46 protein-coding genes and 2 tRNA genes (1 of these 48 running past the window's edge) are annotated in these 57,671 nt (G+C 62.0%); 19 read left to right on the top strand and 29 right to left on the bottom strand.

Annotation, left to right across the window (positions count from 1 at the left end; genetic code table 11):
• Both HZC36_08575 and HZC36_08570 read left to right on the top strand, forming a co-directional pair.
• Nucleotides 1-1,140 carry the 3' portion of a DUF4382 domain-containing protein gene (locus HZC36_08575; protein ID MBI5707028.1) on the top strand. Its footprint begins 552 nt before the window's first position, so the window shows 1,140 of its 1,692 coding nt (coding positions 553-1,692); its start codon lies beyond the left edge, outside the window; it ends in the stop codon at nt 1,138-1,140.
• 170 nt (nt 1,141-1,310) lie between these two features.
• The gene (locus tag HZC36_08570; GenBank protein ID MBI5707027.1) at nt 1,311-3,002 is read left to right on the top strand and encodes a DUF4382 domain-containing protein; all 1,692 of its coding nucleotides are present in this window, start codon (nt 1,311-1,313) and stop codon (nt 3,000-3,002) included.
• Nucleotides 3,003-3,166: 164 nt separating this feature from the next.
• Here the strand turns inward: HZC36_08570 and HZC36_08565 are convergent, their stop codons facing one another.
• Complete coding sequence (locus HZC36_08565; GenBank protein MBI5707026.1) at nt 3,167-4,432, bottom strand: MFS transporter; 1,266 nt, start codon at nt 4,430-4,432, stop codon at nt 3,167-3,169.
• 30 nt (nt 4,433-4,462) lie between these two features.
• The gene (locus HZC36_08560) at nt 4,463-5,815 is read right to left on the bottom strand and encodes a hypothetical protein (GenBank protein ID MBI5707025.1); all 1,353 of its coding nucleotides are present in this window, start codon (nt 5,813-5,815) and stop codon (nt 4,463-4,465) included.
• A gap of 44 nt (nt 5,816-5,859) precedes the next feature.
• Between HZC36_08560 and HZC36_08555 the strand changes: the two genes are divergently transcribed.
• Entirely contained in the window at nt 5,860-6,627 is a 768-nt protein-coding gene (locus tag HZC36_08555; protein ID MBI5707024.1) for a hypothetical protein, read from the top strand.
• 73 nt (nt 6,628-6,700) lie between these two features.
• Here the strand turns inward: HZC36_08555 and HZC36_08550 are convergent, their stop codons facing one another.
• Nucleotides 6,701-8,092: a hypothetical protein gene (locus HZC36_08550; protein ID MBI5707023.1), complete on the bottom strand. Its 1,392-nt coding sequence runs from the start codon at nt 8,090-8,092 to the stop codon at nt 6,701-6,703.
• 199 nt (nt 8,093-8,291) lie between these two features.
• Here HZC36_08550 and HZC36_08545 point away from each other — a divergent pair.
• A tRNA-Cys gene (locus tag HZC36_08545) sits at nt 8,292-8,367 on the top strand.
• A gap of 282 nt (nt 8,368-8,649) precedes the next feature.
• On the opposite strand, the gene HZC36_08540 is transcribed toward HZC36_08545, so the two are convergent.
• Both HZC36_08540 and HZC36_08535 read right to left on the bottom strand, forming a co-directional pair.
• Nucleotides 8,650-10,995: a CocE/NonD family hydrolase gene (locus tag HZC36_08540; GenBank protein ID MBI5707022.1), complete on the bottom strand. Its 2,346-nt coding sequence runs from the start codon at nt 10,993-10,995 to the stop codon at nt 8,650-8,652.
• Between the two features lie 275 nt (nt 10,996-11,270).
• Nucleotides 11,271-11,645 carry a DUF393 domain-containing protein gene (locus HZC36_08535; protein ID MBI5707021.1) on the bottom strand — a complete coding sequence of 125 codons (375 nt, stop codon included), beginning with the start codon at nt 11,643-11,645 and terminating at the stop codon, nt 11,271-11,273.
• Nucleotides 11,646-11,934: 289 nt separating this feature from the next.
• Here HZC36_08535 and HZC36_08530 point away from each other — a divergent pair, with 289 nt between their 5' ends.
• The 6 genes from HZC36_08530 to HZC36_08505 all read left to right on the top strand — a co-directional run bounded on the left by HZC36_08530 (nt 11,935) and on the right by HZC36_08505 (nt 19,990).
• On the top strand, nt 11,935-12,702 hold the full coding sequence (locus HZC36_08530; GenBank protein MBI5707020.1) for a PEP-CTERM sorting domain-containing protein: 768 nt from the start codon (nt 11,935-11,937) through the stop codon (nt 12,700-12,702).
• A gap of 221 nt (nt 12,703-12,923) precedes the next feature.
• Entirely contained in the window at nt 12,924-16,157 is a 3,234-nt protein-coding gene (locus HZC36_08525; GenBank protein MBI5707019.1) for a family 78 glycoside hydrolase catalytic domain, read from the top strand.
• Between the two features lie 260 nt (nt 16,158-16,417).
• A complete protein-coding gene (locus HZC36_08520; protein MBI5707018.1) occupies nt 16,418-17,389 on the top strand; it encodes an ABC transporter permease in 972 nt (323 codons plus the stop codon).
• Nucleotides 17,386-18,330, top strand: a complete 945-nt coding sequence (locus tag HZC36_08515; GenBank protein ID MBI5707017.1) for an ABC transporter permease — start codon at nt 17,386-17,388, stop codon at nt 18,328-18,330. The genes HZC36_08520 and HZC36_08515 overlap by 4 nt, the downstream gene beginning before the upstream one ends.
• 44 nt (nt 18,331-18,374) lie before the next feature.
• The gene (locus HZC36_08510) at nt 18,375-19,433 is read left to right on the top strand and encodes a substrate-binding domain-containing protein (protein ID MBI5707016.1); all 1,059 of its coding nucleotides are present in this window, start codon (nt 18,375-18,377) and stop codon (nt 19,431-19,433) included.
• Between the two features lie 89 nt (nt 19,434-19,522).
• A complete protein-coding gene (locus HZC36_08505; GenBank protein ID MBI5707015.1) occupies nt 19,523-19,990 on the top strand; it encodes a transposase in 468 nt (155 codons plus the stop codon).
• A gap of 180 nt (nt 19,991-20,170) precedes the next feature.
• On the opposite strand, the gene HZC36_08500 is transcribed toward HZC36_08505, so the two are convergent.
• Nucleotides 20,171-21,829, bottom strand: coding sequence for a MiaB/RimO family radical SAM methylthiotransferase (locus HZC36_08500; GenBank protein MBI5707014.1), 1,659 nt, complete (start codon nt 21,827-21,829; stop codon nt 20,171-20,173).
• A 137-nt stretch (nt 21,830-21,966) separates the two neighbouring features.
• Between HZC36_08500 and HZC36_08495 the strand changes: the two genes are divergently transcribed.
• The 4 genes from HZC36_08495 to HZC36_08480 all read left to right on the top strand — a co-directional run bounded on the left by HZC36_08495 (nt 21,967) and on the right by HZC36_08480 (nt 25,962).
• Nucleotides 21,967-23,145: a thioredoxin domain-containing protein gene (locus tag HZC36_08495; GenBank protein MBI5707013.1), complete on the top strand. Its 1,179-nt coding sequence runs from the start codon at nt 21,967-21,969 to the stop codon at nt 23,143-23,145.
• Nucleotides 23,132-24,226 (top strand): tRNA 2-thiouridine(34) synthase MnmA, encoded by a 1,095-nt coding sequence (gene mnmA, locus HZC36_08490; protein ID MBI5707012.1) that lies wholly within the window; start codon nt 23,132-23,134, stop codon nt 24,224-24,226. Before HZC36_08495 ends, mnmA begins: the two co-directional genes overlap by 14 nt.
• A gap of 70 nt (nt 24,227-24,296) precedes the next feature.
• Entirely contained in the window at nt 24,297-24,527 is a 231-nt protein-coding gene (locus tag HZC36_08485; protein MBI5707011.1) for a YtxH domain-containing protein, read from the top strand.
• A gap of 193 nt (nt 24,528-24,720) precedes the next feature.
• Nucleotides 24,721-25,962 carry an AI-2E family transporter gene (locus tag HZC36_08480; GenBank protein ID MBI5707010.1) on the top strand — a complete coding sequence of 414 codons (1,242 nt, stop codon included), beginning with the start codon at nt 24,721-24,723 and terminating at the stop codon, nt 25,960-25,962.
• Nucleotides 25,963-26,132: 170 nt separating this feature from the next.
• Here HZC36_08480 and HZC36_08475 read toward each other — a convergent pair whose 3' ends face one another.
• Nucleotides 26,133-28,358, bottom strand: a complete 2,226-nt coding sequence (locus HZC36_08475; GenBank protein ID MBI5707009.1) for a hypothetical protein — start codon at nt 28,356-28,358, stop codon at nt 26,133-26,135.
• A 124-nt stretch (nt 28,359-28,482) separates the two neighbouring features.
• Between HZC36_08475 and HZC36_08470 the strand changes: the two genes are divergently transcribed.
• Together HZC36_08470 and guaA are read left to right on the top strand one after the other, a co-directional pair.
• Nucleotides 28,483-29,268: a hypothetical protein gene (locus HZC36_08470; protein ID MBI5707008.1), complete on the top strand. Its 786-nt coding sequence runs from the start codon at nt 28,483-28,485 to the stop codon at nt 29,266-29,268.
• A gap of 215 nt (nt 29,269-29,483) precedes the next feature.
• Nucleotides 29,484-31,055, top strand: coding sequence for a glutamine-hydrolyzing GMP synthase (guaA, locus tag HZC36_08465; protein ID MBI5707007.1), 1,572 nt, complete (start codon nt 29,484-29,486; stop codon nt 31,053-31,055).
• A gap of 485 nt (nt 31,056-31,540) precedes the next feature.
• On the opposite strand, the gene HZC36_08460 is transcribed toward guaA, so the two are convergent.
• The 15 genes from HZC36_08460 to HZC36_08390 form a co-directional block, all read right to left on the bottom strand.
• Nucleotides 31,541-31,804, bottom strand: coding sequence for a hypothetical protein (locus HZC36_08460; protein ID MBI5707006.1), 264 nt, complete (start codon nt 31,802-31,804; stop codon nt 31,541-31,543).
• A 184-nt stretch (nt 31,805-31,988) separates the two neighbouring features.
• Nucleotides 31,989-33,065, bottom strand: coding sequence for a flagellar biosynthesis protein FlhB (flhB, locus tag HZC36_08455; protein ID MBI5707005.1), 1,077 nt, complete (start codon nt 33,063-33,065; stop codon nt 31,989-31,991).
• A gap of 3 nt (nt 33,066-33,068) precedes the next feature.
• Nucleotides 33,069-33,839 carry a flagellar biosynthetic protein FliR gene (gene fliR / locus HZC36_08450; GenBank protein MBI5707004.1) on the bottom strand — a complete coding sequence of 257 codons (771 nt, stop codon included), beginning with the start codon at nt 33,837-33,839 and terminating at the stop codon, nt 33,069-33,071.
• The gene (fliQ, locus tag HZC36_08445; GenBank protein ID MBI5707003.1) at nt 33,836-34,105 is read right to left on the bottom strand and encodes a flagellar biosynthesis protein FliQ; all 270 of its coding nucleotides are present in this window, start codon (nt 34,103-34,105) and stop codon (nt 33,836-33,838) included. The genes fliR and fliQ overlap by 4 nt, the downstream gene beginning before the upstream one ends.
• Complete coding sequence (gene fliP, locus HZC36_08440) at nt 34,105-34,875, bottom strand: flagellar type III secretion system pore protein FliP (protein ID MBI5707002.1); 771 nt, start codon at nt 34,873-34,875, stop codon at nt 34,105-34,107. Before fliP ends, fliQ begins: the two co-directional genes overlap by 1 nt.
• A 14-nt stretch (nt 34,876-34,889) precedes the next feature.
• On the bottom strand, nt 34,890-35,429 hold the full coding sequence (locus HZC36_08435; protein MBI5707001.1) for a hypothetical protein: 540 nt from the start codon (nt 35,427-35,429) through the stop codon (nt 34,890-34,892).
• Nucleotides 35,429-36,331, bottom strand: a complete 903-nt coding sequence (gene fliN / locus HZC36_08430; protein MBI5707000.1) for a flagellar motor switch protein FliN — start codon at nt 36,329-36,331, stop codon at nt 35,429-35,431. The genes HZC36_08435 and fliN overlap by 1 nt, the downstream gene beginning before the upstream one ends.
• Before the next feature lie 16 nt (nt 36,332-36,347).
• Nucleotides 36,348-37,364 carry a flagellar motor switch protein FliM gene (gene fliM / locus HZC36_08425; GenBank protein MBI5706999.1) on the bottom strand — a complete coding sequence of 339 codons (1,017 nt, stop codon included), beginning with the start codon at nt 37,362-37,364 and terminating at the stop codon, nt 36,348-36,350.
• Between the two features lie 568 nt (nt 37,365-37,932).
• Nucleotides 37,933-38,547, bottom strand: a complete 615-nt coding sequence (locus tag HZC36_08420) for a phosphoribosylanthranilate isomerase (GenBank protein MBI5706998.1) — start codon at nt 38,545-38,547, stop codon at nt 37,933-37,935.
• Nucleotides 38,541-39,320: an indole-3-glycerol phosphate synthase TrpC gene (trpC, locus tag HZC36_08415; protein ID MBI5706997.1), complete on the bottom strand. Its 780-nt coding sequence runs from the start codon at nt 39,318-39,320 to the stop codon at nt 38,541-38,543. The genes HZC36_08420 and trpC overlap by 7 nt, the downstream gene beginning before the upstream one ends.
• Nucleotides 39,317-40,333, bottom strand: a complete 1,017-nt coding sequence (gene trpD, locus HZC36_08410) for an anthranilate phosphoribosyltransferase (GenBank protein ID MBI5706996.1) — start codon at nt 40,331-40,333, stop codon at nt 39,317-39,319. The genes trpC and trpD overlap by 4 nt, the downstream gene beginning before the upstream one ends.
• Before the next feature lie 67 nt (nt 40,334-40,400).
• Nucleotides 40,401-41,096: a G5 domain-containing protein gene (locus HZC36_08405; protein ID MBI5706995.1), complete on the bottom strand. Its 696-nt coding sequence runs from the start codon at nt 41,094-41,096 to the stop codon at nt 40,401-40,403.
• 207 nt (nt 41,097-41,303) lie between these two features.
• Entirely contained in the window at nt 41,304-42,215 is a 912-nt protein-coding gene (locus HZC36_08400) for a hypothetical protein (GenBank protein ID MBI5706994.1), read from the bottom strand.
• Nucleotides 42,212-43,129, bottom strand: coding sequence for a hypothetical protein (locus tag HZC36_08395; GenBank protein ID MBI5706993.1), 918 nt, complete (start codon nt 43,127-43,129; stop codon nt 42,212-42,214). Before HZC36_08395 ends, HZC36_08400 begins: the two co-directional genes overlap by 4 nt.
• Nucleotides 43,126-44,112: a hypothetical protein gene (locus HZC36_08390; protein ID MBI5706992.1), complete on the bottom strand. Its 987-nt coding sequence runs from the start codon at nt 44,110-44,112 to the stop codon at nt 43,126-43,128. The genes HZC36_08395 and HZC36_08390 overlap by 4 nt, the downstream gene beginning before the upstream one ends.
• Nucleotides 44,113-44,488: 376 nt before the next feature.
• On the opposite strand from HZC36_08390, the gene HZC36_08385 reads away from it, so the two are divergent.
• Nucleotides 44,489-46,270, top strand: a complete 1,782-nt coding sequence (locus HZC36_08385; protein MBI5706991.1) for a bifunctional anthranilate synthase component I family protein/class IV aminotransferase — start codon at nt 44,489-44,491, stop codon at nt 46,268-46,270.
• Nucleotides 46,271-46,434: 164 nt separating this feature from the next.
• On the opposite strand, the gene HZC36_08380 is transcribed toward HZC36_08385, so the two are convergent.
• Both HZC36_08380 and HZC36_08375 read right to left on the bottom strand, forming a co-directional pair.
• Nucleotides 46,435-47,709 (bottom strand): aminotransferase class V-fold PLP-dependent enzyme, encoded by a 1,275-nt coding sequence (locus tag HZC36_08380; protein MBI5706990.1) that lies wholly within the window; start codon nt 47,707-47,709, stop codon nt 46,435-46,437.
• A 102-nt stretch (nt 47,710-47,811) separates the two neighbouring features.
• Entirely contained in the window at nt 47,812-49,272 is a 1,461-nt protein-coding gene (locus HZC36_08375; GenBank protein ID MBI5706989.1) for a hypothetical protein, read from the bottom strand.
• Nucleotides 49,273-49,426: 154 nt separating this feature from the next.
• On the opposite strand from HZC36_08375, the gene HZC36_08370 reads away from it, so the two are divergent.
• Nucleotides 49,427-50,635, top strand: coding sequence for a hypothetical protein (locus tag HZC36_08370; protein MBI5706988.1), 1,209 nt, complete (start codon nt 49,427-49,429; stop codon nt 50,633-50,635).
• 130 nt (nt 50,636-50,765) lie between these two features.
• On the opposite strand, the gene HZC36_08365 is transcribed toward HZC36_08370, so the two are convergent.
• The 5 genes from HZC36_08365 to HZC36_08345 form a co-directional block, all read right to left on the bottom strand.
• The gene (locus HZC36_08365) at nt 50,766-51,563 is read right to left on the bottom strand and encodes a hypothetical protein (protein ID MBI5706987.1); all 798 of its coding nucleotides are present in this window, start codon (nt 51,561-51,563) and stop codon (nt 50,766-50,768) included.
• Nucleotides 51,560-53,401 (bottom strand): APC family permease, encoded by a 1,842-nt coding sequence (locus HZC36_08360; protein MBI5706986.1) that lies wholly within the window; start codon nt 53,399-53,401, stop codon nt 51,560-51,562. The genes HZC36_08365 and HZC36_08360 overlap by 4 nt, the downstream gene beginning before the upstream one ends.
• Nucleotides 53,402-53,416: 15 nt before the next feature.
• A complete protein-coding gene (locus HZC36_08355; GenBank protein ID MBI5706985.1) occupies nt 53,417-54,478 on the bottom strand; it encodes an amidohydrolase family protein in 1,062 nt (353 codons plus the stop codon).
• Nucleotides 54,479-54,485: 7 nt separating this feature from the next.
• Nucleotides 54,486-55,487, bottom strand: coding sequence for a DNA-protecting protein DprA (gene dprA, locus HZC36_08350; GenBank protein ID MBI5706984.1), 1,002 nt, complete (start codon nt 55,485-55,487; stop codon nt 54,486-54,488).
• Nucleotides 55,488-55,559: 72 nt separating this feature from the next.
• The gene (locus HZC36_08345) at nt 55,560-57,314 is read right to left on the bottom strand and encodes a PQQ-binding-like beta-propeller repeat protein (protein MBI5706983.1); all 1,755 of its coding nucleotides are present in this window, start codon (nt 57,312-57,314) and stop codon (nt 55,560-55,562) included.
• Between the two features lie 229 nt (nt 57,315-57,543).
• Between HZC36_08345 and HZC36_08340 the strand changes: the two genes are divergently transcribed.
• Nucleotides 57,544-57,620: transfer RNA gene (locus HZC36_08340), tRNA-Ile, on the top strand.
• The last annotated feature ends 51 nt before the right edge of the window (nt 57,621-57,671 follow it).

The raw sequence follows: 57,671 nt of genomic DNA, 5'->3' as shown, positions 1-57,671 counted from the left end.
TCGGGCCTCGACGATCCTGCCCGCCACGAGGAGGACGACTATCACGGCACGATCACCGGGCTCACCGGAACGGCGCCCGCGCTCACCTTTACGCTGAACAGCCGGGCTGGAAACACGATCACCGTCACCACCGATGCTTCGACGGCGATCTATAACGGCAACGGCGCCACGAACCCTTCGCTCGCCAACGGCAAGCGCGTCGAAGTTCGCGGCGTCTTCGATCCCGGCACCTCATCTCTGGCGGCCGCTTCGATCAAGATCAAGGGCTCCGAGTCTGAAGATCCCCACCAAGTCAAGGGCCCGAGTTCGAACCTCGACGAGGCCAATGGCACGCTCGTCGTGGATATCCGCGAGTCAGAGGGGTTCGTCCCCGATTCCTCAACGATCAAGGTGCACGCCGACCCGGCCACGACCCGGTTCCGTTCTCACGGCGGCCTGGTGCTCACCTCGGCGGAGTTTTTCGCGGTTCTCGCAGCGAACCCCGGTATCGAGGTTGAGGCCGAGGGAACCGTGTCCAACGGAGCTGAGACCATCCTCGAAGCCACGTCGCTGAAGATCGAGGACGAGAACGAGGACGAATCGGGCGAGGCCGAGGCCAAGGGAACGGTGACGGCGGCCGACGGAGCCGCGGGAACGATGAACATCAGCGTCATCGAGTGGGAGGGCTTCCAGAGTTCTTCCGGCGCGGTCCTCGCGATCACCACCGACGGCAACACGCACTTCATGGACGACAACGGCGCGAGCCTGACGAAGGAACAGTTCTTCGCGGCGGCGACGGTTGGCAAGAAGATCGAGGTCAAGGGTGACTACACTGCCGGAACGATTGCGGCGATGCGAATCAAGATCGAAGACCTGGGATCGAACGAGGCCGAAGCCAAGGGGACGGTCACGGCGGTCAACGGCGGTTCGTTCGTGATCGACATCTCACTGATGGAGTGGTTCGGCTTCTCCGGTTCGCACGGGTTGGCAGTTCACGTGGACGCCGGCGCAACCACGAACTTCCGGGACAAGGACGGAAACACCGTGACGAGAGACCAGTTCTTCGCGCTGGTGGGCGCCGGGGACACGGTCGAGGTCAAAGGCACCTACAGCAGCTCCACTCAGACGATCACCGCCGTCCGTGTGAAGATGGACGACTGATCGCGCCGCTGCCTTGCCGTGAGAACGGCAAGGCAGCGGCTCTCTCATAGCCCGACGTCTCCCTCCCACGCACCCTCACCACTCTCACCCTCCTCACGCACCCTCACGCGCCCCAATCCCGCATTAACCCCTGGGGATTGAGGGTCCCATAGTTGCATAAGGCCGCTGTCGTGACGAAAATCCCCCCACTTCTGCGGCTCCTTGCCGTCGCTTTCGCCGTTTTGTCGGCGCTCGTCCTCGCCGGATGCGGCGGAGGAGGCGGTGGCACAGCCTCGGCCGAAGCCAGCCTGTTCCTCACCGATGACCTCAACGCCGGTTACGACGGCGTGTGGGTCAGCGTCAAGAAGGTCGAAGCGATTGGAGCCTCGAGCTCCACGGTCGCCTTTGAAGACCCCGCCGGCAGAGAGGTCAACGTGCGCGCCCTCAGCAAAAACGGGCAGTCCAGGTTTATGTTCCTTGGCGAGCACAAGCTCCCCAACGGGACCTACACCGGAGTCAGGATCACGCTAGCCAAAGAGGTCGTGCTTTTCCCGACCGGCTCGCCCACCGGCTTGAACAGGGAGTTCGCCGACCTGAACGCGGGCGGCGACAAGGTCCTCGACGTGACCTTCTCGGCCCCGGTCGACGTGTCGAACGGCGAGAACCACATCGTGCTCGATTTCAAGCTCTCCGATTGGTGGGATGACGGCGCGCTGGTGCAGGGCGCCAAGGTCGTCGAAGGGAGCAAGAACGGCCTCGACGATCCCGACCGGCACGATCACGACGAATACAAGGGCGTCGTCTCCGGTCTCAGCGGCGAGGCGCCGAACCTCGCGTTCACCCTGAACGGCGAGCACGGCTGGCGCACCGAAGTGCGCACCGACGCTAACACGGCGTTTTTCAACGGGGACGGCAGCGCCAACCCCAAGCTGGCGGACGGAGACCGCGTGAAGGTCGACGGCGTGTTCTCACCCGAATTGGGTGCGGTGCTCGCGACGGCCGTCAAGATCAAGAAGGACGAGGACGACGAGCCTCAGCACGTCGTGGGCAGTTCGTTTGATGGGAACGGCGACGCGGGGACCTTCTTCGTCAAGATCCGCGAGGTCGAAGGCTTCATGCCGGGCTCCGATTCTGTGAAAGTCCACGTGGACCCGTTGGCCACCCGCTTCACGTCGCGGCACGGCCAGGTCCTCACCCAAGGCGAGTTCTTCGCGATTCTCGCCCAGCATCCGGGCATCGAGGTCGGCGCGGAAGGCAGCTACTCGGGCGGTGAAGACGCGGTCTTTGAGGCCAAGAGCGTCCGCGTCAAAGATGAAGATGGCCATGAGGAAGCCGAGGCTTTCGGCTTGGTCGTCAGCGCCAACCCCGATGCCGGAAGCTGGGTCCTGTCACTCAAGGAGTGGGAGGGATTCCAGGGGTCGTCCGGCCAGCAGTTGCCGATCGGAACGAACGACGACACCCGGTACTTCAACGCCGATGGCGCCGCCATGGAGAAGGCCGCCTTCTTCCAGGCATTAGGCGTGGGCGCAAAAGTGGCCGTCAAGGGTTCGTTCGACGGCGACACGCTCATCGCCCTCAAAGCTCGCCTTAAGGATGCCGGCGCCCAGGATGCCGAAGCGCGTGGGACCGTGGTCCACGTGGACGCAGAGAATGGAAGGCTCGAGTTTGCGCTTGCCGAGTGGAGCGGGTTCGAGGCTTTCAGCGGGAAGAACGTGAACGCGATCGCTCTGGAAGGAACGGCCTTCAAGAACGCCGATGGGGAGTCTATCGGAAGGGCAGATTTCTTCGAACTCGTCAAGGTGGGCTCGACGATCGAGGTCAAAGGACTTTATGAAGCCGCGCTCAACAAGCTCAAATGCGCCCGAATGAAGCTGGAGGACTAGGGAGGAGGTTTTCGGGTTTTCAGGTGGTCAGGTTGCAGGGTTGTCGGGATATCGGCTGCTGATCTAGACTCCCGATCCTGTCCACCTGATCACCTGAACACCTGAAAACCTGAACACCTGACCACCCGAAAACCTGACAACCTGAACACCTGAGAACCTGCTCCCTATCTTCCCGCGGCCCCGCCTTGCGCCAACACGAATTCATCGCCTCCGCTCGGGTCGGCCTCGTGCTCCTGCGCGGTGGCCATCAGCACCCGCGACTGGCTCCAGCCAAACAGACTGCAGACCAGCACCAGAATGCCGCCGCTCACCAGCGAGACGTGAATGCTGGACCTCTGCGCCAGCCATCCGAAGAAGAGTGATCCGAACGGGCTGAGGCCCGTCAGGCCCCACATGTGCATCGCCAGTACTCGGCCGCGAAGCCTAGGCGGCGAGAGAACCTGGAACAGGGTGTTGGTGGTGTTGAATTGCACCAGCGTACACATGCCCGCCACGAACACCATCGCGTAGGAGAGCCAGACCACGTTCGTCAGCCCGAGCGTGATCAGAGCGACCCCCATGAGCGTGATGGCGGTGCGGATCGCCTGGACCCTGAGGGTGAGCTTGGGGATGTTTGCAACCATCAAGAGCCCGAGAATCGCGCCCACGCCTATCAGGCCGGTGACACGGCCCAAACCGCGCTCGTCGAGATGCCAAAGGTCGCGCGCCAATGCCGGCATCAGCATGACGTATTGCAGCCCGAACGCCGCCACCGAGGCCTCGAGGATGAAGAGCACACGCAGCCCTTTGTTGCCCCACGTGTATCGAGCACCTTCGGTGATGAGGTCCTTGATGGGCTGGGGCTCGCGCGTGTGTGCCCGAAGGTCTGCCCTAATCGCCAAGACCGCGAAGATTAGCGCCGTATACGTAAAGGTATTCGCGAAGTAACAGAACGAAACGCCGTACCACGACAGTAAATAGCCCCCAACGAGCGGCCCCGCGATGCGCGCAATGTTGAAGGTCATCGCCTGAATCGGTACGGCCTTCGGCATCTCGTCGAACGGCACCACGCGTCCGACGATCGACTGGCGCGTAGGCATCTCGATCGACTGCACCACGCCGTTGATCAGCGCCATCGCGAGGATCTGCTCGTAAGTGACGAACTTGAACGCCGTCGCCAGACCCAGAAACAGCGCCGTCGAGGCAAACACCAACTGGCACGCGATAAGGGCCTTTCGTTTGTCCACCATGTCGGCGACAGCGCCCATGAACGGCCCGATGAGCGAAATCGGCAGGAAGTTGAAGAACATGACCAGCGCAAGCTTCGACTTGTCGCCGGTCAGGTCATAAACGAACCAGCCCTGAGCCAAGGTCTGGATGGAGGACCCGAAGAAGGAAAGGAGCGCTCCGGTCCAGAGAACGGCAAAGTCTCTGTGTCGGAAGATGCGCACACCCAAGGTGTACCCGAGAATCAGGATTGACTACAAAAGGGCGAGGAGTTCCTGTACGGAGCGTTCGGTTGCGCCCCTTTCCCGCTCCAAGAGCCCCTCCACCGTGACTTTGGTCACCATGGCCATGCCAGGTTCATCCAAACACTTCTCCCAAAAAGACAAGAGGTCCGCTGAGCCTTGCACCCTGTGTCCCAAACCTTCTCGCTCACACGCCATCTGCATCACCCCAAAGTGCCCGCGCCTCATGCCGTAACAGGTTGGCACACCGTGAACCAAAGGCTCCAGGATGTTGTGGCCGTGGCCGTCGAAGCTCCCGCCGACGTAGGCCGCGGAGCACATGGAGTAGGCCGTTTTGAGTTCTCCAAGGGTGTCAAGTACGCACACTTCCGCACCGGGCTGTTCGGACCTGCGCAGGCTCGCGGAAAGCCCCAGCTCGGCGGCCATTTCGGCGATTCGGGGCCCCCGCGACACCTTCCGAGGGGCGAGGAGGAGGCGCGCTGGACGCTTGGCCCGAATCACTGAAAACGCCTCCAGAACCATTGCTTCCTCCGCCTCGCTCTCCGTGCTTCCGGCCGCAAGAACCGGATCATTGCCGGCGCAAAGCCACTCCCTCAAGGATTCGAGTCTGACTCGATCAGGCGCCTCTATGGACACGTCGAACTTCATGTCGCCAGCCAGCACGACCCGGGCCCCCTTCTCCAAGAACGGCACTGCGGCTTCCAGAGAGCTCCGGTTCTGCACCAGGATCAAGTGGAACGAACGGAAAATGTGCCGATAGAGCCCGATCCCAAGCCGATGCGAGAGCGACCTCCGGGGATGCACGATCCCATCCAGTAGCGCCACTTTCGAGCCCCAACGCCTGAGCGCCACCGCTAACGGCCTGTTCCGGAAACTCTGAGTGAACACCACCAGGCTCGGATCGAATTGCTCAAGCCAAATAGAGATCGAGAGAGGGTTTTCATAGGGCCAGGGCAGCACGGGGATCGGCGGTGAACGCCTCGCCAGCCCTTCCCGAGACGCGGGGTCGCGCACGCAGTAAGCGACGGCAACGTCGGGCCGAGCCGCCACGAGCGCCCGCGCGGCCTGCTCCATGATTTGCAGTTCGCCAAAGCTCACCCCGGCGAACACGACTCTCGGTCCCGCTGACTCGCGCCAGACCCGTGTAGCCTCTGGGCTCGGGCTCTTGCAGCTCCAGCGCACCCTGTCGAACTCATAGCGCTTCCTTCCGCGAAAGTAGCGCTGCAGCTTGTTGGCAAGAAGCACTGGCGCCAAAACGACCTCCGCGACGCAAAACGCCAAGAGCCAAGGGTCCCTCCAAACGGCGCGCAGCCTTCCGGCATCGCCGGTCCTGGGTGACTTTGGGGCTGGCTCGGGGTCTTGCATGCTTGGGCGCCGGGGTGTATGAGGGCCGAAAGTATACTGGCCCTATGCCCGAGCCCGGCCCGGAGTTTGTGTGCCTGCAGGTGGGCGAGGGCCTTCCGGACCTCTATGTGGAGCGGCTCTATCGGATGCTCCAGAGGCACTGTCCGCAGCCGTTTCGCCTCACGTGCCTCACTGACCGGGAGCGCCGATTCGAGGAGCCGATCGAGCAGATCGAGGTCGAGCAAGACGCTGCCTGGCGAACCGAGATGCGCGTCACCCAGCACAAGCTCAAGCTGTTTCGCAAGGGAGGTTGGCCCTATCCGGAGTTCTTCTTCCTGGATACGACGCTCGTGATCCAATCAAGCCTCTCTCCGTTGCTCGATTTCGCTCAAGGCAGGCCCGAGCCCCTGATCGCGGTCGACGACTGGGAGTGGGACACCATCAACACTTCGGTGATGCGCATTCGGCGAGACGCGGGCCTCGCGGCGATCTTCTCCGACTTCTCTTTGGGCAAGCAGTATCCTGTGCGGCTCAAAGGCGATCAAGACTTCGCCGACGCGGCGATCAAAGCGAATGGGCTCGAACGGCTCGTGGCCACCTGGCCCAAGGGCATGGTGGCATCCTACAAGGGCCTTCGCAGGCTCCGGCGGCTTCACCCAACACAGGCATCTAGGAAACTGGCCGAGGCGGCGATCCTCAAATTTCACGGAAAGCCTCGCCCCGACCAGCTTGCAGACCCGGGCTACTGGCGCTGGCACCTCAAGCGCAGCCCCATCTGGGGAATCCGAGACTGGCGCTATCTCTCTGACGAAATCGAACGGCTTTGGCGATAGGGCCGGTTCATGAGTGCCGGCGCCCGACAGAGTCGATGCCCGAAGAGGAGACAGGCTTGCTCTCCACAATCCCCTAAACAAAGAGCTGCCGCAGCACCCAGAGGGTGCTGTCCACTGGCGCCCTTCGCCCGTGCATAAGCTGCGGCGCCCGCTCCCGGACCGCTTCCCGAAACGGCCCATCGGTCAGAACCTGTTTCCAGTGCGCCGCCAACTCGGACGATGTGCTGAGCCGGAACCCCACGCCGGCCTCCTCACAGGCCTTCTGAATGTCCTCAAAGTGCCCGCGCCGCGGTCCATACGAAACCGGAATGCCGTGGAGCGCGGGCTCGAGGACGTTGTGGCCCATGCCGTTCAGCGAACCCCCAACATAGGCCGCTACCGCGAACGAATATGCGTGAGACAGCTCGCCCATCGTGTCGAGCAGAAGCAAGTCCCCGGCGGCCTCGTCGTGCGACCTGCGGCTGATCGTCAAGCCTCGATCGGCGGCATCGCGCAAGAGCTTGGGCGCGCGGGCCAAGTTCCTTGGCGCAAACAGCAGCCTGCAAGGCACCGCCAGACGGACCTCCTCAAAGGCATTCAAGATGAAGTCATCTTCCTCATCGGTGCTGCTGCTGCCGGCGGCAAGGATCGGCAGTCCCGTCGCCTTGCGCAGCCAGGCTTGGAGCGATGGCTTGGCCTTGCCGCTGAGCGAGGGCGTATCCAAGCCCAACTTGAGATTGCCGGTCACCACAGGCTCGAACTTCCGCGAGAGCCTGAGAATCCGGTCACGATAGCTCTGCGTTTGCACACCGATCGCGTCGAAGTGGCCCAGAATCCAGCGGTAGTAGCCGCGCTCATAGCGAGACGGCCCGGCGAAGTCCTTCGCGCGAGCGTTGATCGCCGCCAGTTTCGAGCCCATTCTCTTCGCCCCGACCACCAGGTTAGGAAACGAATACATCTCGGAGAAGACGACATAGTCCGGGCGCTCCCTGGTGAGGAACTTGGCTACGGGCCAGATGAAATCAAACGGCAACAGCACCATTCGGTCGCCCGGTCTGCGCATGGCCCACTGCTCCATCGTGTGCCGATCTCGCGTGGCGATCGTGATCTGCAGTTCAGGATGGTCGCTGCGCAGGCCCTCGATCAGCGGCTCGCAAAGCCGGACCTCGCCATACGTCGCGCCGACAAAAAGGATGTGCGGCTTGCCGGGTTCAATGCGCGAAGCCTGGCTCAAAAACCACCGCTTTGGGTTGAACTCGTAGTTGAACCGCTTCTTGAGGTACTTGCGCAGCTTCATACAGAGCAACACCGGTGCGGCCACGATCAGCGCGAGGTTCCAGGCGATCAGCCGCCAATCGCCAAGAGCGGCAAGAGCGCCTCTGTGGGGGTTCGGAAGGATGGCCGGTAAGCTGGCAAAGGGGTTCGCGGATGCCGACGCCAACGGCGCCGCGAGGGCTTCACTGCTCGACGCCGTGGGTTGAATCATCGGTGGCCGCTCGCATGAGCCGAAACGGCTCCGCGCCGAGAATTATGACATCCCCTCCTCAAAGTCACGACGTTTCCTGACGTCATCTCAGCCAATTCGCTCTCCGTCCCTCATCCTTGAGCCTTAAGCCGTGGGCTTAGCCTTGAGGACGTCGGAGAAGCCCCAGAACGCACCGCATTTCGGATACAATCTGCATCTCGGCGCCGTACCCAAGTGGTTAAGGGAAGGGTCTGCAAAACCCTCATTCAGCGGTTCGAATCCGCTCGGCGCCTCCACTTTTTCTCCCAAATCACTTGGACTCCTGGGGAAGTGGTCTTGGGTCCGAGGTCCGAGGCGCGGGGCCTGGTGCCTGAAATAAGGTCGCTTCTAGAGGGCGAGGCTCCGGCCGAGCTCTTATTGCTGTGATGCTCAGCACGAAGGCGCATGAAGGTGCGGGAGGGTGCGTGGGGGCCCACACCGCCGCGCACCAAAGGGGAGAGGCCGGTGCACGTAGCGAACCGGGTGAGGGGGCTTCGCCCCTTTGTTCCTCTTCTTTCAGAGTCTCCCACCACAACCCCTCATTTCCCGCTCGGCAGCACGTAGAACGTGATCCCGCTGGGGCGTTTCACAGAGTGGTAGATCGTCTGTGTGGCTTTCACCATCTTCGTGCCCGTCTCATAGCTCTCTCCAGTGTTTAGGTTCCTGGCATAACCCGGAAAGGCAGAGCTATTGACCAGCACCGCCATCCGGTGTCCAGGCAGGAACCGGTGCGCCGTGTCCCAAAGCTCTACGTCCAAGCTGTAGATCGCGTTCGGCTTCAGAAGTTGGGGCTTGTTCCAATCCTTCAAGTACTTCGCGCGGATTTTGCCTGGTTGGCCAATCACCCGGGCAACGCCCTTCGCATCGATGTCCAGCAAGGTAACGAAGAAATCGGTGTCCTTTGCGCTCGTTGAAAAGTACAGCTTTGCTTGAATTGGCCCTATTATATCGAGCGACTTCTTCATCGGCTCGCTCTGGTACATCAACACGCCGCCCGACTCGTCCCTGAGGTCGGCAACGGTCGTGGCCGCCGAAATGTCGGCCTCTTTGCCAGTGACCTTTGCGATCGCGGGGTCATAGGTGTATTTGTCGGACCTGGCCCCTCGGTTCGACCGGGTCGTCGAGAGCCTTCCGGGCTTCGTGGTCGTGGCGGACCCGCTCGAAGCGAAGTAGTAGGTCGTCTTCTTGGCAGTGGGTGCAGGCCAATCGGAAAGCGTCTTCCATTCATTCGCGCCCATCAGGAACGCCTGCACCTTCGGCACGCTTTCCAGCCCGACCTTCTTGCCCTTTAGCCAGGTGTCGAACCAGCGCAGATACAGGCTCTGCAAATCGATGACCGCCGTCGGCCCGTAATCCACGTCGCCAAGGCGCGTACTGGAGTTGAAGAAATGGGTCCACGGACCATAAACCAGCCACTGGTTCTTGCGCCCAAGCTCACGCATCTTGGCCCAGTTCATCTTGGTGCCGATCCCGTCGCCATCCCACCAGCCCGAGATATGCAGCGCAGGAATCGTCACGCCCTTCAGGTCCTCCAGGTAGTTCGAGTCTTTGAAGGCTGCCCAGGTGTCCATTTTCAGCCACTTGTCATAGAAGGGAATGCTCCTTCCGAAGATCGCGTCGTCCACCTTCGAGAGCGGCAGCGTCGTCAGCTTCTCCGCGCCCTTGAGCCCGCTCAGGGCCACCTCGACGGAGCTTCTATCCTTGACCACGTTGGCCCACCACACCGCGCCAAACAGCATGAACACGCCGTGGTCGTAGGGGATGTTGAAGAACATGTCCGGTGGTGAAACCTGCGGCACGATGCACTTGAGCGCCGGGTGCTTGGTCACGGCGGCAGCCCACTGCACAAATCCAAGATAGCTGCCTCCGATCATCCCCGCCTTGCCGTCCGACCAAGGCTGTTTGGCAACCCAATCCAAGGTGTCGTAGCCGTCCTTCTTCTCCCGCATCATCGGCTCGAAATTGCCCTCAGAATCGAACCGGCCGCGAACGTCCTGCACGACATAGGCATAGCCGCGCTTGGCCCACCAATCCCCTTCGGCGCCGGCCGCCGCACGGCCATAAGGCGTGCGAACCAAGATCGCCGGGAACTTCCCTTCGCCATCGGGCCGGATCACGTCGGCCACCAGCGTCACGCCGTCGCGCATCCTGACCTTGACGCCCTTGTCCACCTTGACCCCATAGGTCGGCTGGCTCAATTCCTTCATGAGCGTCGTCGGATCGACGGTCAATGTCTCGTAGCCCCTGAGGACGGCCTGAATGCGCTGCGCAGGCACGTCCCACGCCGCCAAGGGGCCGTTCTCCACGACCGACAGATCCATCTCGACCATCGTAGGGAAGCGAAGGCTGAAGGTCTGAACCAGGCGGTTCTTGCCGTCGACGGGCACGACACGGGACTTCTTGAACGTCACAGAGCACTTTAGAGCCGTACCCGCCTCGATGACGTAGACCTGAACGTCCTGCGCACCACCTTTCGGGATGCTATAGACCTTCGTTACGGAAGAGGAAAGCCACGGGTGGAAATTGGCAAAGAAGACGGTTGGGGCCTTGTAGGGGACTTCTTGGGTTTTTCCTCCTGCCTCCACCTTCATCTTTTCGCCGGAGGCCGAGAGCGTGTAGGACTGCGGGCCGCGGCTCTCCTTCAAAACGAATTCGGTGAGCACTCCGCCAACGATCTTGCCGGTCATTGCGCTCTCGATGGTCGTTCCGGCAATGGACAGCGAGGATTTGGATTCGAAGCTCCCGTCGGGCTTTGTCTCGACGACCTCCTGGTCGGCGGGCGCCCCACCAAACGTGAACTTGAGTTCGAAACGATCGGCGTTGCACCAAGCAGAAAGCAGCAGCGCAGCGGCGACTGGCAAGACAAGGCGAAGACGCGAAAGCATTGGATTGACCCTCTAGCCGGAAGATACCTATGACGCGCCGGGGTTTGGAGGAAGAGGGACGAAGGGACGAGGGAACAGCGGGATAAGGGACAAAGGATAGTGGATAGGGGATCGGAGTCCGTTGAACCGCCTCATCCTCGTGGAAGAAGCCTGCCTTGAGCTTGCAAAAGGGACCGGTGAACGAAGTGAAGGGGCGTCTCGCCTCGCCCCATCGGGGAGAGGCGGTGACCCCGATCGTCGGGGGAACCGGGTGAGGGGGCGGCAGGCGAGAGAGCCTAGCCCTTGGCGCTGCTCTCATTGGACGGCACCGGGCACTCCCTCTGCCCGCGCCAGCGATGGCGCGTCGCCGCAACGAAACGATAGACCACCGCCACAGCCCACCGGGCTACGGGGACCTTTCCAGCGACAGACACCCACCGGAGCGGCCAGGGTGCGATCTCGCAGAGCTTGATCCAGGCATCCGACCCAACGTAAGTTCGGTCGACGATTAGAACGATGTCTTTGGTCGTCAGCCCGAGCAACTGCCCTTCTGGGCTATGAAGGGCGTGAACCTCCAGCGGCTGCCCGGCAGCCTTGGCCCAGCCCTCCACGCGCAACTGGCTCTCGTGGCAGAGCTGGCAGCTTGCATCGTAAAAGAGTTTCCAGGCCATCCTTACACTTCTACGTGGCCGACCGCCACTCAATGCAGCCACGAGGGCCAGGAGACACCCCGAACAGGACCGGACAAAACCAGGAGGACAATCATTCAGGCTCTACTGCCTGTTGAAGGAAGCTCCGGGAATGGAGGCGCCTTTGCCGGCGCCACGAATATTCCCTGCGCAATCTGAGCTTCAGAGAAGAGAATCTCTACTTTGTTGTCACATTGTTGGGTCCTTGAGACAATTACCAGCACGGGCACGCGCTTCTGCGTACTTTTGTAGCCCTGGGAGTTGAATGGAAATGAGAGGCAATATCGGCCGCAGCCTTGCGGCCTTTTCGTTCGTGGCAATCGGTGGAGTTCAGGCGATAGGGTTTAGCGTCACTCCCGGAACTCTTGTTGGATTGGAGGTTAGCGGTGCTCCTAAGCTGATCGAGTGGGATTTTGCTGGCAATGTTCAGGAATCTCTGGCGATCTCGGGCCTGCCGAGTACTGGAGTCGGTGTTGCGATCATCGGCGGTCGTGTGTTCATTTCCGACGTGGGCGGCAACGTGGGTGAAGTCAACCTAACGACCGGAGCCATGTTTAACATCTTCAGTAGTCACTCGAATGAAGGTCTCGGTGACGATGGAACCAACTTGCTGGCTTTGTATTGGAGCTCGGGAAATGTGGACCGTCACACCACGGGTGGCTCCTTTGTGAGCGGAACCGGGATATTGAGCGGCGGCACGGGCATTGATGGCACAGCATCGCGCATGTGGGTTGCCAACTACAGCGACGGCAACGTCTATGAGCTCGACAATGGGGGATCCGTTCAGTCTTCGTTCTCTGCGGGCTCCGCGTTCGCTCTATCGGGCCTGGGGTTCGATTCGGGCGCTAGCACGGTCTGGGTATCCATGGGCTTTGGCGACAAAACCATCCGCTCATACACCACTGGTGGGACGCTAACGAGCTCGTTCTTTGCCGGAGGCTGGGTCAATGGTCTCGATGTGGTCCCCGTTCCCGAGCCTGGCACGTTGGCCGTACTTGGTTTGGGCGCAATGGCAGTCCTGCGCCGACGCCGGAAATAGCATGCTAACACCTTCTCCACGGACGTGGCTGTGGAGACAAGTCTGAAGGCGGCGCGTCGACAGCGAATCGCTGATTGACGCGCCGCCTTCACCTCTACGGTTTGGTCCCGAGGCGGCTCTCCCCGCCTCAAGAGCCCCGCACCCCAATTCCCTTGCCCAATCCCCGCAGGACTTTCGCGCGCCGGTGTCCAACTTTCCTTAACGGACCCGGTGCCATGCGTATGACGACCCTCCTGTTTGCCCTTCTCCTCGCTGTGCTTGCCGCTGCCGCCCAGGCTGCGCCCAAAGCCTCCCTTTCCCCGACCCGGCTCAAGACCGAGTACGCCGTGAACCCTATTGCGGTCGGCGAGTCCGTCCCCAGGTTCTATTGGATCGTCGAATCGCCCGACCGCGGCCAGTTCCAGAAGGCCTATCAGATCCTCGTCGCAAGCTCGCCGGCGCTTCTGGCCAATGGAAAGGGCGACCTGTGGGATTCCGGCAAGGTGGCGAGCAGCGAGACCGCCCACGTCGAATTCGGCGGCAAGCCCCTCGCCTCCCGTCAGAGGGCGTGGTGGAAGGTCCGCGTATGGAACGACGAGGGCACGGCGTCGAGCTGGAGCAAGTCTGCCAGCTTTGAAGTTGCCCTCCTCAAGAACTCGGACTGGAAGGCGCAGTGGATCGGCATGCCCAGCGCCCCCGGCGAGGCCAACCACATGGACGACGCGAGCTGGATCTGGTACCCCGACCAGGACGAAAAGGGTGATTCGCCCTCCGGCCCCAGCATCTATCGCAAGGAGTTCGAGCTCGGTTCTGGAAAGGTCACCGAGGCCATCCTGCTGGCGGCGGCCGACAACTCGTGTCAGGTGTTCGTCAACGGGGTTGAAGTCGGCACGAGCAACAGCTTTTCCTCAATCAAGTCTCTGGACGTCAAGGGCAAGCTCAAAGCCGGCCGAAACGTGCTCGCCGTGGTGGCGAACAATTCGGGTGGCCCTGCCGGTCTGGCCGTGGTGCTGAGGGTTCGGCAGGGCGCCAAGGAGACTCGGGTCGTCACCGATGGCTCCTGGATTTCAGCGCTCGACTCTACGGAGGACTGGAAGAACATGGCCGGCACGCCGACGGGCTTCGTACCCCCGAAAGTGGTCGCCAAGATGGGCTCAGGACCCTGGGGGACGCCGCGCTTCAGCCTTCCGCAGGACCCGTCGCCGTACCTTCGCAAGGACTTCGCCACCACTAAGAAGGTGAAGGCGGCGCGGCTCTATGTCAGCGCGCTCGGCCTTTACGAGGCCTCGCTCGACGGGAAGCGCCTCGGCAGCGCCTACTTCACCCCCGGCTGGACCGATTACGCAAAGCACATCCAGTATCAAGTGTTCGACGTCACGGCGGCCCTCCAGCCCGGCAAGCACGCCCTGGGCCTGGTGCTCGGTGACGGCTGGTACTGCGGCAACGTGTGCTGGTTCGGGCGCAACCTCTACGGCCCCAAACCCAGGGGCCTCGCGCAGCTTGAGATCGAGTTCGACGATGGCACGAAGCAGACGGTCGTTTCCGATGCGAGTTGGAGGTCCAGCACGGGTCCAATCCTTCTCAACGACACCCTGATGGGTGAAGACCACGACGCCCGCTTGGAGATGCCGGGATGGGACAAGGCGGGCTTCAAAGATTCAGGCTGGGGCACCGTCGCGGCAGAGCCCGTTGGCAGCGTTCCGCTCGTCCCACAAAACGACGCCCAGGTTCGGAAGATCACGGAACTCAAGCCGCAGAAGGTCTACCAGTCGCCAAACGGAGCGACCGTCTTCGACCTTGGCCAGAACATGGTGGGCTGGGCAAGGCTCAAGGTGCGGGGCCCGGCTGGAACCACGGTCAGATTGCGCTTTGCCGAAGTCCTGGAGCCCAACGGCGACATTTACGTCACGAACCTCCGCTCCGCCAAACAGACCGACACCTACGTCCTGAGCGGAAAGGGCGTGGAGATCTGGGAGCCCAAGTTCACGTTTCACGGGTTCCGGTACGTCGAGGTCGCCGGCTATCCGGGGCTCTGCGGTCCCGATGCCATCACCGGTGTCGTGCTCTCCAGCGCCAACATTCCGACCGGCACCTTTGAGTGCTCGAACGCCATGGTCAACCAGCTCCAGCACAACATCGTGTGGGGCATGATGGGCAACTACTTGGAGGTGCCCACCGACTGCCCGCAGCGCGATGAGCGGCTGGGATGGATGGGCGACGCGCAGGTGTTCGTGCGGACGGGGTGCTTCAACTTCGATATCGCGCCCTTCATGACCAAGTGGATCCGCGACGTGCGCGACGCCCAATCCGCGGCCGGCGCCTATCGCGACGTCTCGCCGAACGCGCTCGGCGAAGGCAATTCGGGCTCGCCGGCCTGGGGCGACGCGGGCATCATCGTGCCTTGGACCATCTATCGCTGCTACGGCGACAAGCGGGTTCTGGAGCGCCACTACGACTCGATGAAGAAGTGGATCGCCTACCTGCTCGAGGAGAACCCCGACTTCATCTGGGTCAAGCGATCGGGCGCGAACTACGGCGACTGGCTCTCGATCCAGGCCGACACGCCCCGCGACGTGCTGGCGACCGCCTACTGGGCGCATTCGACCCAACTGCTCTCGAAGATTGCCGGGGTTCTCGGCAAAAAGGCCGATGAGACGAAGTACGCAAAGCTCTTCGGCCAGATTCGGGACGCCTGGAACGCCAAATACGTCCAGCCGGACGGCCGCATCCACGGCAACACGCAGACCTGCTACGTGATGGCGCTGCGCTTCGAACTGCTGCCCGAGAGCCTTCGGGAGAAGGCGGTGCAGTACCTGACCGAGGACATCGCCAGCCGCAACGGCCTATTGAGCACGGGTTTCGTCGGAACCGGCATCCTGGCGCCGACGCTCAGCGACGTTCAGCAGCACGACGCGGCGTACAAGCTGCTCCTGAACGAGGAGTTCCCGAGCTGGGGCTACACGATCAAGCACGGCGCAACCACCATCTGGGAGCGCTGGGACGGCTGGACCGACACCAAGGGCTTCCAGGACGCGGGGATGAACTCGTTCAACCATTACGCTTTCGGCGCGATCGGCGAATGGATGTACAGCCGCGTGGCAGGCATCGATCTGGCGGGCGTTGAGCCGGCCTATGGGGTTCTCAAGATCAACCCTGTGGTCGGCGGCGGCCTCACCTGGGCCAAGGGGTCGCTGGACACGATCCACGGCAAGGTCTCTTCTTCGTGGAAGCTGGAGGGCGGCAAGTTCATCCTGGACGTCACCATCCCGGCGAACACCTGGGCCGAAGTCATCTTCGCGACCCCAGAGCCAGAGAAGGTCACGGAGGGTGGAAAGGCCATTCCCAACCTGGACCAGGGCAAAGGCCAGCTTAAGAAGAAGCCGGTGCTGGTGTATTCGAAGTTCGATACGGCAACGGTTCTGGTGGGAGGCGGCACCTACCACTTTGAGGCGGCCGCTCCAAAAGGTGCTCATTGAGACATGAACGCTCCGCGTCTGGTCGTTTCAGTTGCAGGACCGGGTCACCCAGGCGGGACGCCTGGGCTACACCATTCTCAACTGTCCCCAAAGCGGTAGATTAGGCGCGTGAGGAGGGACGAGGGAATGCCCAACGTATGCCTCCGCCCCTTCCGGGGTGGAGGCTACGGGATGCCGGACTCCTCCTTGCCAAAGCCTCCACCCCTGAAGGGGCGGAGGCATCAAAGACCGCCTCTATGGAGGGCGCTTGGTGCTCTGGTATGAAGACCCTGCGAAGCCGAGAATTTGCCGTCTTCGCCCTCCTCGTCGTCTTTGTTGCGCTCACCTGGCTCAAGCAGCCCAGGATGCTGGAGCCCACCAGCATCAACTCGATCCTCCTCGCACTCCCGATCCTTCTCGTCGTGGCCCTGGGTGAGCTCCTGGTTCTACTGACCCGCGGAATCGACGTCTCCGTCGGCTCGATGTTGGGCCTCACAGGCATGATCGTCGGTCTCACCTTCCGAGACCATCCGGGGATCGGGGTCGCGGCCGGAGCCGGGCTGGCGTTGCTGATCGGCTCGCTCCTTGGCCTTGTGAATGGCCTCTTGGTGGCGCTGGCGCGCGTGCCCCCGATCATCGCCACGCTCGGCGCCCTGACGGCCTATCGGGGGCTCTGCTACATCGTCAGCGGCGCCAAGCAGATCGACTCGTACAATCTGCCCGACGCGCTCACTCGCTGGTCGCTCGAGGGCCCGCTCCGCATCGGCAACGTCAATATTCCTTGGACCCTTGCGATGGCGGCTGGAATCGCGTTGCTGGCCTGGCTGTTCCTCTCACGAACCCGGCCCGGCCGCTACCTCTACGCCATAGGGGGACACGAAGACGCGGCGAGGCTGAGCGGCATCAACGTGACCCGCATGAAGATCGCCGCCTACACCGCTGCAGGAGGCCTCTCTGGGTTTGGGGCTCTGCTGTATGCCTCACGGTACGGCTTCGTCAACCCGGCGACGGCGGGGCGCGGCTTCGAACTCGACGTGATCGCCGCCGTGGTGATCGGCGGCGCGAGCATTCTTGGCGGGTCTGGGACCGCGCTTGGAGTGTTCCTCGGGTGCCTGCTGCTGTGCACCGTGAACGTGGCGCTCTCGGTGATGGGCATTGACGCCACCTGGCAGCTTGCCGCTTTTGGCACGATCATCCTTGTCGCTCTGATCGCCGACTCCGCGGTGCGAAACCGTCGGGAGGCGAAGGCTTGAAACGGCTTCTCGGCAGGCCCGAAGCGATCACGACAGTGCTGCTCCTTGTCGCCTTTGCGATCGCTGCGAAGAGCTCGCCCTATTTCCTGGACTCGGTCTACCTGCTCAAGTCCTCGACGCTCTACGTCGAGACCGGGCTGCTGGTGCTCGGGATGACGTTCGTCATCGTCAGCGGGAACATCGATCTCTCGGTCGCCGCAAACCTCACGCTTTGCGCCTGCCTCTGCGCCAAGATGGCTGAAGCGGGTCTCCCACCGTTGCTGTGCGCTTTGCTCACGCCTTTCCTCGGGGCTCTTCTCGGATTCTTCAACGGGTACGTGATCGTCAAGAGCCGATTGCCTTCGTTCGTGGTCACGCTTGGCACGATGGCGATCTTTCGCGGGGTGGCGCAGATTCAGCTTGGACCCGGTTCTTTGGCGCTGCCCGAAGGGCTGAAGGGCATCGACCTTTGGAAGCTGGGGCCGCTGCCGGTATCGCTTGTGGGACTGCTTTGGGTGGCCATTTTGGTGGCGCTGGTGCTGCACCGAACGGTTCTCGGACGCTGGGTCGTGAGCTGTGGTGCGAACCCCGAAGCCGCCCGGTACGCGGGGCTGCCGGTCGGAGGCACGACGATCCTGGTGTTCGGCCTCTCAGGCTTGATGGCAGGCCTGGCAGGACTCCATATCGGCTCGCGGCTGGGCTATGCGCGGTTCGACCACGCTACGGGTTTGGAGCTCGACGCCATCACGGCGGTGGTGCTGGGCGGCGCTTCGATCTTTGGCGGCAAGGGCACGGTGCTCGGCTCGATGCTGGCGCTGCTGCTGATGGCGATCCTGCGCATCGGCATGGGCGTCGCGAATGTGAAGTCGGAATACCAGCTTGCGATAGTAGGCACGCTGCTGGTAGCCACGGTCGCTGCGCAGAACGGGTTCGCCAGAAAATCGAGCACAGCACAGCGATAGTCCTTCCCGGAAGGAATCCCCGCTTCAGCGGCGAACTCGAAACCATGCTCTGGAAACCCTTTGCCCTCGCCGCAGCCCTTTCTCTTGTCCTCCTTGCCGGATGCTCGAAGGATGAAGGCGGGGGCGCGGCCGCCGGACCCAAGGCCGACAGCGGGAAGAAGCTGAAGATCGTGTTTATCCCCAAGAACACGGGCAACCCGTATTTCGACGACGTGAACAAGGGGTTCGAGGAGGCCTGCCAGGCGATCGGCGCGGACTTTCTGACCACCGGGCCGGACAAGGCCGAGGCGACTTCGCAGATTTCGTTCATTCAAGATCAGGTTCAGCAGGGGGTGGACGTCATCGCCATCTCGGCTAACAGCCCCGACGCGCTGAACGCGACGCTCGATGAAGCCCGCAAGAAAGGCGTGATCATCATCGCCATTGATTCCGACCTGACCGGTAACGAGTCCCACCGTGACGCGGGCATCCTCTCGGTCGATTCTGAGGAGGTCGGGCCGCAGCAGGTCGAGCTTCTCGGCTCGCAGATTGGCTACTCGGGCGACATCGCTATCCTCAGCGCGACCACCGACGCCCCGAACCAGAACAAGTGGATCGCGGGCATGAAGGTGGCGCTCCAGGACCCCAAGTACGCGAAGATGAAGCTGATCGAAATCGTGTACGGCAACGACGAGCCGCAAAAGAGCACGACCGAGTTTGAGGCGCTGATGGCCAAGCATCCGGATCTGAGGGGGGTGATCGCGCCGACCAGCGTGGGCCTCGCCGCCGCAGCACAAAGCCTGGAGCTTTCAGGCGCGTATCCCGGCGGACCGAACGCCAAGGGACCTGGTCTCTTCCTGACGGGGCTCAGCACCCCGAACCAGCTCAAGAAGTTTGTAGAGAAGGGCGTCGTCAAGAGCTTCGCGCTCTGGTCCCCGCGCGACATGGGCACAATCGCGGCTTATCTGGGCAAAGCCCTGAAGGAGGGCACGATCAAGGCGGAGCCCGGAGTGGAGTTCGATGCGGGCCCGCTCGGCAAGCGCAAGATCGGCGAGAAGAACGTGATTGTCGCGGGCCCGATGACGGTGTTCGACAAAGCGAATATTGGGAAGTTTGATTTCTAGGAGCCTGGACCGTAGCCGCCGGTTCCGTGCCGGCGAAAGGTCTGATGTAGCAAATGAACGCTCAACGGATTCGTGCTACAAAGCACCGATTGATTGCTGAAGCTTACGTCGGCAAACGATCGGTTTCCTTCACGATCTGCGTCTCCAAGCGGAGACCCCTTTTTAGCGACCCCATCGTGGTTGGCGCATTCATTTCATTGCTTGAACAGGTCCTCGCCGACCATCACTGCTCCGCGCCGATCTACTGCTTCATGCCCGATCATCTGCACCTCATCGTCATGGGACGCGATGCGGCCGCATCTCCCAAAGAGGCAATCGACGGGTTCAAGCAGAAGGCCGGAACATGGCTGTACCTCAGCTCCCGTGCCGAGCGGCTGCAGAAAGGCTATTGGGACCATATCTTAAGAGATGCCGAAGATTGGGACCGAAGACTGTTGTACATCTGCGCCAATCCGGTCCGGGCGGGAATCGTTGATCACTGGGAAGATCATCCACACATGGGGAGCATCGGACACAACCTCCAAGAATTAGTGATCAATGCAAGCATGAGGTTGTGACAGCGCCGGCACGGAACCGGCGGCTACGGGGCTATTGCACTATTGAGCACCGGTGGCGCTGTGATTCAGCATCGGTTGCGCCGGCACGGAACCGGCGGCTACGGTCTGCGTTCTTTGTGATTCAGCATCGGTTGCGCCGGTACGGAACCGGCGGCTGCGGTCTGAATGCCACGTCGGCAGCTACGCCGCCTTTCCCGTCAATCCCCACAAATGCGCTTCAACGCCGACCACCTGCACGAGATCGCCTTTCCAGGATTGTGGTCCCTCAAAGTGCACCATTTTGAACTCGCGCGAGTAACCCTGAAGCAGGTTGGGATTTTTGGGTGACGGCCCCTCGACCAGCACCTCCATCGTCTTGCCGATCCAGGCTGAGTTCTGCTGAACGGTGATTTCGGTCTGTAGAGCGACGAGCTCATGAAGCCGGGTGCGCTTATCCGCCGCCGGTACCTGGGGCATCTTCGAAGCCGGCGTGCCCGGACGCGGCGAATAGGCGAACATGAACGCGCCATCGAACCGAACCTCGCGGACGATCTCTAGGGTCCGCTCGAACTGCTCCTCGGTCTCACCCGGGAATCCAACGATGATGTCCGTCGTGATGCCGATCGTCGGGACCGCCTCTCGAAGCGACGCCACAATCTCCAAGAACCCTTCCACCGAATACACGCGCTTCATCGCCTGGAGGACCTCATCGTCTCCCGATTGAAGAGGCAAGTGAACGTGCTCCATGACCTTCGGATTATCGCGAATGCAGGAGACAAGATCTTCCTTGAAGTCGCGCGGATAGGGCGACGTGTAGCGGATCCGCACCAAGCCGGGAATGCCCTCCAGCAGCCAGAGCAGCTTGCTGAATGGCACACGACCCTCCGCCAGGTTCTTGCCGTAGCTGTTGACGGTTTGGCCCAGCAGGGTGATCTCTTTGGTCCCCTGCGCGGCGAGCGTTCGGACCTCGGCGACGATGTGCTCGGCGGGGCGGCTACGCTCGCGGCCTCGGGTCGTCGGCACGATGCAAAAGGTGCAGAACTTGTCGCAGCCGTATTGGATGGGCACGAACGCCTTGAGCTTCTTTGAACCTGTGCGCTTCGAGGCTTGCGGGTGGCGGTTGGCCAGCCAGTCGGACCGTATTGATTGCGGATTGCGGATTTCGGAGTGCGAAATGCCCAGTCCCAGTCCGACCGTCCCTCCGTCCCTTTGTCCCTTTTCCTCCAGACCCCAGACCCCGGCCCCCAGACCCTCTTCCGGCTCCTCCGTCCCTCCGTCCCTCCGTCCCTCTTCGTCCCGACCTCGGACCTCGGACCTCGGACCTTCTCCCCGTCCCTCGGTCCCTTGGTCCATTTGTCCCTCGACAGCCCCAAACAACCTCTGCGGCACGTTCTCAACCACGGCGCCTTTGCGCTCGGGAAGATCCAGCCGAGTCTGGAACTTCCGAAGCTGGGCGACCTCCTCGACCAACCCCGGCACGCTCTCGATCTGAGCGGTGCCGACGACGAAGTCCACATGGGGCGCGCGCCTCCTGATCTCGTCACTACGAATCTGAGCCATGCAGCCGCACACCCCGATGATGACTTCCGGCCGCCGGGCCTTGAGCATCGCCAGCTCGCCGAGCATGGAAAACGCCTTGTCCTCGGGCTTCTTGCGCACGCTGCAAGTGTTCAGCAGGATCACGTGTGCGTCCAGGATGCCCTCGGCCGGAACGAACCCGATGCTCTCCAGCCTGAGCGCGAGCTGCTCGCTGTCCTCCTCGTTCATTTGGCAGCCCCAGGTCTGCACGTAGTACGTGCCTCGCTTTGCCTTTGGCATGGCGCGTGCCGCTATCGAACCTGGTGAGATCAGCGTGGACATCCTCAATTGGGACCGCGTTTGAGCCAACAGAGGATACCTTTCCGCGCCCCGACGGGAACCTGTACGGCGCGCCACCGGTTATTCGGTGGGAGTGGCTCACCAGCCTCCACACCCTACAGGAGCTATAATCATTCGCCGTGAAGCAGGCCCTTCTCAATCGCATCAATCTCATCCTGTGCTTTGCCGGATTGTTCATCACCGGCATGCTCAGCCTTGAGCACCTCATCAAGATCAAGCTCCCGTGCGGTGTTTCGAGCGGTTGCGAACAGGTCGCCCAACTGCCCATTTCCCAAGTCGGCCCCATCCCCATAGCCCTCTTGGGAGTAGGCCTCTACCTGGTGCTCGGCGCCATGGCTTTCCTTCGCGGGCGGCAGCCGGAGCAAGCCGCAGCCTCGCTCAAGATCGGCTATGCGCTTTCTGCGTTGGCCACCTTGATGAGCATCGGGCTTCAGATCTACACGGCCTCGGTCCACCTATTCTGCCCCTGGTGCTTCGCCCACGCAGTGACGATCACCGTCATCTTCCTGCTCTACGGGGTTCAGTGGCAGCAGTGGTCCAACGCCGCGCGAAAGGGCGCGCGCGCGCCGGAGGCGGATTCAGAGCCTGTGGCCGCCGCAGCGCCCCGCTCCAAGACCGACGTCGTGGTCGTAGGAGCGCTTGGCATCGCTCTCGTCGGCGCCCTATGGTTCAGCGCCTCGAACCTTGGCAAGGGCGACACGGTCGTCATCGAACCTTCCAAGCTCGGCGAAGACCCCGTGAAATTCCTCGTGCCCGAATACGCCCACATCAGCGGGCCGAAAGAGGCGCCGATCACGCTTATCGAGTTCGGCGATCTTTGCTGCGATATGTGCCAAGAGATGTACCCGGTCATTGAACAGTTCATCGAGAAGCACAAGCCCAATATTCGCTACGTTTTCCGGCATTTTCCGCTTCACGAACGTCACCCTTACGCGGCAACGGCGGCGATCCTCGCCGAGTTTGCCGGCAAGAACAACAAGTTCTGGCAATACATCGACCAGGTCTATTCAGTGGCCCCGAAAGAGGTCAAAAGCATTGACTTTTACTTGAACGTCTTGAAGAACCTGGGTCTGGACACGGACGACGCCATGTTGGACGTCAAGAACCAGGAGAGCGAGCCCTGGAACCGCATGTACAAGGACCTCAAGGCGGCCAACCAAATGGGTCTCACCGTGACCCCCAGTTTCATCGTGATGATGGAGGGGCAGCCGCCGGCCGTCCTGACGGGCCAGGACTTGTTCACCAAGCTGGAGGCCGAGCCCTATGGCAGGGTCCTCAAGGGCAATGGCGCCAAGTAGAAGCAAGGGCCCCGTTTTGGTCGCGATGTCCGGCGGCGTGGACAGCAGCGTCGCTGCAGCCCTCCTCGTCGGTCGCGGCTATGAGGTCATTGGCGTCACCCTCCAGATTTGGCAGGAGAGCCAGACCGACCCGCGGCACTCCGGATGTTGCTCCCTCGGAGCCGTTGAGGATGCACGCCGAGTAGCCCGAAAGCTGGGCATCGCCCACTACGTGCTGAACTTCCGAGACGCCTTCCGCACATCCGTTATTGATAATTTCATCTCGGAATACCTGGCCGGACGAACCCCGAACCCGTGTGTGCAATGCAACAAGGAAGTGAAGTTTGAAGTGCTGCTCGACAAGATGCGCGAGTTCGGGTGCCGGAAGCTCGTGACCGGCCACTATGTGAGGACCCGCACGAACCGCGAAACCGGACATGTGCGGCTGATGAGAGCGAGGGCCAAAGACAAGGACCAAAGCTACGTTCTCTATATGCTTGGCCAAGATCAGTTGAACGCAACCCTGTTCCCGATGGGTGAAGTCCCCAGCAAGGCCCACGCACGTGGCCTCGCGAAAGAGCTGGGCCTGCACCTCGCCGATAAGCCCGACTCCCAGGAGATCTGCTTCGTCAGCGAAGCAGGGGGCTATCGCGAGTTCCTGCGCCGCGTGCGCCCGGAGGATTTCGAGGAAGGTGAGATCGTCGATACCGGCGGCGAAGTCCTGGGAAAGCACGGCGGCGTTGCCGACTTCACTGTGGGCCAGCGCCGGGGGGTGCGAATGCCCTCACCCGACGGTAGGCCGCTCTACGTGCTCAAGCTTGATCCAGCCCACAACCGGGTCGTCGTTGGGCATGACCGCGACCTGCTCAGGCGCGAGGTGTGCTTCGAGAACCCGACCTGGCACGGGGTCCTCACGGGTGATGAACCTGTGGAGGTCCTGGCCAAAATCCGCTATAACATGGACCCACAGCCGGCGGTTCTCTATCCCGGCGCCATCGGCCGCCTGGTCTTCAAACGGCCCGTGCGCGCTGTGACTCCAGGCCAGTTCGCCGTCGCCTATAAGGGCCAGACCGTGGTCGGCGGTGGGGCAATTGTCCCGTAGACCAAGTAATATGAAGGTTGCAGGACGTAGGAAGGAATAGGGCCTGCCACGACCCTATTGAGGATGAATCATGAGCGAACACGACGAAAAGAATGCGATGCTTTACTTGCTGGCCGGCGTTGGACTCGGTGCGATTATCGGTCTGGCGGCGGGGATGCTGTTCGCGCCAAAAGCGGGCACCGAGACGCGAGAGGATATCGCCAACAAGTTCAAAGAACTGAAGGGCAAGACCGAGGAGTGGATCTCCGAACAGAAGGCCAAGCGATCGACCAAGTCGGTCGTCGAAGAGCTCGGGGCCTAAGCAAGCTCCCTGGATTGGCTGATTCACAGCCCCCTCGGCTCGATCCCGCCTGAGTCGCACTAGGGTCTTTTCACGCGCGCTCCTAGGCGCACGGGCGCCGCGGCCTTTCCGTGTCCGCCCCATGTAGCCAGGCGCCTGATGCATCACCCACACCGGTGCATCGCGGCCCTGCCGTTCGTCTAAACTGGTACCCATGAGCCAAGCTCCCGCTGCGAGCGTGTCCAAGGATGCCACCGGGCATTGGCGCGTCTGGCTCTGGGTGCTGCTGGTCCTCTTCTCTCTGGTCTTCCTCTACCTTGTGCGCAGCATCCTGCTGCCGTTCGTGGCTGCCATGATCATCAGCGTCCTTCTTGACCCTACGGTCAAGAAGCTGCGCATGCGGGGCTACCCGAGGTGGCTGGCCATCGGCATGGTGTTCGCGGTGTTCCTTGGGGTCTTGATTGGGCTTGGCCTTTGGCTGACGCCGGTCATCGGAGGGCAGCTATCACAATTCCGAACCTCCATTGACACGTTGACCAACCAGATGGGGGGCGCCGATCCCAATCAGAACTACTTCCTGCGCTGGAACCCGGCCGTTCAGATGCAAAAGCCCAAAGAGGGCACGGCGGTGGACCAGGTCTTCAAGGCTTTGGGGCCAACCTTCGACTACCTCGGCGTGCCCTCCACCAAGCGGGAATTCGTCGATCAGTACGTCTCGCCCCACAAATCTGAGATCGCGGGGTACGTCGAGAGCTTCTTCAAAGGCGCGTTTGGGCTTTTTCCGGCCATCGGCATGCTCGCGATCTTCACGTTCATTACGCCGCTGCTGGTGGTTTACATGCTGGTGGACATGGACCGTCTCAAGCGTCGCGGCGCCACTTGGATACCGCCCTCCATTCGTGCGGAGACGCTTGAGATGTTGCGTGACATCGGACAGGTTTTTGAGAATTACTTGCGTGGAGTCACCACAGCGATCTTGCTCTATATGGGTATCGCGGCTCTCCTGCTCACGATCCTGGGAGCGCCCTATGCCGTGCTCATCGGCATCCTGTTTGGCGCGCTCTACCTCATCCCGTACATCGGGCCCCTCATCTCTTGGACGACCCTTTTCGTCGTCACCGGGCTATCTGGAAAGGTGGCGGTTTTGGGGCTCGCTTTCAGCTCGCCTTGGACGGCCGCAGCCGTGATCACCGCCGTATTCGTCTTGATGGACCGCATCTTCGACATGGCGGTCTACCCGAAGATCGTCGGGAAAGCGGTCGGCCTGAACCCAATCGTCAGCTTCTTCGTGGTCTTCAGCGGTGGTGCACTTTTCGGGCTCGTGGGGATGCTTCTGGCGTTCCCGTTGGCGGGCGCGGTGAAGGTCGTGCTCGACCGGCTGATTCGGGTGACCTCGTACACCTCGGAGGTGGTCGCGTTGCCGACGGTGCCCCTAAGGCACCGGATCGGCACATAACCCGCCTGCAACTGGCCTCAGATCGGCAAAAGCCCCTCGCCGTACCCGGTGCCTGGTGACGTGCGGTAACGCGCCCCCGGGCAGGTCGGCCCACCTCACCAAGCGACGGGTGAAGCCCTGGGATTTGGCGCCAGGTGGACCCAAGCCCTAGTAAGGGCGTTTTATGGCCACTAACCGGCTTCGCCCAACCCTAACTGCCACCGCAATCGTGCCGCAAGGTCGCCTGCGGATAGCTCCACCGACCGCTTTCCCGACTGAAGCTTGCTCTCAAATCGCATTGGCGAGACCTCTATACCCATGGGGTTGGCCTCCCCATACACGGTGAGCCGAAGACGGCTTTCACGGCACTCGACGGACTGGATGGCCTCCAGCGGAAACCTCTTGCGCCGAAGAAGCCCACCGTAAGTCATTTCGCTCGAATAAACTTCCAGTTTGGCCCTGAAGAGCGGCTTCCATTCGGTATCCGCAACTTCGAACACCTGGGCCGGGCTACGCCAGATCAGCTCTCGCTCGCCCTTGCGCTTGGCCACCACTCCTCCGGTCCGATAGGCCTTGACGAGCGCCTTGTCAAAGTCGGCCTCGAAGGCGCCTTCCTCACCCTTCAGCGGGATTCTCCTCGCAATGCGGTTCCAGTCTTCCAGTGAGTGCAGCCTGCCGATCTCGGGGACCAAGGGCGCGAAACTCGATTGGATCAGACGCAGATGTCCGGACTCCTCGTCGAACTCGGTACCGCAGTCCAGACACACGCAGCCCGGGTTTTGCGTGTGCTTCCCGACTCCCAGGAACCGGACGTCCTCGATGAGCACGGGCCGCCCAGAGAACCGTTCGGAGTAGCCATAGGGGTCCTGGGACGCGGCAAGCAAGGTCATCCGGAGCGCGTCCAGCTCAAAATCCGCCCCGCACGAATCGCATTCGGCATTGCCGGCGAACGGGGGCAGGCCGTTTGCCACTCGGCACCACTCCTGGGGATAGAGTTCAGCGTAGCGGCTGGCCCTTTCGGGGAGCCGTAGGCTCCAGCGCCCGTCCGCATTCACGTCGAACTGAGCGCCGCACCCGTCGCAAAGCTGGACCTCGGAACTGCGCCCGGAATCGGCGAGCCACTCCTGTTCGGTCCTATATTCGACCTCTCGCCAACCCCCGTCCATCTCTTCGTCAGGGACCACTCGAGCCAGCAGATCCCCGCGAGGGGCAAACACCGCCTCACATTCCATGCAGCGGTAGTCGAAGACCTTGGAAAGGAGCCCATGACGGTGCTTTGAGAGCAGTCCGGTCTTGCAGACGGGACAGATGGAGATCGGGCTTTGGTTGGGCCGCTTCTTGAGTGGGGCGGCGCGACAGATCGGGCAGAGGCCCGCAAGAACCGAGCGCTGGCGAACCGTACCCTCGTGGCACACCGGGCAGACGAGCCGCCGCAGGGGCCGGACGCTCTCCAGGATGCCGCCGCAACTCATGCACTCCCGACGCTGGTAACGAAAGCTCATCAGCCTGACGGCCTTCTCGTCGAAGCTGTCGAGCGCCTCGTCCGCGTCCTCGGCGATCGCCTCCGAATGAAGCAGTTCAAGCAGGTCGTCCGCCGACCGTGGCCTGCCCGCGTAATCCAGCGCCAAGCCTGCCTCGATGGCCTTGCTGAGGGGCAACGGCAGATCGGGACGGATCGCTCGAAGCGGGACGAGCGTCCCTCCTTTCTGCCTGGAAACGGGATCGAGCGGAGGGCCCCCCGCGAGCGCCGCATAGGCCGTTGCGCAGAGCGCATAGAGGTCGGTGGCGGGGCCACGCCGCAATCGGCTCTCTGCCATCTCGGCAGCCCGAAACCCCTCGCGTGACGTGCCAATTGGGCAACCGGTGGCTTCCTCGTGCCAGGCCCGGGCCGCCCCAAACCCGATCAGGTAGTGGCGCCCCGCATCGGTCACCAAGACGTTTTCAGGGCGAATGTCCAGGTGGAGGAGCCCCTTCAAGTGCGCCATGCGCAGCGCCGTGGCAAGTTCCAGCAGCATCTCGGAGACGGCGCGAAAGTCCAGCTTGACTTGGCTCGCCATCCGCTCGGACAGCGGCTTCGCCCCAGCGACATGCTCGACCACCGCGTAGGCGGTGCCATTCTCGCAAAACTGGTTCCTCCCGCCCCTGAGTGCACGGGCGTTAAGGGTGCTGACCGCCCGGTGCTCGTCCTGATAGAGCTGCCTGAGGCGCATGGCGTGGCCGGCACCGAATACTTCGAGGCTGAGATGTCGGCCCTGCGTGCGGCGGCTGCCCATCGGCGCAAGCTCCAAAACGACGCAGAGGTCCTTGCGTCTCTGATCGTTCGCCAGGTACGCCGTGGTGAAGGCCCCTTGCCCAAGGACCGAGGCTATCGTGAACCGGCCTTGCAGCACCGCGCCCTCGGCGAGGGGTTCCGGCACGGTGCTCCTCTTGCTTTGGGTCTCGATGGTTGGCATGGTGCTCGAAAGACCGGTGGGACTAGGATGACAGGATCGGTTGTTGTCAGACGACGATTTCCCAAACTGGGGCGTCAAAAGAATACACGTGATTGCGCTACTCTTTGCCTCCCTCGTTCTCACCTCCGGGACCTACTCGCTCCCCGAGGGCCGCGTCCTGCAGTACGACATGGCGGTCTCGCTCGACGGCTACCTGCCGATCTTTGGGGGCCAAGAGGCCAAAGCCGAGCTTGCGCTGGGGGTCAAGGTCTCAGGCCTCACGCCAGACGCTGACGGCAACGCCCGGGCATCCAGCGAGCTGACGGCGGTCAAGGTGACCTTCAACGGCGCCGAGATGCCGTTTGGCGTGGCGAACGTGCAGACCTATTTTCCCAAAACCACCGTCAGCCTGAGCCCGCTGGGAAAGGTACTCAAGACCGACGCCCCGACCGGTTCGCTTCCGGTGCGCCTCCCCGGACTCGACATCAAGCGCTTCCCCGAGATTAGCTTTCTACCGTTGGAGCTGCCTGAAGCCGGGCTGGCCGAGGGCAAGTCCTGGACCTTCGCACGAACCTACAACGGTGTGCCGATGGCTTATCATGCGCAGGTCAGCGGGATGAAAGAGGGTGTGGCCGAAGTGGCGGTGACGGTCGATCAGACCGCGACCTGGTTTGAGACCGCATCGAAGCAGGCCGCATCCTCCAAAGAAGGCGCTGCGTCCTCCGTCAGCACCCGCCTAACGGGCAAGGGAACAGTGTTCTTCGATATCAACCGTGGGATCGCTACAAAGATCGAAATGGACCTCAAGGCGGCCGATGAAGTGACGGACTTGAAAACCGGCGCAAAAAAGGATCGGAAGCTGGCGACCAAGCACCGTGTGGTCTTGAAGGGATAGTCCCATCGGAGAGACACATCGCCCCAGGGGGAGAGATCGGTGAGCGAAAGCGAATTGGGTGAGGGGGCAAGCTCCAACGGCACCGTCCGGAACCTCCACCCCTGACCCTCCCGACACGTCGGGACTCGGAAGCCCCCCTATCGCTTCGCGACAAGGGAGGGGGAGAAGCTAGCCTCCCCTCTGCAAACGGACCGCCCTTTCATCCAAACTGGAGCATGACCCAGCGGCACCAGCGTGTCATCGTTATCGACTTTGGCGGCCAATACACCCAACTGATCGTTCGCCGCGTGCGCGAACTCAATATCTACAGTGAGATGGTGCCCTGGACCAAGGTGGATGCCGCCACCGTCCGGAGCGCCGACGCCATCATCCTCTCGGGCGGGCCGATGTCGGTCCTCGGTGAGGGAGCACCCGATTTCGATTTCAGCCACCTCAAGCCGGGGCAGCCTGTGCTCGGCATCTGCTACGGCCAGCAGCTCATCGCCAAGAACCTCGGCGGCAAGGTCGAGAAGGCCAGCGAGCGCGAGTACGGGAGCCGAGAGATCACGGTGCTGGATCCCAACTCCCTGGCCGGCACCCTTGACAGACCAACACCTGACAACCTGAGCACCGCCCGCACCACCCATAGCGTCTGGATGAGCCATGGCGACCAAGTCATGGCGCCTCCTCCCGGCTTTACCGTGACCGCCAGCACCTCGACCTGTCCCGTGGCCTCTTTCGAGAACCCCGACGAGCGCATTTTCGGCGTTCAGTTCCACCCCGAAGTCAGCCACACGCCCAGCGGAATGGCCATTCTGCGCGGGTTCCTTTTCGATAGGGCCGGTTTGAGAGGCGACTGGACCAGCGCCAACTTCATCGAGGAAGAGGTTGAGAAGATTCGCGCCGAGGTGGGGAACGACGGCAAGGTCCTATGCGCCGTTAGCGGCGGTGTGGACAGCTCGGTCATGGCAGCGCTCCTGACCAAAGCCATCGGCGATCGCGCGGTCTGCGTGTTCGTGGACCACGGCCTTCTCCGCAAGAACGAGGCGGCCCAGGTGGTCGAAGCGTTTACCAACCACTTCCATCCGAACCTCAAAGCGTTCGACGAAAAGGACCGGTTCTTCGGCGCGCTCAGCGGCATTACCGACCCCGAGGCCAAGCGCAAGACCATCGGCGAGCAGTTCGTCCGGGTGTTCGAGGACCACGCGAACGAGCTCAAGGGCTGCGACTTCCTGGCCCAGGGCACGCTCTATCCGGACGTCATCGAGAGCGGATCGCCGACCGCCGCCAAAATCAAGACCCACCACAACGTGGGCGGTTTGCCTGTCTGGATGCGCCTCAAGCTGATCGAACCGCTGAGGTGGCTCTTCAAGGATGAGGTCCGCGCGGTCGGCCGGGCGCTCGGCCTGCCAGAGGAGATGGTGGATCGCGAGCCGTTCCCCGGCCCGGGCCTCGGCGTGCGCATTCTGGGAGAGGTCACCCCGGAACGCGTGAGGATCGTCCAGGAGGCCGACTGGATCTTTCGGTCGGTGCTCCGCGAGCGCGGGCTTCACAAAGGGATTTGGCAGTCCTATGCGGCGCTCCTCGACGTGCGGAGCGTGGGCGTGATGGGCGACGAGAGAACCTACGAGCACCCGATCGTGTTGAGGGCCGTGCAGAGCGAGGACGCGATGACGGCGCGGGCGGTCAACATCCCGTTCGACGCGCTTGAGCATATCGCCACGCGGATCGTGAACGAAGTGAAGGGCGTGAACAGAGTTCTCTACGACCTGACCAGCAAGCCCCCGGCAACGATCGAGTGGGAGTAATTGCCCCTTCCCTTTGTCGAATAGCGATCGGGGGGCGCTTTAGGGGCCTGACGAGTGGTGAGAGTAGGCTTAGCGGCCAGAACTCTCGCCAACGGAGCTCTTTCATGCGGCTAAAGCCCCGGTCCGACGAGACGAGCGTGGCGTCGTGCGAAATCGCGAGGGCTGCGATAAAGGCATCGGTAATCGCGGGACCCGCCACCCTGTATTTTTTAACGATGGCCCCAAAGGCCTGCCAAAACTCCTTGTCCTCGTAGAGGCTTTTCACATATGGTGACGCAATTATCGCGTCGAAGAGCAGAAAGCACTGGTCAAAGGTGCAGGGCCGTTCGTAGAGCTTTGGGTTTGTCCTGATGCCCTACGCTGCCGAACCGGTCAGCGGATGCCAACCAATTTCCTCAGTCCCAGACAACTCGTTCTCGACCCGCTCTAGCGCCCGAACATGCTTGCTGTCCCGTATCGAAAGTGCATAGACAAAGATGTTGACGTCAAAAAGGAGCATAGCCGCTATTGCCCATCAGCTCTTCAATCTGTTCTCGGTTCTCGAGATCGACACCCGGCAGGAGCCCGCCCAAATCGTACGTCGGCAGCTTGATCTTCTTGCGTTTGGGGGGCTGTTTTGCAGCATGCAGTGACGACTTCAGCGCCTCTTCAACCACCATCGTGAGCGTCATGCGCCTCTCGAGAGCGATCTTCTTCGCCCTATAGATGAGGTCCTCCTCGATCAGCAACGTCGTCTTAGCCTTTGCCATATTTCCCTATAGATGGCGAGGCGTGAGGACATTTAGGCATTAAGGCATTGGCGAAGGGCGAGGGATCTCGAACAGCAGAGATGGAGGGCATCTGGCATTGGGCTGCGGACCAGGGCCGAAGGCCCGGCCTGGTGGACGATTAGGCTATGGGGCACGACGACGCTCAGGGCACTCTTACGATCACCTAAGCCCCGGGCGTGCGCACTTTCTTCAACGTCGTGTACACGTACGCCAGCACCTCGGCCACCGCCTGGAACAGCTCGCGGGGCACGTAGTCGCCGACCTCACACTTCTTATAGAGCTGCCTGGCGAGCGGCGGGTTGGGGATCAGGGGCACTTTGTTTTCCGCCGCAAGTTCACGGATCCGCTGAGCCATGTAGTCCATGCCCTTGGCCACCACCATCGGCGCGTGCATCTTCTTGGGGTCATATTGGATCGCCACGGCGAAGTGGGTCGGGTTTGTGATGACGGCGTCCGCCATCTTCATCGCAGAGCGCATCCTGCCCTTCACCAGCTTCTGCCGCTTGCGGGCCATGGCGCCTCTCAGTTCGGGAGACTGCTCCATCTCCTTCATCTCCTGCTTCAGCTCGTCCTTGGTCATCATGAGCTGCTTTTCGACCTGCCGCCGCTGGAACAGATAGTCCAACGCCGCAAGCACCACCCAGGCGATGGCGATTCTTAGGAACACCGTCTTCAGCAACTGGCCCACCGTGATCATCGCCGCCGTCGGACTGAGCGAGGAGAGCATCCCGAGTTCAGACCAGTGCTCAAGGAGCAGTGAATAGGCAATCCAGCCGAAGAGAAGGCTCTTGACCGCGGCCTTCAGACCCTCCATGGCGGCGGTCTTGGAGAACAGCCGTTTGAAGCCGTTGAGCGGGTTGATCTTGTTGAGCGACGGGGTAAGCGGCTCCGCGCTAAGCACAAATCCGACCTGCGCGAAGTTGGCTGCGATGCCGGCGGCCATCGCAGCCAAGATCAACGGAGCGATCCCGCTCAGCGCCGGAAAGAGCATCCTCCACACGTGCTCACTGAGGGTGGTGAGGTCCATTGAAGTCGGCAAACCGGCGAGGCTCTGGTTCATGCCGAGCACGAACACCCCGCCAAGCGTCGTAACGGCCGCAGGCAGCGCGACCAAAATCGCGCCGATTGCCACGGCGCTGCTCAGGTCGGCGGACCGGGTGACTGTGCCCTTCCTTCGAGCTTCTTGACGCCGTCTTGGCGTCGCTTGTTCGGTCCTTTCTTGGCCGGAATCTTGCGCCAACGCCTAGCCTCCCCCCTGAAAGACTTGGGTGAGCGAGCGCGCCGCGAGTTCGGTGCCGTGGCCCACTCCGGCAACCAACGCGGGCAACCCTACGCTGAGCGTCACCAGCCCGAGTCCAACCTTGGCAGGCATGCCCACCAGCATCACCGGCATCTGGGGAACGGCCTTATTCACCAGTCCGAGCGCCGCATCGACCACGACGCTGACGGCCACCACGGGCGCCGCGATCTGAAGCGCCAAGAAGCCCGTCTGCGCAAAGAGCTCCGGAATGGCCACTTGCAGCGCCAAGGCGTTGCGCGACCCGATCGAGGGCATCAGCCGGTAGCTCGAAATGAACGCGTCCACGAGCATGTGGTGGCCGTCGATCAAAACGAAAACGACCAAGGACAGCGCCGACTTGTACTGGGACATCAGTGTCGCCGGGACGCCGTTGACCGGGTTCAGAATCTGGCTCGCCCCCAGGCCCATCTGCAGGTCGATCATCGATCCCGCCACTTCAAAGGCACTGAAAGCCAGAGTCGTCAGGGCGCCGATGAGCAAACCCGCCACAGCTTCGCCCAGTAGACCGAAGACAAACCCATGCATGTCCCCGGGCAATTCGCCGATCGAGGGCTTGAGCGCAAAGGTGAGCGCCATGGCGATGGAAAGGGTCGCCATCACGCGGATCGAAGTGGGGATGCTGCGCGCAGAGAAGAACGGCGAAGAGAGCATCATCGCCGACGCGCGCACGAACACCGAGAAGAACGCCCAGAGAAACGCCGAGTCGAGCCTCATTGCACGACCCTGGCAGCGTGATCGAAGCAGAGCAAGGTGTAGCTGACAAGCTGCTGCAGCATCCAGTTTCCGGTCATCGCAAGCAGCACGCCGGCAGCGATCATCTTGGGAACGAAGGTCAGCGTCATTTCGTGAACCTGGGTAACCGCCTGGAACACGCTGATGGCCAATCCCACGAATAGGGTCACCGCCAGCAGCGGCAGCGACACCATGAGCGCCACTTGGAACCCCTGCTGCGAGATATCGATGGCGGCGCGCGTATCCATCAGCGATACCCCTGCAGGATCGTGGACACCAAGGTTGTCCAGCCGTCCGCCAGGACGAACACCAATATCTTCGCGGGCAGGGATAGAACCGTGGGTGGCAGCATCATCATGCCCATGCTCATCAGACCGCTGGCGACGATCAGGTCGATGATCAGGAATGGCACGAAGATATAGAAGCCCATGATGAAGGCGGTCTTGAGCTCACTGATCACAAACGCGGGAATCAGGGCGCTCATCGAGACGTTTTCGCGCGTGGCCCTTTCCTTGCGCACGTCCAGAAACAGCCTTAAGTCGCTGCTGTAGGTGTTCTTCAGCATGAACTTGCGGATGGGGCCCTGAGCCCGCTCGATCGCCTGGTCCAGGCTGATCTTCTGGGCGGCGTTCTTGCTGAAGTAGGGTTTGAGCGCCTTGTCGTTGACCTCTTGATAGGTGGGGCCCATCACGAAGAACGTCAGGAACAGGCTGAGCCCCACCAGCACTTGGTTGGGCGGGATATTCGGCGTGCCGAGGGCGTTGCGGACGAAGCTCAGCACGATCACGATGCGCGTGAAGGCGGTCGTGAGGATGAGCAGCGCCGGCGCAAGGCTCAGCACCGTCAGCAGCGCCATGATCTGCAGCGCCGAGCTCACCTCTTCCGGCTTGTTCGCGCCCTCCGCCCCAAGGGTGATCTTCGGCAGCGGCAGGCTCGACTGAGCCAGCGCCAGGCAGCCCAGAAGCCCCAGCAGGATTACCAGGGTGGCCTTTGCGATGGCGGGTCGGCTCAATCTCATGAATCTCGTTGTCGCTACATCGCCAGGAGCCGCGCTCGGTTGAGGGCGGCCTGAATCTCATCGGGATCGAGTTCGGACTCGGCGCCGGAGGTCTCGATGACAGCCTGTGGTGCCGGCGAAGCGGACTTATGCGTCGAGGCCAATTCGACCATTTCCTGAAAGGTGGGCGGCTCGGTGGCACGGTTTGGCTCGCTGAGGTCCGCCAGGCAGCTCACGCCTTGGGTCCCTACGCTAAGCAGGAGCGTTCGGCCCCGCACGGAGACGACGTTTAGCGTTCCACCGGCGAACTGTGCGGCCTCCTCAATCCTGATTCCGCCGCTCACAGGGGTCTTCAGCCCCTTGCCAAACCTCGTGACGGCTTTGGGAACGACGAACTTGAGCAAAAGGAAGACTACGGAGACGGCGACGGCCATCTGCAGCAAAGGCAGGACCCCCATTCCCGGCCCTCCCGAGCGACCCATCGTGACGGGGTCGGCTTTGGTACCCAGATACCCCTCGCCCGCCTGCGCCAATGCGGCCAGCCCGGTCCATGCCCCTGCCAATCCAAATCTCACTAGGCCACCTCGGCCAGGCGCATCAGCCGCTCGTTCGGTGACACGACCTCGGTGATGCGGACCCCGAAGTTGTCCTCGATGACGACGACTTCGCCCTTGGCAAATAGCCTGCCGTTGACCATCACGTCCACGGGCTCGCCGGCGGCCTTGTCGATCTCCACGATCGACCCGGTCCCCAGCTCGATCACGTCGCGCACGAGCATCTTCATCCGGCCAAGCTCTACGCTGATCTCCAGCGGGATGTCCAGCAAGATGTCGAGAGAGTTTGAGGCGCCAGCCGGTCCGGCTCCCGGCGGCATACCGCCCGCAGCCATCTGCAAGAAGGGCGAATCTGGCTCTGCTGTGGCTTCCGCATTGGCGCCGATCACGCTCGCCGCCGTTTGCGGGTCGAGCATCCAAGTTAGCGAACCGGCGACTCCAGTCCCGGAAACGGCCACCTGCATGCGGATGAGCTCGCTCAGAACTTCCATGTTGGGAGGCCAGGACAGCTCTTGAAGGCGAATCGCCAGTCCGCTCGCCACCACCGGAGCGCTTTTCATCGTTCCAACCGCCAGGCAGATGCCCTGAACGATGGCTTCGAGCGCGGTGCGGATGGAGGCCAGAGACGACTCGTCGACCTCGGCCACCGGGTTCCCCGTCGCCAGGGCGACCATGTCCGCCACTAGGTCCACCGGCAGCAAGACCATCTGATAGGCTTCTGGGTCTTCCGCAAAGGCAAACTGGATGGTCGCCACGCGTCCCGGGAACTCGGCCGCCAGATCTGTCAGCTTCGACGAGACCGTGAGCGGACTCGAGAAGCTGAGCTCGGTCCCCGACTCGGTGACGGTCGTGGTGGTGGTTTCCCAAATCCGGTCCTGACATTCGGAAAGTCTGACGATGATCTCTTGAGTGGTTAGGAGCATAGGGTTCTTGGCCTCTCTATTCGGCGGTGCTGGTGACGGTGAAAACGAGCTTTGATCCGTTCAGCGCGGGCTTGCCATGGAGCTTCGGAAGGTCGGCGACGGTGAACAGAAGGTCTTGGGAGGTGGGCTGGTCGAGCTTGACGATGTTCCCGGGCACGAGCCCCATGAAGTCCTCGACGCTGATCCGCGTCGAGCCCAGCTTGACTGCGCACTCCACCTGGCTTTGCTGAATCTGCGTGGCGATCTGGCGTTTGGTCTGGACGTTCTGCTTTCGCGTGCCGCTGGCGAACCACTTCTGGGCGCTCAGTTTGCTCGCGATGGGCTTGAGTACAAGGTAGGGAATGCAAAGACTCATCGCCCCGCGCTGCTCGCCCACCTTGACCTCAAAGAGGATCGTGACCACGATGTCGTCGGGCGGTGCGATCTGCACGAATTGGGCGCTGGTCTCCAGGCCCTCGATGATCGGGTTTACGATCACGACGCCCTCCCATGCCGACTTCAGCGCGCTGAACAGCCGCTCGATGCACTGCCGCACCAGCGGACGCTCGATGTCCGTCAGCGAGGTTCGCTTGAGCGCGCGGCCCGGGCCGCCCAACATACGGTCGATCACCGAGAACGCGAGTTCGAACTCAAGCTCCAGCACAGCCTGTCCGCTGAGGGGTTGGAGCGTCAGGATGGTGAAGACCGATTCGTTGATGCTGCGCAAGTACTCCTCATAGGGCACTTGCTCAAAGCAGATCAGATCGATCGTTACGGGGGACCGCAGGTACGCCGACAGAGAAGAGCCCGCCATCCTTCCAAAAGTCTCGTGGAGGATTTGGAGCGTGCGCAACTGGTCCTTGCTAAGCTTGTCCGGCCTTCGGAAGTCGTAGAGCTCGTAGGCGATGGAATTTTCGGAGTTGATGCTGCGGCGAACGGGAACTGCAGACCGCGCGCCCAAGGGAGCGCCGGCATCTGTGGACGGGCCGCCCGGACCGGCGCCTTCGTCATGGAGCAGGGCTTCGATTTCAGCCTGGGATAGAACGTCGCTCAAATCACCTTCCGCCAACCCGCACGTGCGATTCAAGCGCACTTGGGGTCATCAGTTTGGTTATTGGCGGCGTCCAAGCGATCTTTAGGCTTTGGGAAGCCAAACCTCACAGACATTGTCAGGGTTGCTCTCGGCCACAGGCAGGAAGCCGTGGGCAAAAGTGTGACACCCGAATTACCAGGTTTTTCTGATTTTTCCTGCCAGGTTTGGAAATCCCCTGCTATAATAACAGCACGCCAAGAGTCTCGGACCTTGCAATGGGATTTATCCCCAACGACTAGAGGTCAAGCCTTGGAAGAAGCCTTGTGGGAAGGTGCTTTGCTCTCCTTTCAGCCTTCCCACATTTTTTTGTTTGTGCCCCCTGCTGACGCGATGGGTGATGCGCGATGCTCGGCTCCCCATGAGCGACGCTCGGCGAGCACTACACGCAACTTGAGATCTGAAATCTGGAATTTGAGATTTGAGAGCTGCGATTTGAGATCACCAACTCGCGGATCCCACAGGTTCGGCTCCCTTCGCCCTTCGCCCTTCGCCCTTCGCCCTTCGCCCTTCGCCCTGTGGCAATGATGTCCTAGCGTCCAAGCGCCCCAAAAAACGCCCTCATCTTCTCAGCGTCCTTGACTCCGGGCGACGACTCCACACCGCTCGCTACATCCACATAGTCCGGCTGAACGGATTGTGCCGCCCGCGCTACGTTCCCCGGCGTTAGTCCGCCGGCGAGCCCAATCTGGCAGCACGGATGGGCCCCACGCAGACCTGCCACCACGTCGCGAGCTAGCTCCAAGTCAACGGACTTTCCGGTGCCGCCAAACTGCTCGGGATCATAGGCGTCGAGCAAGACCCAGTCGAAGCCTTCGGCCTGGGCAACAGCAGCGGCTAGATCACGACCTGCCCGGGGACGCACGACCTTGATCCGCATCTGAGCGCCGGTACAAGCCACACCGTGCGGCCATTCGATGGATTGCACCGCCGAGAACGGGAGTTTGGGCAACGGTGCTGGGGCAGTGCCATGCACCGCAACAACCTCGGCGGCGAGTCCCTTAAGCCACGCCGGGCTCCAATGTTGAGACCCCACATACCGCCGGCTCGTCGGCTCGAACACAAACCCAGCCGCGAACGCGCCAAGCTCCACCGCCAGTTCGGCGTCTTCTTGCCGGGTCAGCCCACAAATCTTGACCTTTACCAAGCCATGACCTCGCGCACCATGGCCTCGATATCCGGCGCCGAGCAAAACGTCGTCCCGATCAGGACCGCTCCCGCGCCGGCAGCCTTTACCCGGTCGATGTCCTCCCTGGTCTTCAGTGCGCTCTCGCTCACAGCAAGCGCGGCATTCCCGATCCCCGGGATCAGCGTCTCCGAGACGGCTAGATCGACCTCGAAAGTCGACAGGTTCCGGTTGTTCACACCGATCAGATCGAATCCCAGGTTCAGGGCTCGGCGAAGCTCGGCGGCGTCGTGGACCTCAGCCAGCACGTCCATGCCCAATTCCCGCGCAAGTTGGTTCAAAGCGGCCAGTTCCGCGTCGGGCAAGGCAGCGAGAATAAGAAGGATCGCGTCCGCGCCCATCGCCCGCGACTCATAGACCTGATAGCGCTCGAGCATGAAGTCCTTTCGAAGCACGGGCAGCCGGGTCGCCGCACGCGCCAAAACCAGATTCTCCACCGAGCCCTTGAAGAACTCCCGGTCCGTGAGCACGCTCAGGCATTGCGCCCCCGCCCGCTCATAAGCTTGCGCCACACGAACAGGGTCCAGGTCCGCTCGGATGGACCCCTGCGACGGACTCGCCGCCTTCACCTCGGCGATCAAGCCAATGTCGGCCGCAGCCCGAAGCGATCGAAGGAACCCGCGAGGAGCATCGACGGCGAGCGCGGCACGCTCAACCGCAGCGAAAGACACTTCAGCTTTGGCCGACTGAACCTCCAGCCGCTTGGCCTCCAAGATGTGCTCAAGGTGGTTCATGCCGCTTGGCTCGCCTCGATGAATGCGTCCAGCTTTTGGCCGGCAGCGCCAGATTCGATCGCGTCAAAGCCAAGGTTAAAGCCTTCGCCGACCGTCTCTGCAACCCCCGCCAGCCAGAGCACTGCGCCGGCGCTCGGCAAGATGGCTCTCGCCCTCGGTGAATTCGAGTCCGAAATCGCCTCTCTCAAGATGGCCGCATTGTCGGCGGCCGACTCGCCGGGTGCAAGCGCGTCGCGGTTGATTGGGTCGAGCCCGAAATCACTGGGCTTCAGCGTGATCTCGGCCACCTCTCCCTCCCAAACGCGCACCGCCCAGGTTTCCTCGCAAGGGCTTATCTCATCCAGACCGTCGGACCCATGCACCACCAGCGCCCTCTCAGCGCCGATCTCCAGCAGCGCTTGGCCCATCGGTAGCAGCAGCGACGGATCGAACACACCGATAAGTTGCCGCTTGGCGCCCGCCGGGTTGAGCAGAGGGCCAAGCTGGTTGAAGACCGTGCGAAACCCAAGCTCGCGCCGGACCTTTCCGACGGCCCTCATCGCGGGATGATAGGCCTGAGCGAAGAGGAAGGCGATGCCGACGGTCTCGATCAGGTGCAGCGCCTGCTCCGAGTCGCCGTCGATACGCGCTCCGAGGGCTTCCAGAACGTCCGCGCTGCCACAAACGCTGGTCACCGCCCGGTTTCCGTGCTTGGCGACGTGAGCGCCCGCGGCCGCAGCCACGAAGGCTGCTGCCGTCGAGATGTTGAAAGATGTCGCCCCGCCACCCGTTCCGCAGGTGTCCACGAGATTGGGAACCGTCGATCCAACCTGCAGCGCTTTCGCACGAAGAACACGGGCAAACGCGGCAAGCTCGGTGTAGGTTGCACCCTTGGATGCGAGCGCCGACAGCGCTCCGCCGATCTGGGCGTCAGTGGCTTCACCGGAGACCAAAAACGTGATGAACGCCTCAGCCTCGGGCGCTTCGAAGTCGCCACGCCGAACCAGCGTTTCCATCCAATCCTTATAGGGCATTCGGCAAATTGTATCCGAATGCCCTTTACGGCTCTAGAGGATGGAATCAAACCCCGCATTGGGGCGATTACTTCAAAACGTGGACTTTCACGCTCTGGCGGCCCCAACGAAGGGCCTGTGACCTCGTGGGATAGCAGAGGTCGATCTTGTTGCCTTTGATGGCGCTGCCCCTGTCGGCGGCGATGGCAAGCCCATAACCCTCGATATAGAGGATGGTGCCCATCGGTATCACGCGCGTATCCACCGCGACAACCCCGTAGGTCGCTCTTCGGCCCGATGCCGTCCGCCCCGTAGCGGCTTTGCCACGGCCCGCGCTCGGATCATAGGCCGACGCGTGCATATCCAGCACCTTCGCCCGGGTGAACGATCCGCGCGATGGGGTGAAGCCCTGCCTGCCGATCAGCACCAACGCGTCTTTCGGCTCGATGCGCTCCGTCTTGACCAGTTCCTTCGAGACGGCGACACCGTTCCTCACCTTGACGGCGTAGGTGTTCACGATCGCGCCCGGTTGGCCGTCCTCGCGCTTCACGAGGCGGCCCGCCCCCACTGTTCGACTCAGTTCGTATCTAGTTTCAAACGGGATCGGCTTTCGCTCGACCCTTGTCTCTGTGCGGGCATCCGTTCCCTTTCCAACGAACTCACCTTGGTCGCCGCGTTCCTTGCGGCCAACTCCCAAGGGAGACCCATGTTGTGCCGTTGCGCCTCCGATCCCGATCAGGACCATCAGCCCCATGGCAGCCATTCTTACGCCTATGGCGCGCATTTGGACACCTCCTCTTTTTTTTCTTGATTTCGTAGCCTTTTGAAGCTTGGGGGATTCACCCGGCAATCTTTAGGGGGAGGCATGGGGTCCGGGGTCTGAGGGGTGGGGCACTTTTCCACCTCGCCCCCTCGCGGAGCGGTCGGTGAGCAAAGCGACCCGGGCGAGAGGCACCACGCCACCACGCCAACGCCTCAAGGACACCGGCCCCTACTTCTCAGCAATCGAGATCGTTGCGACCTGACACGGAGCGTGCTCACTCGTCGTCACGAGCATCTTGCCGTCGAGTGAATAGCCGATCGCCTCGCCCTGCGGTTCGAGCGCCGTCTTCACCTTGACCGGCTTGGCCTTGAACCAGTTCTGGGGATCCACGCAGGGAAACTCGTAGGCCTCCAGATAGGATCGGACAACCACAAACCTGCCGTCGGGCGAAACGTCGCCCCCCGTCGACTGCCTGCCCGGAGGAAGTGGCGACGCCATTGTGAACGAACCCAAAAAGGTCAGCCTCATCTTGCCCGGCGCCGGCATCGGCCCGGTCCCATAGACACGGCACTCGCCAGAATCCGCTTTGGTGACGATCTGCATCTCACCCCGTTTGGGATGAACCAGAAACGTCTCCGCGTTGTGGGGGCCATCGGGGTACGTCAGCTCAAACCTATCAAACTTGCCAACCGATCCTGGCTGAGCTCCCGGCTCTGGCAGCCTGCACACCACCACCGAAGCGCGCCTCTCCTGGTTGTCGCCTATGTCGGCAAAGTAGAGATACTTGGCGTTGCCTATCGCCGCTCCAGCGCTATCCTCCCAGTCCACCGCTTGGGCGCCGACAACTTCGAAGGGCCCCTCGCACCTGCCATCGAGCCCAAACCGCCAGAACCGCGCGGAATCGCCGCTGTCGTTGTGCGTGTAGTACTTGCCTGGGAACGCGGCGCTTCGCGCCACTCCTGAACTCTCGTCGATCGCCAAGTCTGAGAGCTTGATCCCCGTTTTGGGCTCGCCGAAACGTCGATCCGGAAGGGCTGCAGACGCTGGCGGCTGACCTAAGGAAAGGCCCGATCTGGCAAACCCCACATAGGCCCCGAACGCCGCAACCATCGCCAGCAGGAAGATCCCGAACCCCTTCATTTCGGCTCATTATGCGGGCTGCGGCTCCGTCGGCGCAGCAGGTTCTCATAGTACAGGTACTGATGAGCCCATCCGGCAAGGGAACCGAACCGCCCCCTAAAATGGCCGCCGATCTCGCGGTAACGCGTTCCCGTCAGAGCCTTCCCGCGCCACTCCGGGAAATACTCGCGGCAGGCGGCTTGATACAGGTGGGTGTCCACCGGCACCGCCTCCAAGTGGCGCAGTCCGATAAGGCAGATGCAGTCGGCGAGTTTGGGGCCAACGCCCTTGAGCGAACAGAGCTCGGCGTGTGCCTCTTCATAGGGCAGATTCTGAAGCTCGACGAGCCAATCGTCTCCTCTCGACAAGATCTGTCTGGCCACGCTCGGAATCGTCGCGCCCCGGTAGCCGAAACCCTTCTGGCGCAATTCAGCTTCTGGGATGGAAGCGATGCGCACAACGTCCGGGAACCTCTTGAGAACCCTCCCCTCCCACCCGCCAATGGGGTCGCCATACTCGGCCAGCGCGCGCACCATCCGCGTGATCCGCTCCAAGTTGTTGTTAGGCGTGCACAGGAACGAGAACAGCACTTCGCTCGCGCTCGATGGATTCAAGACCCGTAGCCCCGACAGTCGCTCGACGTATGGCTTCAGCTCCGGCCCTCTCCTTAGAACTTCGGCCTCGATTTCTGTCAGCGAGGTCTCCAGGCGAAACAAAGAGCCAAAGTCCTTTGCTGAGCCGTTGCTCTGGATCCGATAGCTCGTCCGGCCTCTTCGCGCCGGGGCAACCTCGACCACGTACCAAAAGTCGCCGTCCACTCCCAAGTACCGGGCATCGCCAAGGCGCTCCCAGCGAAACACCTGCCCGCTGGTGACACAAAGCCCAAGGTCGAGCTCCGTCTCAGGAAGCTCAACTACAAACCCCTTCGAGCTCAATACTTGGCCGCCGCCTTCAGCGCGAGCAGGTTCGCTTCAGGAACGAGTTCGGGTGCGTAGGTGCATCCCGGGGTAATCATGATCGTTCGTGAGCCCGCCTGCTGAATCGCGTCCTTCACCTCGCGCTCGACGTCCTCCGGCTTGCCTTTGGGAAGGGTGTTCAAGTTGTCAACTCCACCTGAAAGAGGTAGATCGGACATCCCCTTGGCCTCCTCGATGCTTGGGCCGGCATAGCGGTCCGCCCAGTTCAGCACGTGGCACGGGTAGCCGCCAAAGCGCGTGAAATCCTTCGCCTTGCCGCACACATGGACCATGTTGAACCAGCCGGCGGCCGCGGCCTGTAGGATTTCATGGTCGGTCTCGGCGACGATCCGGTCGTAGACTCCCTCGCCGTTGGCTGCGGAATCCACCCAATCATCCCGTACAGACAAGAACACGCCATCGGCGCCAGCCTCCAACGCACGCTTGGCAAACTTGGCCTGCCCACGCCCGATCTTTGCCAGCGCCTCTTGAACGGCCCCAATGTCCTCCTCCAGAACCCTAGAAACAGCGAGGTCCTTGTCGTCTTCCGACACGAGCTTGGGCGGGCCGTGAACGTCGGTCTCCGGGGCGGTGATGCGTCGCAAAATCGACCACGAGTTGAAAACCGTGACGATCATCGGCAGATCGGGCCCTACCCGCTCACGGATGCCCCGAATAATGTCGTACTCCAGTTCGAACTCCAGTTCGGCCCCGGTGAACTCTCTTATCTCCGCAAGCTGCGAGGCCTTCTCAAGCACCCACGTCTCGCTTGGCCTGGGGAAGCCCGTGTCGTTCATCACTTTGAGAAAGTCCACCTGGAATCGGTCGTAATGGTAGAGGTGCGCTTCGATGGCCGGCAGGCCCCTCAGCTCTTCTGGGCCAAAGTGATGCCAAAAGGAGACCGGTGGGCGATCTGGCTTTTGCTTCGCCAAAACCATTTGAACGCGCTGTTTTGAGTTCATGGCTCGATTCTGGCATGGAGGGGCGGAGGGCAGGGTTTGGGGCTTGGGGTCTGGGGTCTGGGGTTCGCGGCTCGCGGATGGTGATGAACCACCTCCCCCCTGGAGGGGGAGGTTGGTGAACGAAGTGAACCGGGTGAGGGGGTCTTTGCGTTCCTTGGCGTCATCGCGGCTTTGCGAGAGGTCCGGTAGAGGGCTCTGCTACTGCCCAATCTGTGCAGGCACGGAACCTGCGGCTACGGTTCCTTCCGGGGTCTCCCACCCCAAAGCCTCCCTTCCCGATGGATCGGGACTCGGAAGGAGTTTCACTACGCGAAACCAAAGGATGGGCTCTCCAGCCCGCCGGCAGACCTACAAAGCCGGTACCCTTTTCCCCTCAATGCGCGAGGCGATCTTGAGGGTTGAGTCAGGAGGCCAGCTCGTCTGGCGGCGCTATCTGGGGCTGCAGCGGACCCTCTCGGCGACTTCGGCTTGCGAGGTGCGCGAGGTCCTCGAGCAGGTTGAATTGGCGGCGAACGAGGGCCTGGCATGCGTGGGCTGGGTAGCGTATGAAGCCGCCTCGACCCTAAGCCCTGCTCTTGTCACCTACCCCCCGAAGCCAAACCTCCCGCTGGTTCACTTTGGGGTTTACGAAGGCTGGATGGATTCTGCCGAATTGCCCATCGGGAATCCTGGCCCTAAGGCCCCCCTGAATTGGCTTCCAGACACCGAACCCGAGCAACACGCCGCCGCCATCAGGCGAATCCGCGGTCTCATCGCCGCTGGAGACACCTACCAGGTGAACTTCACCTTGCGGCTGCATTCCGAAGACCGTACACTCCCGGCAGACCTGTTTCGAAACATGTCGGAATGTCGGCGAACGGCTTTCGCGGCGTACCTTGAAACCAGCCACCTTGCCATCTGCTGCGCCTCTCCTGAGCTCTTTTTCGAACTCGAGGGAAACGCGATCCGCACCCGTCCGATGAAGGGCACCGCTCCCCGAGGGCTCGACTCAAGGGAGGACGCCATCCTGGCTGAAGCGCTCTTCAACTCGGTAAAGGACCGCGCCGAGAACCTGATGATCCTGGACATGGCGCGCAACGACCTCGGCAAGATCGCCAACATCGGGTCCGTCCGTGTGGTCGAACCCTTCAGGATCGAGCGATTTGCGACGCTCCACCAGATGACCTCGACCGCCGAGGCCACGACCCATGCTTCGCTCGCCGAGATCTTCAGGGCGCTCTTCCCTGCGGCCTCGATGACGGGCGCGCCGAAACGCCGCACGATGGAGATCATCCGCGAGCTCGAGTCCTCGCCGCGCGGAATCTATTCGGGATGCATCGGTGTCGTGGGACCGGGACGCCGGGCCAGGTTTGGAGTTGCCATACGAACCGCCGTATTGGACAAGGCAACAGGGAACTGGGAATACGGCGTTGGCGGGGGAATCGTTTGGGACTCTCAACCCGAACTCGAACTCAAAGAGACTCAAACCAAAGCGGCCGTCCTGATTTCATCGCTGCCCGATTTCAGGCTGATCGAGACCCTCAAGTGGTCGCGAGACGAAGGCTACGCGATGCTCGAAGGTCATCTTGCCCGCCTGCTTGGTTCAGCGACTTACTTCGATTGGCCCTTGCGGGAAGAGATGATCCGCGAGACTCTGCTGGCGGCGACGGCCGGCTTTGATGCTGAGGAGCAAGTTGTTCGACTGGCGATTGACACTGCCGGAAAGCTGGAAATCGCGGCCCGGCCGTTTGTTCCGTGGCCCGTGGATCGGCCACTGCGGGTCGCGGTAGCCTCCCAGCGGCTCGATGCCGACACCCTCTGGACCCGCCACAAGACCGACCGCAGGGACTCCTATGACTGGGCCAGGACGGAGCATCCGGACTGCGACGAAGTACTCCTGCCGAACTCGCGCGGCGAGCTTGCCGATGGCACGATCTCCAACGTCGCCGTTTTCATTGACGGTGCTTGGTTGACCCCTCCTATCGGCTCAGGTGCGATCCCGGGGGTCTTGCGCTCCGAGCTCATCGCGTCCGGCGCTCTGTCAGAAGCCGTGATCCGGCTTGATCGACTCAGCCCAGAAACGGCCGTTCAGTTCTTCAACTCTGTTCGGGGAAAGAGTGAACCGATTCCACTGAAACATGTAAGAGACGCTTTGCCTTGCACCCAACACTCTGCATAGGAGGCGTCCCTTTGCATCGTTGGGACTGCGCAGAGACGAGACGGAACGCGAACGTCCACGTTCGCACAAGGTCCGCGAACATTCCTGTTCGCGCAGCCTTCGAAAAAGGTTTCGATGGGACGTTTGGGCGCCTCCTCATGCAGCCGGTGGCGCACAATCCCACCTCAGCCAATCCCCTCGCGCGCAGCTTTCAACATCGCGTCGGCGAACCGATCGATCTCCTGTAACGTTGTGTATACGTTCGGTGTGACCCGGATTCCGTTGAACGACTCATGTCCGATACCGGTCACGAAGATGCGGTGCTTCTCCCACAGCCATTCAGCCAACTTGGCGGGTTCGATGCCGTCGATCTGCACCGTCGTCAGCGCGCAGGAGTGCTCTGGGTGAAGGTTGGTGTGGAACCGAACCTTCGGGTGCTCCTTGATGCGGTCGGCCCAGCGGCTCCTCAGGTAGCGCAGGCGGGCGGTCTTGCGCGTCTGCCCGATCAACTCGTGGAAGGTGATCGCCTCGGCGATGGCATTGTGGTTGGCCGCCGGATGCGTGCCGATTTCTTCGTATTTACGGATGTCTTTCGACTGCGCGACGTCGCAAGCGTACATGCCCCAGAGCTTCTCGATCTTGTCCTTCTTCACATAGAGCATTCCCGTACCCACGGGCGCCATCAGCCACTTGTGCAGGCTGGACCCGTAGTAGTCGCACTCCAGGTCCTTGTGCGTGAAGTCGAGGTGGGCGAAGGCATGCGCGCCGTCCACGATGACCGGGATGCCGCGCTCCTTGCCCATGCGGCAGATCGCCTTGATCGGGAAGATCTGGCCGTTCAAGAACGAAACCTGGCTGACCAGGATGACCTTGGTTTTCGGCGTGATCGCCGCGCGAATCGGATCGATCAGGTCGCTGAGCTTCGGCGGGGCGACCGGCATCTTGGCCTGCACCATTCTCACTCCGTCGCGGCGCTCGCGTTGCTTGATGGTCGTGATCATGCGCGGGTAGTCGAGGTTGGTGGTCAGAATCTCGTCGCCCGGCTCCAGGTCGAAGCCAAGCAGGCAGGTCTCCAAGGATTCGCTTGCATTTCGGGTGATCGCGATCTCCTCGGCGTCCACGCCAAACACCCCGGCCAGACGGCGGCGGACCGATTCGACCTCGGGCTCAAGGTGCCGCCACATATAAAAGCTCGGCGCCTGGTTGCTGTAGTCGATGTAGCGCTTGAGCGTCTCCTCGACCACACGCGGGCTCGGGCAGCAGCCGCCGTTGTTGAAGTTGGTCATCGTCCGGTCGAGGGTGAACGCCTCCTGGATCTGGGTCCAGAACGCCTCATCCTGCGCGGCCTCCTCGGGTCTGGCGGCGTACCGGCCGACGATCCGCTCGACGAGGTTCAGGGTGTCGTTACGATAGGCGCCGGCCACCGTGGCCATGGCAAGGACTTCTCGGCGTGAGAGCATGGATGAAGGTTCGGCGCTAGCAGTTGGCACTCCTCTGACGACACAACAAAACGGGCCGGGTGCCTGGTGGCATCCGGCCCGTGTGTTATTGGAGGATAGGCTTTACTTCGCGCGGGTGATGAGGACCATGCCGGTCTTGGCATCAACCTCGATGTTCACCTTGAACGTGTCGTGCAGGAAGCTGATCGGGATGATCGTGCGGCCGTTCTCGAGGAACGGGCTGATCTCTAGTTCGATCATGCTGTCGCCGACCTTCGCCATCTTGTCGCCGATGGAGAGGGTGATCGGCTTGCCATCGGCAAGAGCTTTCACCATCTTCAGTTGATTGTCCCAGTCCACCGTGCCGCCCGCGCCCTCAAGGAGGTGGCGTACCGGCGCCATGGCCACGCCGTCTTGCACGCGGGGCTGGACGTCGAAGCGGATGGGGCTGCCATTGAGCGAGATCTTGAAGTTGCCGCTGAACGGCATCTTGGTGCCCTTCTCCAGGCTCATGCGAGCCGGGGCTCCGGTGGCGGCCGTCGAGACCGTGTTCGGCACGGTGGTCACGGCGCTGGCGCCAGAGGCCGTCGTCTTGGACGGCGAGATCTGGATGACCATCTTGGAGGGCGTCGTCTTGGCCGTAACGCTGCCAGACTTGACCGCTCCCGGGGTGGTCGGGGTCACGAGCCGCGTACCCGTCGCGCTGGGATGGCCGTAGCTGCCCGACTTCACGCCAGCCCGGTCACCGGTCTGCGGGTTGATCCCGTTCGGCGAGGTGATCGCGGAGAGCGTGGGAGGAAGCAGATTGGATACGGCGCTGACAGCCTTGGTCGCTCCTGTCGAAGCGGCCGTAGAAGGGTTGCCCTTGGCCACCGGCGGCTCGGTTTTGCTAGGAGCCGTGGTCGGAGGCTGTGATGGTGGCGTTGTCGGCTGGACGGGGTTTGTGAGCCGAGGCGTCTGTCCGCCAGGGTTGTTCACCAGGACCTTGACCTTCTTGGTCTTGAAGGTGGTGCTGGAGTCGTCCACCAGCATGGCTTCGATCTCATGCCAACCGTTGGCCTCTCGGGTGGTATCCCACGAGAAGCTGAACGGGGCCGAGTTCGTCATGGCCTTGAACTGGTTGTCGACGAAAAAGCTCACATATGCGTTGCGAAGCTCTTTGCCAAAGCCGACCTTGATGTCGAGCCCGCCCATGACCGTCTGGCCCATTTTGGGGTAGGTGATTCTCACCTGGGTCGCGGCGCCGTCGTCCTGCGTGATCGTGGACGTTTCGGTGCCGACCAGTTTGCCGGCCTTATCGTACAGTCGGACTTCGACGAGGTTGTCCCCATCGGAGAGCATGGCGAGATCCAGGTTGAACGTGGTCTCACCAGCGGTCTTGGCCGCGCTGACGGTGCGAGTTCCCAGGCTGACGCCATTCAGTTTGAACTCGACGAGCGCCACCTTGGCCCCACTGTAACGAACGGTCAGATTCGGGCTGTTCAAAGCCCTTTCAATCAGGATTTGTTGATCGTAGAAGCCGAATGCGGCAACGGCACTGAGTGCCATGGCCACGAGAGCCCCCACTTTGGCTATCTTTCGCATAGACGCATATCCTCCTTGCAGCCCAAAAAGCCGCCGGTCTTAGGCGAACTTCCCTATTCTTGCAGGTTTTGGCTGGGATGTCAACCTATGTGCACGACGGGACGAAATTCTCGGTTGGTTCTTCTCCCCAGAAGGTTCGGGGTATGTTCGTCTCATGCCCGTTCTGGCCCTGACTGCGGCGTTCCTTGCGAACCTGGCCGCCGGTGATTTGAAGCCTGAAGGGGCGCTGGACCGCTACATTCAGGCTCACCCCTTGGTTCGCGCGGCCAGGGGTTCGGGAGGGCTTGCCCTCACCAGCCAGAGGTGGCAGGGCAAGGAGTGGCATCACGACGTCACGGAGGCAACTCCTTCCAAGTTGCGCCATAGGGGCATCGCGGTGCTCGCCATCACGGGAGGGACCCAAAACTCAAAGGACAAGGCGTGGGCCAAGCGCATCGCCGACAAGGCGGGACTGCCGGTCTTCAGCCTCTTCGACGTGCCCAACCAGCCGATCTGGGACAAATGGGAGGACGATTTGGTCGCCCACACCTTCGCCGAGTACTTGAGGACGGGCGACGAGAACTGGCCCCTACTCTTCCCGATGGCCAACTCGGCAGTTCGCGCCATGGACGCGATCCAAAAGGACTCCGCCAAGCTCCCCAACCCGATCAAGAGGTTCGTCATCACCGGAGAAAGCAAGCGCGGGTGGACGACGTGGCTGCTGGGGACCGTCCAAGACAAGCGTATCGTCGGCATCGCACCGTTCATCTACGACAACTTGAACATCCCCGCCCAGCTTGCCCACCAGCAGAAGCTCTGGGGGCATTACAGCCCGATGTACGAAGCCTATAAGGATCAGGGGCTGCTGGACATCCTGAACACGGAACCTGGTAAGCGGCTGGTCGCGATGGTGGACCCCTATGCTCGGATTGGGCGGCTGAAGGTGCCGGTGCTCAACGTCATCGGTTCGAGCGACCCGTTCTGGGCCGTCGATGCGACGGGTCTCTACTGGGGCAAAATCAAGTCTCCAAAGGCCATCGTGGTGATGCCAAACAAGGGCCACGATTTCCCTGGCGATAAGAACTCCGAGAATGCGCTCGCGGCGTTTGCGAGGAGCTGCGCCGGCGAGTTTAGGATGCCGACAACTTTGTTTGTCGGATCTGCTGAGCTAAAGGGCGCCCGACACAAATGGCTCTGGACCGCAGTTTCCAAGTCCGCCGACTTCTCGAAGTCGGTCTGGACGAGGGCACCCCTGAAAGGGGACGGAGTTATCTACCGATGGGGCGAAGACCAGCTAGTGAGTACAGTCGAAGCGGAGTTTGATTCCTTAGGACTGCGGTTCAGCCTCTTCACACCGCCCAAGATCTCAATTTATTGGGAGTGAGTAGTGAGCGGCCCGTTCGGGCGGCGCCACACTGTTGCTGCAATCCGAATATGTGGGAAGCTGGAAACGGCGGACAAGTCCGCCCTGCGAAAAGCGGCGACAATTCATCGCAATCTAAAGGAATGCCCGATCATTTCTTCATCGGGGCGCGGATGAACCCCACCTGAGACGAGACCTTTGCCAGCGCGCTCTTGATCAGCTTGAGGTCTGCTTCGGATTCCGACGGCTCGGAAGAGAGTGGGATCAGCAGCACGTCGCCCTTTTGCTCATCCATCACGTCCTCAAGCGAGCTGGCGATGTCGCGCCCCCGATGAACCAAGATCTGATGAGGGACTCCCTTCGCCGTCAGGTTCTGTTGGGCGGCCTGCAGGGCAGCGAGAGCCAAGTCCTCTTCTTTGGTCAGCGGCGCCTGGAGCGGCAGCTCTCGCGGCACGGCGATCACATAAACCAGCAGCACCTCCCCATGCAGCCCGCCAGCCATGCGTTTGGCGGCCTCTAGGCCGATCTTGTCCCGCTCTCCACCCGTCAGGTAGAGCACGATCTTGGTCAATTCCTCCACCTGAAACGGCTGCTTCTTTTTGCCTTCTTGGGTATTCGCCAGGAGGTCCAACGAATGGCGCGCCTCCTCGACCGACGCCGCGATAGGAAGCTGCGAGCGCACCTCGGCGGTGGTTTTGAGCACCTCCATAACCCCGGCCGGCACGGCGACGCAAATGACGCGGGCATCATGCTCCTGGATGTATCCCAGAATGTCTCGGAAGGTCTCAGCGCCCTCGTGAGTGCAGTCGGTGATGCCGGAGCAATCAATGATCACGCCGGTCGAGTGCCGCTTCAGCGTCAGCGAGATCGCGGTGTGGACGGTGTCCCAGAAGTTGTACTTCAGGGAACCCGACAGGTTGATGACGTCCTCAAACGATTCGACGATCAATTCAGGAAGTACCTCACGTTGGTGATGACGACGTTTTTGCGGGCGCTAAGGGCCATCTTGAGCGGCACGGCGACGTTATTGTGCAGCAGCCCCTGGTACCAGCGCTTTGGCACAGCTTGGGGCACGATCACCGTGACGATGGCGTTGGGCTCCTCGGCGATGGTCTCGTCGATGTACTCGATGAGCGGGTCAATGAGCGAGCGATAGGGCGATTCGAGGATGACCAGTGGTATGTCGGAGCCGAACCGGTTCCAGTCTCTGCGGACGCCCTCGATGGTCTTGGAGTCGAGAATCACGTGGACTGCGCGAACGTCCTTCGCCATCGACTTGGCGTAGCCAATAGCCTGAAGAACCCCCTTGTGGAGCCGTGGAACCAGCAGCAGGACCGTGCCCTGGATTTTGGGAACCGAGTCCGTTTCGGTCAGGCCCAACTCCCCGGCAAGGTACTCGTAGTGCTTTCGAATCCGGTAGAAGAAGGTGAGCATGATCGCCATCGCGACGAAAATCAGCCAGGCGCCCTCGGCAAACTTCGTGATTGCGAGGATGACCGCGACGACGCCGGTGGTGATCGCCCCCACCAGGCTCACCCACATCCGGTAGTTGGCCCATGCGCCCTGGGTTCGTTTGAACCACCGGGCAACCATGCCCGCTTGGCTGAGGGTGAATGAAATGAACACGCCGAGTGCGTAAAGCGGAATCAGGGCGTGGGTCTCGGCGCGGAAGATGATGACCAAGAGCATCGCCGCGCCTGCCAGAGTCACGATGCCGTTCTGGAACACGAGCCGGTCTCCAAGGCTCATGAGCTGGCGGGGGAGGTACCCGTCTCGCGCGATAAAGCTGGAGAGCCTTGGGAAGTCGGCAAAAGCGGTGTTTGCGGCAAGAAACAGGATCAGCGCCGTCACAGACGTAACGAGATAGAAGTAGCTCGGCCAACTAGGGAAGACCCTCTCGGCGAGCTGGGCGACCACCGTCTTGTAGCCCGCTTCTTCAATGTGCATCGGAGTGATGCCGAAATGTTGGGCGCACCATGAGATGCCGATGAACATCGCCAGCAACAGACCCACCATCATCGCGAGCGTGGCGCTGGCATTCTTGGCCTCCGGAGGACGGAACGCTTGAACACCGTCCGCGATGGCCTCGGTACCCGTTAGTGCCGTACAGGACGCCGCGAACGCCCGGAGCATTAGGAACCACCCGACCGCTTGTATGGGCTGTGGAAACTCGGCTGGATCAGGCGGAATTGGGGGCGCCCCGACGCTCTTGAAGAGCCCGACTGCCACCAGCACGAGGATCGAAACGACAAAGGTGTAGGTAGGAATCGCAAAGAGAATTCCGCTCTCTTTGGCGCCGCGCAGGTTGGCGATGGCGAGTAATGCGATCGCCGCGCAGGCGATCCAGACGGAGTAAGGCTTGGTGTCTGGAAAGGCGGACACCACAAAGCTAACGGCCGATGATATGGAAACCGCAACCGTGAGGATGTAGTCGATCAGCAGCGCTGAGCCCGCGATTCGGCCCGCTTTGGAACCCAGGTTCTCGGTCGAGACCATGTAGGTCCCGCCGCCCTGGGGATAGGCGTGGATCGTCTGGTAGTAGCTGAACCCCACGATCACCAGCAGGATGCAGAGCCAGACGGAGATCGAGACCAGGTGATAGAAGCCGACGGCCCCCATCATCACCAACACGAGCAGGACTTCCTCGGTGGCATAGGCCACGGAAGAAAGCGCGTCCGAGGCGAAGACGGGAAGGCCAAAGACCTTGGGGAGACGCTCGTGATGCGCGTGCTTGGTCGCAATCGGCTTTCCGATCAGGACCTTTTTCAGCCTTGAGTAGGTAGACATAGGGCCGCCGTCAGCTCACGGTTCCGCAACGCTGCGAATCGCCACGAGTTCTTTCCGACGGTCGAACTCCACATATACCCTGGGAACGGACCGTTCCGGTAGGGCTAGGCGAGGATTCAGGCAACAGCACCGGACCGCAGTCTCCGCGCCGAAGTCCTCCCATAGGTTGCGAAACGCGTCCAGCAGGGTGATGGCGCTTCCGGCAAGGGTGCTGCTGCCGGCCAGATAGACGCCACCGTTGCGCGTCTCAACGTCGTGGCCCCACATGCCCGCCTTGTGGCCGTCGCCAAGCCCTGAGACGGCGGTTCCGTCGCTGACGGCGATCACACCTTCCGACCCCTTGGCGCGCAGGAGGAGGTCGGCAGCCTCCTTCGACACATGGAGCCGATCGTAGATCAGCTCGCACCGAACCGCACCCTCCGTGAGCGCCACGCCCAGGACCCCGGGCTCACGGTGGTGCAGCGGGCGCATGGCGTTATAGGTGTGTGTGGTGTGGCGAGCGCCTTCGGCAATGCCCCTGTTCGCTTCGAGAGCGGTGGCATTCGTGTGGCCCATGCTCACGACGACGCCTCGCGAGGCCAGCCGACGGATCAGCGCTTCCGCGCCGGGGCGTTCGGGGGCCAGGGTCACATAGCGCAGGCGGAAATCATCGAGCACGTCGTCCCAGCCGCTGCCAGGTATCGGAGGGTCGATGATGGCCCCTGGAGGCTGAGCGCCTGGAAACTGGGGGCTGATGAAGGGCCCTTCCAAGTGAAAACCCGGAAGCATCGGATGGTTGGTCCAGCTTGAGAGCGCCCTTCGCACCTCCTCCGCCGAGGCCGAGACGGTCGTGGGGAGGAATGCCTCATAGCCCACCCCTGCGAGCTTTTCGCAGAGCGCCGCCAGGCCAGAAGAGCTGCAGGACATGAAGTCGATCCCAAATGCGCCGTGAATGTGAAGGTCCACGAACCCCGGCGCAAGCCAACGCTCGGGCGCTTTCGTTGTCGGCTCCATGCTGGGACCTGCAGCCTCAAAAACGACCTCATAGACGCCCCAGCCCTGTGGTCCGTAGGCAAATGCGGTGAAGTGGTCTGCCATGGCGATCTTACGGTCGGAGGGCGTATCCGCCCGGAGCGCGGATGACCGTTCCCTCAAGTTCCAGCATGGTCAATTCCGCCAGAATCGCGCCCGCCTCCTGCCCACATGCCGCCGCGATCTTCTCAGCAGACTGCGGCTCTACGGTCAGCGCCTTGAGAATCTTCGAAGAGAGCCCACCTGGATCGGGCTTCGACGTGCGGCTCGCAGGACGTCTCTCAATCCCCAAGTCGGCGAGGATTTGGTCGGGATGGTCGACGAGGGCCGCGCCAGACCGGATCAAGGCATGGGATCCTCGAAACCCCAGCATGGAGATATTCGCGGGCACGACGAACACCTGCTTCCCCAGTTCGGCGGCCTCGTGGGCCACGCTAAGCGAACCCGAATGCTCCGGCGCCTCCACGATAAGCACCCCGTCGGAGAGTGCGGCGATCAGCCGATTGCGCTCAAGAAACGACACCTTGCGCGGCATCACTCCAAATGCAAATTGCGAGAGCAGCAGACCGCTTTCCCGGATGCGGTTGTAGAGCGGCCGGTGAACTGCCGGATACGCCACGTCGAGCCCACAAGGCATCACGGCGAGGGTCTTGCCCCCTTGCTTTAGGACCGCCTCGTGCGCCGAGGCATCGATCCCGAGCGCCCCGCCGCTGGCGATGCAGACTCCCGAGTCTGACAGAGCTTCGGCGAACTTCTGAGCCGCTGCAAGGCCATACACCGAGGCTCCTCGAGTGCCCACAATCGCAACGATGGGCCCATCGAGCAACGTTCGATCACCCCACCCGAACACGCACGGAACCTTTGAATGAGAGAGCCTCGGACCAAACCGAGATCGAGGCAGGCACCAAGCGCCCGCCTTTGCCGCGTCGGATGCTCGCTTGAGGCTGGAATCCGTGAGCTTGTGGCGTTCCGCCTCCGTCAGGTCTGAACGGTGCTCAAAAAAGGCCTTGGGGTCGGTGGGATAGCCCCTCGACCCCAAGCTTCGCATCACGCTTTCCAGTTTGACAGGACCCATTTCACAGGCTCCCGCCAACTGCCAGAAAGCGAACTCTGGGTTCAGCACGCTGTCGGCCAAATCTCTCCGGCCTTAGCCATCGCCTCCAAGGCCGCCGCGGCCGCCGCCGCCAAGCCCACCGCCGCCAGGACCGCCTGTGCGGTTATCCGCCGGCTTTTGTAGAGGAGGCAGGGCGTTGTCGATCGTCAGCGCAAAGTCTGCCGACGTCACGTTGCCGTACCAGTCGGACACGGTGACATTGAGAGTCTTGCGGCCGTCGGCCAGAGGCTGGTTCTTCGCGGCTCGTGAGAGCTTCACGATCGCATAGCCGTCTCGGCCGTATTCGTATTCGAGAGGTTGGCCATTGGCGGTGATCTTGATCGTCGTACCCTTGACGCCCGTGGACTCATCTTCGATCTTGAACATGATCTCCAGCGGGTTGCTCGAAACCTGGGCGCCGGGCGTGGGCCAAGCCATCGTGACCGTTGGGCCGGTCTTGTCGACCCCGGCATCCGGATCGAAAGCCAAAAGGCTGCCGTCCTGGCAAAGCACGTAAAGGGTCTTGCCTACAAGGGTTCCAGGACCCGACGCCGGTACCGCGAGCTGCACCGTTTGGTTGTTGCCTTGGCCGCCTCCCAAGAGTCCGCCGCCACCCAGGCCGCCACGGTTGTTTCCCTGGCCAAATCCGCCACCCAGGCCGCCGCGGTTGTTGCCTTGGCCGCCTCCGCCGCCTAGGCCGCCTCGGCCTCCGCCGCCACCCAGCGCGTCACCTCCGCCGCCCGGGCCTCCCGGACCGCCGGGACCGCCGAGGTTGGTCGAAGACGCCGGCTGGCCCTTGGTCAACGGCCGAACGAGGTAGCTCCAAACGATGTCGCCGGTGGCTGCGTCGATAAAATTGAGCGCGCCGTTGGAGGTTGGGACCAGGAACAACTTGTCGATGATCGAGGGCCTTACCACCGGGGTGGAGCCAAGCTCGAGAACCGACTTGGTCTTACCGTCCGGCGTCTTGTAGCGCCTGGGGGCGCCGGTTCGGGCGTCAAAGACGAAGCACTGGCCACTGATCGACAGCGTGAACGCGCCGATGTCGGAAACGGCGGGCGAGAACGCCAGTTGCGTCCCCGTGTTCTGCTCCCAGCGCGCCATGCCGTTCACCGCGGAAAGACAGGTGAAGTAGCTACCGTTGTTGAGATAAATGTAGTCGCCGAAGATGACGGGCGAGGTGTCGGCATAGATCACCGAGAACCGCTTCTTCCAGCCGGCTTGCCTAAGGTTGATGTCGAACTGCACTAGTTGCCCGTCTTGGGTGGTGTAGAAAACGTCCGTGCCTTTTGCCGCGATTCCCGAATTCAGCCCTTCATAGACGCGATAGGGCGTCTTCCAGAACGGAGAGCCGTCCTCGGGGTTCAGCGCCATGAGCGAACTGTCGCTCATTTGGAAGACGTATTTGCCCCCAGCAGCCACCGGCTGGCCGGTGACCGACGTCGGGCAGGGGTAACTCCATTTGGGCGCTCCCGTGTCCGCATCGACCGCGTATACGATTTTGTTGTCCGCGATGTTCATGAGCGTTCGCCCGATGAGCACGGGGCCGGCGCGGAAATAGCCGGGAACACCCTCGACGAGCGGATAGCGCCATTTCTGGTTGCCTGTCTCGCGATCGAGCGCGAACATGCGGTTGCCAACCGCTACGAAGACGGTATTGCCTTCGACAACCGGCGCTCCGAGGGGTGAAACGGGGGTCGAGTGAGCCCACCGCCAAGCAAGGGGTGTGGGTCCGGGGAATTGGGCCATGGCCGCGCCCACTAACCCAAGAGCCGCCGTTGTTGCCATCAAGAGGTGCGACATTCGCATGGTTGGATCCATCCTTCGGTGCTAACCAAGAAGCATCTGGCGCTTCGCTTCAATTGTAGCGACATCGAGCCCCTCCTGTCTACCAAGGAGAGCCCGCATAGTTTGGGACGCGTGGGATGGTGGAAGTGTCACGCCGAGTTTGTGGTATCTTTTGGAACCCCGAACTGGCGCGGAGAGACTCTCCCGCAGATTGTTCGAGCCGGGGCCGCAGTTCATGCGGCCGTAGGATGGGCCCATAGCTCAGCTGGTTAGAGCGCACCCCTGATAAGGGTGAGGTCACAAGTTCGAATCTCGTTGGGCCCACCAGGACTTTCTGGGTGTTTTACTGCTACATCCTCAAGAGCCGGGCTTCGGGCC

It is taken from the genome of Armatimonadota bacterium (genome assembly GCA_016223145.1).
Lineage (GTDB): Bacteria > Armatimonadota > Fimbriimonadia > Fimbriimonadales > Fimbriimonadaceae > Nitrosymbiomonas.
The sequence above is the reverse complement of the archived record's forward strand: the minus strand, read 5'-3'. Positions and strand labels throughout refer to the sequence as shown.

What these genes read in the sequence shown, in the direction of transcription:
- HZC36_08560 (MBI5707025.1), bottom strand. Translation starts at nt 5,815, where the DNA reads ATGCAAGACCCCGAGCCAGCCCCAAAGTCACCCAGGACCGGCGATGCC.
- HZC36_08555 (MBI5707024.1), top strand. Translation starts at nt 5,860, where the DNA reads ATGCCCGAGCCCGGCCCGGAGTTTGTGTGCCTGCAGGTGGGCGAGGGC.
- HZC36_08550 (MBI5707023.1), bottom strand. Translation starts at nt 8,092, where the DNA reads ATGATTCAACCCACGGCGTCGAGCAGTGAAGCCCTCGCGGCGCCGTTG.
- HZC36_08540 (MBI5707022.1), bottom strand. Translation starts at nt 10,995, where the DNA reads ATGCTTTCGCGTCTTCGCCTTGTCTTGCCAGTCGCCGCTGCGCTGCTG.
- HZC36_08535 (MBI5707021.1), bottom strand. Translation starts at nt 11,645, where the DNA reads ATGGCCTGGAAACTCTTTTACGATGCAAGCTGCCAGCTCTGCCACGAG.
- HZC36_08530 (MBI5707020.1), top strand. Translation starts at nt 11,935, where the DNA reads ATGAGAGGCAATATCGGCCGCAGCCTTGCGGCCTTTTCGTTCGTGGCA.
- HZC36_08525 (MBI5707019.1), top strand. Translation starts at nt 12,924, where the DNA reads ATGACGACCCTCCTGTTTGCCCTTCTCCTCGCTGTGCTTGCCGCTGCC.
- HZC36_08520 (MBI5707018.1), top strand. Translation starts at nt 16,418, where the DNA reads ATGAAGACCCTGCGAAGCCGAGAATTTGCCGTCTTCGCCCTCCTCGTC.
- HZC36_08510 (MBI5707016.1), top strand. Translation starts at nt 18,375, where the DNA reads ATGCTCTGGAAACCCTTTGCCCTCGCCGCAGCCCTTTCTCTTGTCCTC.
- HZC36_08500 (MBI5707014.1), bottom strand. Translation starts at nt 21,829, where the DNA reads ATGTCCACGCTGATCTCACCAGGTTCGATAGCGGCACGCGCCATGCCA.
- mnmA (MBI5707012.1), top strand. Translation starts at nt 23,132, where the DNA reads ATGGCGCCAAGTAGAAGCAAGGGCCCCGTTTTGGTCGCGATGTCCGGC.
- HZC36_08485 (MBI5707011.1), top strand. Translation starts at nt 24,297, where the DNA reads ATGAGCGAACACGACGAAAAGAATGCGATGCTTTACTTGCTGGCCGGC.
- HZC36_08480 (MBI5707010.1), top strand. Translation starts at nt 24,721, where the DNA reads ATGAGCCAAGCTCCCGCTGCGAGCGTGTCCAAGGATGCCACCGGGCAT.
- guaA (MBI5707007.1), top strand. Translation starts at nt 29,484, where the DNA reads ATGACCCAGCGGCACCAGCGTGTCATCGTTATCGACTTTGGCGGCCAA.
- HZC36_08460 (MBI5707006.1), bottom strand. Translation starts at nt 31,804, where the DNA reads ATGGCAAAGGCTAAGACGACGTTGCTGATCGAGGAGGACCTCATCTAT.
- fliR (MBI5707004.1), bottom strand. Translation starts at nt 33,839, where the DNA reads ATGAGGCTCGACTCGGCGTTTCTCTGGGCGTTCTTCTCGGTGTTCGTG.
- fliQ (MBI5707003.1), bottom strand. Translation starts at nt 34,105, where the DNA reads ATGGATACGCGCGCCGCCATCGATATCTCGCAGCAGGGGTTCCAAGTG.
- fliP (MBI5707002.1), bottom strand. Translation starts at nt 34,875, where the DNA reads ATGAGATTGAGCCGACCCGCCATCGCAAAGGCCACCCTGGTAATCCTG.
- fliN (MBI5707000.1), bottom strand. Translation starts at nt 36,331, where the DNA reads ATGCTCCTAACCACTCAAGAGATCATCGTCAGACTTTCCGAATGTCAG.
- trpC (MBI5706997.1), bottom strand. Translation starts at nt 39,320, where the DNA reads ATGAACCACCTTGAGCACATCTTGGAGGCCAAGCGGCTGGAGGTTCAG.
- trpD (MBI5706996.1), bottom strand. Translation starts at nt 40,333, where the DNA reads ATGCCCTATAAGGATTGGATGGAAACGCTGGTTCGGCGTGGCGACTTC.
- HZC36_08405 (MBI5706995.1), bottom strand. Translation starts at nt 41,096, where the DNA reads ATGCGCGCCATAGGCGTAAGAATGGCTGCCATGGGGCTGATGGTCCTG.
- HZC36_08400 (MBI5706994.1), bottom strand. Translation starts at nt 42,215, where the DNA reads ATGAAGGGGTTCGGGATCTTCCTGCTGGCGATGGTTGCGGCGTTCGGG.
- HZC36_08390 (MBI5706992.1), bottom strand. Translation starts at nt 44,112, where the DNA reads ATGAACTCAAAACAGCGCGTTCAAATGGTTTTGGCGAAGCAAAAGCCA.
- HZC36_08385 (MBI5706991.1), top strand. Translation starts at nt 44,489, where the DNA reads ATGCGCGAGGCGATCTTGAGGGTTGAGTCAGGAGGCCAGCTCGTCTGG.
- HZC36_08380 (MBI5706990.1), bottom strand. Translation starts at nt 47,709, where the DNA reads ATGCTCTCACGCCGAGAAGTCCTTGCCATGGCCACGGTGGCCGGCGCC.
- HZC36_08375 (MBI5706989.1), bottom strand. Translation starts at nt 49,272, where the DNA reads ATGCGAAAGATAGCCAAAGTGGGGGCTCTCGTGGCCATGGCACTCAGT.
- HZC36_08370 (MBI5706988.1), top strand. Translation starts at nt 49,427, where the DNA reads ATGCCCGTTCTGGCCCTGACTGCGGCGTTCCTTGCGAACCTGGCCGCC.
- HZC36_08360 (MBI5706986.1), bottom strand. Translation starts at nt 53,401, where the DNA reads ATGTCTACCTACTCAAGGCTGAAAAAGGTCCTGATCGGAAAGCCGATT.
- HZC36_08355 (MBI5706985.1), bottom strand. Translation starts at nt 54,478, where the DNA reads ATGGCAGACCACTTCACCGCATTTGCCTACGGACCACAGGGCTGGGGC.
- dprA (MBI5706984.1), bottom strand. Translation starts at nt 55,487, where the DNA reads ATGGGTCCTGTCAAACTGGAAAGCGTGATGCGAAGCTTGGGGTCGAGG.
- HZC36_08345 (MBI5706983.1), bottom strand. Translation starts at nt 57,314, where the DNA reads ATGCGAATGTCGCACCTCTTGATGGCAACAACGGCGGCTCTTGGGTTA.